Annotated in this window: 44 protein-coding genes and 1 tRNA gene (1 of these 45 running past the window's edge); 16 read left to right on the top strand and 29 right to left on the bottom strand. The window is 71.3% G+C overall.

Annotated features, from left to right (window positions below):
* The 6 genes from tkt to pgl all read left to right on the top strand — a co-directional run.
* A protein-coding gene (gene tkt, locus V2J63_RS14960) for a transketolase (protein ID WP_331231787.1) crosses the window boundary here: on the top strand, positions 1-870 show its end. Its footprint begins 1311 nt before the window's first position; 870 of the gene's 2181 nt are visible here — the last part of the coding sequence; the start codon falls outside the window, past its left edge; its stop codon occupies positions 868-870.
* 79 nt (positions 871-949) lie between these two features.
* Entirely contained in the window at positions 950-2095 is a 1146-nt protein-coding gene (tal, locus tag V2J63_RS14955; RefSeq protein ID WP_331231786.1) for a transaldolase, read from the top strand.
* A 104-nt stretch (positions 2096-2199) separates the two neighbouring features.
* Complete coding sequence (locus V2J63_RS14950; RefSeq protein ID WP_331231814.1) at positions 2200-3834, top strand: phosphoglucose isomerase-related protein; 1635 nt, start codon at positions 2200-2202, stop codon at positions 3832-3834.
* Complete coding sequence (gene zwf / locus V2J63_RS14945; protein WP_331231785.1) at positions 3831-5348, top strand: glucose-6-phosphate dehydrogenase; 1518 nt, start codon at positions 3831-3833, stop codon at positions 5346-5348. The genes V2J63_RS14950 and zwf overlap by 4 nt, the downstream gene beginning before the upstream one ends.
* A 28-nt stretch (positions 5349-5376) precedes the next feature.
* Entirely contained in the window at positions 5377-6288 is a 912-nt protein-coding gene (locus tag V2J63_RS14940) for a glucose-6-phosphate dehydrogenase assembly protein OpcA (protein ID WP_331231784.1), read from the top strand.
* On the top strand, positions 6285-7040 hold the full coding sequence (pgl, locus tag V2J63_RS14935) for a 6-phosphogluconolactonase (RefSeq protein ID WP_331231783.1): 756 nt from the start codon (positions 6285-6287) through the stop codon (positions 7038-7040). The genes V2J63_RS14940 and pgl overlap by 4 nt, the downstream gene beginning before the upstream one ends.
* Before the next feature lie 206 nt (positions 7041-7246).
* On the opposite strand, the gene V2J63_RS14930 is transcribed toward pgl, so the two are convergent.
* Positions 7247-8224 carry a hypothetical protein gene (locus V2J63_RS14930; RefSeq protein ID WP_331231782.1) on the bottom strand — a complete coding sequence of 326 codons (978 nt, stop codon included), beginning with the start codon at positions 8222-8224 and terminating at the stop codon, positions 7247-7249.
* A gap of 952 nt (positions 8225-9176) precedes the next feature.
* Here V2J63_RS14930 and V2J63_RS14925 point away from each other — a divergent pair.
* From V2J63_RS14925 to V2J63_RS14915, 3 genes are all read left to right on the top strand, one after another.
* Complete coding sequence (locus V2J63_RS14925) at positions 9177-10145, top strand: multicopper oxidase domain-containing protein (RefSeq protein WP_491062019.1); 969 nt, start codon at positions 9177-9179, stop codon at positions 10143-10145.
* Positions 10146-10301: 156 nt separating this feature from the next.
* Positions 10302-14204 (top strand): ThuA domain-containing protein, encoded by a 3903-nt coding sequence (locus V2J63_RS14920; RefSeq protein WP_331231780.1) that lies wholly within the window; start codon positions 10302-10304, stop codon positions 14202-14204.
* A gap of 101 nt (positions 14205-14305) precedes the next feature.
* A complete protein-coding gene (locus tag V2J63_RS14915) occupies positions 14306-15901 on the top strand; it encodes an OmpL47-type beta-barrel domain-containing protein (RefSeq protein ID WP_331231779.1) in 1596 nt (531 codons plus the stop codon).
* 297 nt (positions 15902-16198) lie between these two features.
* Here the strand turns inward: V2J63_RS14915 and V2J63_RS14910 are convergent, their stop codons facing one another.
* The 11 genes from V2J63_RS14910 to uvrA all read right to left on the bottom strand — a co-directional run bounded on the left by V2J63_RS14910 (position 16199) and on the right by uvrA (position 29137).
* Complete coding sequence (locus tag V2J63_RS14910; RefSeq protein WP_331231778.1) at positions 16199-16546, bottom strand: RNA polymerase-binding protein RbpA; 348 nt, start codon at positions 16544-16546, stop codon at positions 16199-16201.
* Between the two features lie 13 nt (positions 16547-16559).
* The gene (secG, locus tag V2J63_RS14905; protein ID WP_331231777.1) at positions 16560-16802 is read right to left on the bottom strand and encodes a preprotein translocase subunit SecG; all 243 of its coding nucleotides are present in this window, start codon (positions 16800-16802) and stop codon (positions 16560-16562) included.
* A gap of 157 nt (positions 16803-16959) precedes the next feature.
* The gene (tpiA, locus tag V2J63_RS14900) at positions 16960-17769 is read right to left on the bottom strand and encodes a triose-phosphate isomerase (RefSeq protein ID WP_331231776.1); all 810 of its coding nucleotides are present in this window, start codon (positions 17767-17769) and stop codon (positions 16960-16962) included.
* Between the two features lie 4 nt (positions 17770-17773).
* On the bottom strand, positions 17774-18964 hold the full coding sequence (locus V2J63_RS14895; RefSeq protein ID WP_331231775.1) for a phosphoglycerate kinase: 1191 nt from the start codon (positions 18962-18964) through the stop codon (positions 17774-17776).
* A gap of 99 nt (positions 18965-19063) precedes the next feature.
* Positions 19064-20071 carry a type I glyceraldehyde-3-phosphate dehydrogenase gene (gene gap / locus V2J63_RS14890; RefSeq protein ID WP_331231774.1) on the bottom strand — a complete coding sequence of 336 codons (1008 nt, stop codon included), beginning with the start codon at positions 20069-20071 and terminating at the stop codon, positions 19064-19066.
* Positions 20072-20273: 202 nt separating this feature from the next.
* Entirely contained in the window at positions 20274-21254 is a 981-nt protein-coding gene (whiA, locus tag V2J63_RS14885; RefSeq protein WP_331231773.1) for a DNA-binding protein WhiA, read from the bottom strand.
* A 13-nt stretch (positions 21255-21267) separates the two neighbouring features.
* Complete coding sequence (locus tag V2J63_RS14880; RefSeq protein WP_331231772.1) at positions 21268-22260, bottom strand: gluconeogenesis factor YvcK family protein; 993 nt, start codon at positions 22258-22260, stop codon at positions 21268-21270.
* On the bottom strand, positions 22257-23246 hold the full coding sequence (gene rapZ / locus V2J63_RS14875) for an RNase adapter RapZ (protein ID WP_434056344.1): 990 nt from the start codon (positions 23244-23246) through the stop codon (positions 22257-22259). Before rapZ ends, V2J63_RS14880 begins: the two co-directional genes overlap by 4 nt.
* Positions 23247-23250: 4 nt before the next feature.
* Positions 23251-25449: an excinuclease ABC subunit UvrC gene (gene uvrC, locus V2J63_RS14870; protein ID WP_331231771.1), complete on the bottom strand. Its 2199-nt coding sequence runs from the start codon at positions 25447-25449 to the stop codon at positions 23251-23253.
* Between the two features lie 188 nt (positions 25450-25637).
* The gene (locus V2J63_RS14865; RefSeq protein WP_331231770.1) at positions 25638-26135 is read right to left on the bottom strand and encodes an OsmC family protein; all 498 of its coding nucleotides are present in this window, start codon (positions 26133-26135) and stop codon (positions 25638-25640) included.
* 104 nt (positions 26136-26239) lie between these two features.
* Positions 26240-29137: an excinuclease ABC subunit UvrA gene (gene uvrA / locus V2J63_RS14860; RefSeq protein WP_331231769.1), complete on the bottom strand. Its 2898-nt coding sequence runs from the start codon at positions 29135-29137 to the stop codon at positions 26240-26242.
* A 92-nt stretch (positions 29138-29229) separates the two neighbouring features.
* On the opposite strand from uvrA, the gene V2J63_RS14855 reads away from it, so the two are divergent.
* Positions 29230-29913, top strand: coding sequence for an MBL fold metallo-hydrolase (locus V2J63_RS14855; RefSeq protein WP_331231768.1), 684 nt, complete (start codon positions 29230-29232; stop codon positions 29911-29913).
* A gap of 130 nt (positions 29914-30043) precedes the next feature.
* Here the strand turns inward: V2J63_RS14855 and V2J63_RS14850 are convergent, their stop codons facing one another.
* Complete coding sequence (locus V2J63_RS14850; protein ID WP_331231767.1) at positions 30044-31081, bottom strand: TerC family protein; 1038 nt, start codon at positions 31079-31081, stop codon at positions 30044-30046.
* Positions 31082-31518: 437 nt separating this feature from the next.
* Positions 31519-33609, bottom strand: a complete 2091-nt coding sequence (gene uvrB / locus V2J63_RS14845) for an excinuclease ABC subunit UvrB (RefSeq protein WP_331231766.1) — start codon at positions 33607-33609, stop codon at positions 31519-31521.
* Between the two features lie 182 nt (positions 33610-33791).
* On the opposite strand from uvrB, the gene V2J63_RS14840 reads away from it, so the two are divergent.
* A complete protein-coding gene (locus V2J63_RS14840) occupies positions 33792-35555 on the top strand; it encodes a BCCT family transporter (RefSeq protein ID WP_331231765.1) in 1764 nt (587 codons plus the stop codon).
* A 199-nt stretch (positions 35556-35754) separates the two neighbouring features.
* Here the strand turns inward: V2J63_RS14840 and coaE are convergent, their stop codons facing one another.
* The 6 genes from coaE to V2J63_RS14810 all read right to left on the bottom strand — a co-directional run bounded on the left by coaE (position 35755) and on the right by V2J63_RS14810 (position 42366).
* Positions 35755-36378: a dephospho-CoA kinase gene (coaE, locus tag V2J63_RS14835; RefSeq protein WP_331231764.1), complete on the bottom strand. Its 624-nt coding sequence runs from the start codon at positions 36376-36378 to the stop codon at positions 35755-35757.
* Positions 36379-36391: 13 nt separating this feature from the next.
* Complete coding sequence (locus V2J63_RS14830) at positions 36392-37255, bottom strand: siderophore-interacting protein (RefSeq protein WP_331231763.1); 864 nt, start codon at positions 37253-37255, stop codon at positions 36392-36394.
* 83 nt (positions 37256-37338) lie between these two features.
* Entirely contained in the window at positions 37339-37992 is a 654-nt protein-coding gene (gene pcp / locus V2J63_RS14825; protein WP_331231762.1) for a pyroglutamyl-peptidase I, read from the bottom strand.
* 108 nt (positions 37993-38100) lie between these two features.
* Positions 38101-39627 (bottom strand): 30S ribosomal protein S1, encoded by a 1527-nt coding sequence (gene rpsA, locus V2J63_RS14820; RefSeq protein ID WP_331231761.1) that lies wholly within the window; start codon positions 39625-39627, stop codon positions 38101-38103.
* A 231-nt stretch (positions 39628-39858) separates the two neighbouring features.
* Positions 39859-41313: an outer membrane protein assembly factor BamB family protein gene (locus tag V2J63_RS14815; RefSeq protein WP_331231760.1), complete on the bottom strand. Its 1455-nt coding sequence runs from the start codon at positions 41311-41313 to the stop codon at positions 39859-39861.
* A 27-nt stretch (positions 41314-41340) separates the two neighbouring features.
* The gene (locus tag V2J63_RS14810) at positions 41341-42366 is read right to left on the bottom strand and encodes a 6-phosphofructokinase (RefSeq protein ID WP_331231759.1); all 1026 of its coding nucleotides are present in this window, start codon (positions 42364-42366) and stop codon (positions 41341-41343) included.
* Between the two features lie 135 nt (positions 42367-42501).
* Between V2J63_RS14810 and V2J63_RS14805 the strand changes: the two genes are divergently transcribed.
* Complete coding sequence (locus V2J63_RS14805; protein WP_331231758.1) at positions 42502-43293, top strand: class I SAM-dependent methyltransferase; 792 nt, start codon at positions 42502-42504, stop codon at positions 43291-43293.
* Positions 43294-43323: 30 nt separating this feature from the next.
* Here the strand turns inward: V2J63_RS14805 and polA are convergent, their stop codons facing one another.
* A complete protein-coding gene (gene polA, locus V2J63_RS14800) occupies positions 43324-46002 on the bottom strand; it encodes a DNA polymerase I (protein WP_331231757.1) in 2679 nt (892 codons plus the stop codon).
* 167 nt (positions 46003-46169) lie between these two features.
* Here polA and V2J63_RS14795 point away from each other — a divergent pair, with 167 nt between their 5' ends.
* Positions 46170-46922 (top strand): DUF5995 family protein, encoded by a 753-nt coding sequence (locus V2J63_RS14795; RefSeq protein WP_331231756.1) that lies wholly within the window; start codon positions 46170-46172, stop codon positions 46920-46922.
* Between the two features lie 31 nt (positions 46923-46953).
* On the top strand, positions 46954-47448 hold the full coding sequence (locus tag V2J63_RS14790) for a hotdog fold thioesterase (protein WP_491062244.1): 495 nt from the start codon (positions 46954-46956) through the stop codon (positions 47446-47448).
* Between the two features lie 61 nt (positions 47449-47509).
* On the opposite strand, the gene V2J63_RS14785 is transcribed toward V2J63_RS14790, so the two are convergent.
* Positions 47510-48136, bottom strand: coding sequence for an ANTAR domain-containing response regulator (locus V2J63_RS14785; RefSeq protein ID WP_434056347.1), 627 nt, complete (start codon positions 48134-48136; stop codon positions 47510-47512).
* 95 nt (positions 48137-48231) lie between these two features.
* Here V2J63_RS14785 and V2J63_RS14780 point away from each other — a divergent pair.
* Positions 48232-48305, top strand: a tRNA-Leu gene (locus V2J63_RS14780).
* 375 nt (positions 48306-48680) lie between these two features.
* On the opposite strand, the gene V2J63_RS14775 is transcribed toward V2J63_RS14780, so the two are convergent.
* The 7 genes from V2J63_RS14775 to V2J63_RS14745 form a co-directional block, all read right to left on the bottom strand.
* Positions 48681-48896 carry a helix-turn-helix domain-containing protein gene (locus V2J63_RS14775; protein ID WP_331231755.1) on the bottom strand — a complete coding sequence of 72 codons (216 nt, stop codon included), beginning with the start codon at positions 48894-48896 and terminating at the stop codon, positions 48681-48683.
* Between the two features lie 2696 nt (positions 48897-51592).
* A complete protein-coding gene (locus tag V2J63_RS14770) occupies positions 51593-52426 on the bottom strand; it encodes a hypothetical protein (RefSeq protein ID WP_331231754.1) in 834 nt (277 codons plus the stop codon).
* A 10-nt stretch (positions 52427-52436) separates the two neighbouring features.
* On the bottom strand, positions 52437-52751 hold the full coding sequence (locus V2J63_RS14765) for a DUF4145 domain-containing protein (protein ID WP_331231753.1): 315 nt from the start codon (positions 52749-52751) through the stop codon (positions 52437-52439).
* Positions 52752-52785: 34 nt separating this feature from the next.
* On the bottom strand, positions 52786-53076 hold the full coding sequence (locus V2J63_RS14760) for a hypothetical protein (RefSeq protein ID WP_331231752.1): 291 nt from the start codon (positions 53074-53076) through the stop codon (positions 52786-52788).
* 180 nt (positions 53077-53256) lie between these two features.
* On the bottom strand, positions 53257-54408 hold the full coding sequence (locus V2J63_RS14755; RefSeq protein ID WP_331231751.1) for a DUF429 domain-containing protein: 1152 nt from the start codon (positions 54406-54408) through the stop codon (positions 53257-53259).
* Positions 54409-54677: 269 nt separating this feature from the next.
* Positions 54678-55382 (bottom strand): DUF6308 family protein, encoded by a 705-nt coding sequence (locus tag V2J63_RS14750; RefSeq protein ID WP_331231750.1) that lies wholly within the window; start codon positions 55380-55382, stop codon positions 54678-54680.
* 265 nt (positions 55383-55647) lie between these two features.
* Entirely contained in the window at positions 55648-56487 is an 840-nt protein-coding gene (locus V2J63_RS14745; RefSeq protein WP_331231749.1) for a hypothetical protein, read from the bottom strand.
* A 117-nt stretch (positions 56488-56604) separates the two neighbouring features.
* On the opposite strand from V2J63_RS14745, the gene V2J63_RS14740 reads away from it, so the two are divergent.
* Positions 56605-57387, top strand: a complete 783-nt coding sequence (locus V2J63_RS14740; RefSeq protein WP_331231748.1) for a hypothetical protein — start codon at positions 56605-56607, stop codon at positions 57385-57387.
* Positions 57388-57671: the final 284 nt, after the last annotated feature.

Below are 57671 nucleotides of genomic sequence, written 5' to 3'. Positions count from 1 at the left end.
ATCCGTGAGCACGCGATGGGCTCGATCCTCAACGGGATCACGCTGCACGGCCTCACCCGCCCCTACGGCGGCACGTTCCTCACGTTCAGCGACTACATGCGCCCGCCGGTGCGTCTCGCCGCGCTCATGGGCATCCCGACGACGTTCGTGTGGACGCACGACTCGATCGGCCTCGGCGAGGACGGCCCGACGCACCAGCCGGTCGAGCACCTCGCCGCGCTGCGCGCCATCCCCGGCCTCGACGTCGTCCGCCCGGCGGACGCGAACGAGACCGCCGCCTGCTGGCGCACGATCCTCGAGAACACGGACCGCCCGGCGGGCCTCATCCTCACCCGCCAGGACGTCCCGAACCCCGCCCGTGGCGAGGGTGCGGCCCAGGGCGAGACCCTCGCCTCCGCCGACGGCGCCGCGCGCGGCGCGTACGTCCTCGCCGAGGCCGACGGCGGCGCGCCCGACGTCATCCTCGTCGCGACGGGCTCCGAGGTGCAGATCGCCCTGGCCGCCCGCGAGCAGCTCCAGGGGGACGGCGTGCCGACCCGCGTGGTCTCCATGCCGTGCCGCGAGTGGTTCGACGACCAGGACGAGGCGTACCGCGAGGAGGTGTTCCCCGCCGCCGTCAAGGCGCGCGTCTCGATCGAGGCCGGCATCTCGCTGGGCTGGCACACGATCGTCGGCGACGCCGGCCGCACCGTCAGCCTCGAGCACTACGGCGCCTCGGCCGCGTACGAGCGGCTCTACTCCGAGTTCGGGATCACCGCCGAGGCGGCCGCCGCCAAGGCGCGCGAGTCCCTCGCGGCCGCCCGCGGCGACGCCGACCCCGGCTCGGCCGCCATCCCCTCGCAGGGTGGCACGGGCGACCTGCCCAAGTGAGCCCTGCCGCACCGGCACACCCCCGCCCGGCACACCTGCGCCGGGCGCACCTCCGCACGGCACGAAAGGCAGGCACGCGATGACCGACCGACTCGGTGACCTCAGCAACCACGGCGTGGCCGTCTGGCTCGACGACCTCTCCCGCGAACGCCTCGCGGGCGGGGCCGCCGGCAGCCTGGACACGCTCATCGAGCGCGACCACGTCGTCGGCGTGACGACGAACCCGTCGATCTTCGCCTCGGCGCTCGCGAAGGGCTCGGCCTACGACGCCGAGCTCGGCGAGCTCGCGAGCTCGGGCGCGGACGTCGACGCCGCCGTCATCGCGGTGACGACGGCGGACGTGCGCGCGGCGTGCGACGCGTTCGCGGACGTCTTCGCCGCGACCGGCGGCCAGGACGGGCGCGTGTCGATCGAGGTGGACCCGCGCCTCGCGCGGGACACGGACGCGACGATCGAGCAGGCGCGCCTGCTGTGGGAGACGGTCGACCGCCCCAACCTCCTCGTCAAGATCCCGGCGACGGCCGAGGGCCTGCCCGCGATCACGCGGGCGATCGGTGAGGGGATCAGCGTCAACGTCACGCTCATCTTCTCGCTCGACCGGTACCGGGCGGTCGCCGGGGCGTACCTCGACGGGCTCGAGCTCGCGCTGCGCGCGGGCCTGGACCTGTCGACGATCTCCTCGGTCGCCTCGTTCTTCGTCTCGCGCGTGGACGCGGCGATCGACCCCAGGCTCGACGAGCTCGGGACCGAGGAGGCCGCCGCGCTGCGCGGGACGGTCGCCGTCGCCAACGCGCGGCTCGCGTTCCAGGCTTACGAGGAGATCTTCTCCACCCCGCGGTGGGAGGACCTCGCGGCCGCCGGTGCGCGCCCGCAGCGGCCGCTGTGGGCCTCCGTCGGCGTCAAGGACCCGGCCTACGCCGACACGAAGTACGTCGACGAGCTCGTCACGGCGGGCACCGTCTCGACGATGCCCGAGCCGACGCTGCGTGCCGTGGCCGAGCACGGCGAGATCACCGGGGACACGGTCCGCGGCTCCTACGCCGACGCGCGCGGGGTGCTCGAGCGCCTCGAGCGCCTCGGCATCCGTTACAGCGACGTCATGGAGGCTCTCGAGGCCGAGGGCGTCGAGAAGTTCGAGAGCGCGTGGTCCGACCTCAACGCGCGCGTCGCCGAGATCATGGGCGCGCAGGCGCCCGGCACCAGCAGCGAGGAAGCAGACAAGTGAGCCACGAGAACGTCAACGCCGTCGTCACCTGGGCGGGCGAGGAGGACGACACCGTCGTCGAGGTCACGGCCACGGGCGCCGCCGCCGAGGCGGTCACCCGGCACGTGCCGGGCCTCGTCTCCGCCGGGGTCGCGTCCCGCCTCTCCGCCCAGGACTCCACCCTGTGGGGCCCGGACGCGGAGGAGGAGGCGGCGGTGCGGCTCGGCTGGACCGCGCTCCACGAGACCTCCCGCCCGCTCCTCGAGCCGCTGGCCGCGCTGCGCGCCGACCTCGTGGCCGAGGGCGTCGACCGGGTCGTCCTCGCCGGCATGGGCGGCTCCTCGCTCGCGCCCGAGGTCATCGCCGGCACGGCGGGCGTCCCGCTCGTCGTCCTCGACTCGACCGACCCGGACCAGGTCACCCGCGCGCTCGAGGGCGACCTCACGCGCACCGTCCTCGTCGTCTCCTCCAAGTCGGGCGGGACCGTCGAGACGGACTCCCAGCGCCGCATCTTCGAGGCGGCCTTCACGGCCGCCGGCGTCGACGCGCCGAGCCGGATCGTCGTCGTGACGGACCCGGGCTCCCCGCTGCAGAAGACCGCCACGGAGGCCGGCTACCGCGCCGTCTTCGAGGCCGACCCCACCGTCGGGGGCCGCTTCTCCGCGCTCACCGCGTTCGGCCTCGTGCCGTGCGCCCTCGCGGGCGTCGACGTCGCCGCGCTCCTCGACGAGGCGGCCGCCGTCGCGCCGTTCTTCGCCGAGGACACCGAGGCCAACCCGGCGCTCGTCCTCGGCGCCGCGCTCGCCGGCACCGAGCCGCTCCGGGACAAGATCGTCCTCACCGACGCCGGCTCGGGCCTCTACCACTTCGGGGACTGGGCCGAGCAGCTCGTCGCCGAGTCGACGGGCAAGAGCGGGACGGGCCTGCTGCCCGTCGTCGTCGGTGACGACGCGCCCGAGCTCGACGACGTCGCGGACGACGTCCTGCCCGTCGCGCTGTGCCCGCTCGCGGACGCCACGGACGAGACCGGCGCCGACGACGCGGCCGACGCCGGCACCGACGCGGACGACGACGAGGACTGGGACACCGCCGTCCTCGACGCCACCGAGGTGACGGTCGCCGGCAGCCTCGGCGGGCTGTTCCTCCTGTGGGAGCACGCCGTCGCCGTCGCCGGGCACATCCTCGGCATCGACCCCTTCAACCAGCCCGACGTCGAGTCCGCGAAGAACGCGACCCGCGGTCTCCTCGAGGAGACGCCCGCCCCGGAGCCGGCCGTCTTCACCGACTCCGGCGTCGAGGTGCGCGGCAGCGCGGACCTCCTCTCCGGGGTGGAGACGGTGGCCGACGCCGTCGCCGCCCTCCTCGGCACGCTCGACGCCGAGCGCGGGTACCTCGCCGTCATGGCCTACCTCGACCGCGAGGGACGCCCGGCGGATCTCCTCGCCGGCACCCGCGCCGCGCTCGCCGAGCGCACGGGACGCCCCGTGACGTTCGGATGGGGACCGCGGTTCCTCCACTCGACGGGCCAGCTCCACAAGGGCGGCGCGCCCGTCGGCGCGTTCCTCCAGATCACCGGCGCGACCGACGCGCAGGTGGGCATCCCGGGGCGCGACTTCGACCTCACGGCGCTCATCTCCGCGCAGGCCGCCGGTGACGCCGGCGTGCTCGCCGGCCTCGGGCGCCCGGTGCTGCGGCTGCACGTGACGAGCGCCGACTCGCTCGCCTGGCTCGCCGGCGTCCTGCGCGGGCCGGCCGCATGAGCGGCACGCTGCGGGACCCGCTCGACCGACGCCTCCCCCGGATCGCGGGCCCGTGCGGGCTCGTCATCTTCGGCGTCACCGGGGACCTCGCCAAGCGCAAGCTCATGCCCGCGGTCTACGACCTCGCCAACCGCGGCCTCCTGCCGCCGGCGTTCGCGCTCACCGGGTTCGCCCGGCGCGACTGGTCGACCGAGGACTTCGCCAAGGTCGTCCACGACGCCGTGCGGGAGCACGCGCGCACGCCGTTCGACGAGCGCACGTGGGAGCACCTCGCCTCCGGGTTCCGCTTCGTCCAGGGCGAGTTCGACGACGACGCCGCGTTCGACACCCTCGCGGAGACCGTCCGGGCCCTCGACGAGGAGCGCGGGACCGGCGGGAACCACGCGTTCTACCTCTCGGTCCCGCCGGGCTCCTTCCCGCTCGTGTGCTCCCAGCTCGCCCGCTCGGGGCTGTCGTCACCGGCGCCGGACACGTGGCGCCGCGTCGTCATCGAGAAGCCGTTCGGCCACGACCTCACGTCGGCCCGCGAGCTGAACGACGTGGTCTCCGACGTCTTCTCGGCCGACTCCGTGTTCCGGATCGACCACTACCTCGGCAAGGAGACGGTCCAGAACATCCTCGCCCTGCGGTTCGCCAACCAGCTCTTCGAGCCGATCTGGAACGCGCACTACGTCGACCACGTCCAGATCACGATGGCCGAGGACATCGGCATCGGCAGCCGCGCCGGCTACTACGACGGCATCGGCGCCGCCCGGGACGTCATCCAGAACCACCTCCTCCAGCTCCTCGCGCTCACGGCGATGGAGGAGCCCGTCTCCTTCGACCCCGCCGCGCTGCGGGCCGAGAAGGAGAAGGTGCTCTCCGCCGTCCGCCTCGGCGACGACCTCGACGCGACGACGGCCCGCGGGCAGTACGACGCGGGGTGGCAGGCCGGCAAGCACGTGCGCGGCTACCTCGAGGAGGACGGGATCTCCCCCGACTCCCTCACCGAGACCTACGCCGCGCTGCGCCTCGAGGTGGACACCCGCCGCTGGGCGGGCGTGCCGTTCTACCTCCGCGCCGGCAAGCGCCTCGGGCGCCGGGTGACGGAGATCGCCGTCGTCTTCAAGCGGGCGCCGCACCTGCCGTTCGACCTCGGCGCGACCGAGGAGCTCGGGCAGAACGCGCTCGTCATCCGCGTCCAGCCGGACGAGGGCGTGACGATCCGCTTCGGGTCCAAGGTCCCCGGCACCGCGATGGAGGTGCGGGACGTGACGATGGACTTCGGGTACGGCCACGCCTTCACGGAGAACTCCCCCGAGGCGTACGAGCGTCTCATCCTCGATGTGCTCCTCGGCGACCCGCCGCTCTTCCCGCGCCAGCGGGAGGTCGAGCTGTCCTGGGAGATCCTCGACCCGGTCACCGCGCACTGGGCCGCCTCGAGGGGGATCGAGACCTACCGCCCCGGCTCGTGGGGCCCACGCGGCGCGGAGCAGATGCTCGCGCGCGACGGCCGCACCTGGCGGATGCCATGACGCAGGAGAGCAACCGATGATCGTCACCATGCCCGCAACGACCTCGGCCGCCGTCAGTGCGCGGCTCGTCGACGTGCGCGAGTCGACCGGCGTCGCGGCGCTCGGGCGCGTCCTCACGCTCATCATCGTCGCCACCGACGACGAGGTCGCCGAGCGCGCCATCCAGTCCGCCAACGGGGCCTCGCGCGAGCACCCCTGCCGGATCATCGTCATCGTCCCCGACGGCGGGCCCGGCGAGGCCGAGCTCGACGCCGAGATCCGGGTCGGCGGGGACGCCGGTGCGAGCGAGGTCGTCGTCCTGCGGCCCCGCGGCGAGGCCCAGCAGGCGCCCGACGCGCTCGTCATCCCGCTCCTCCTCCCGGACGCGCCGCTCGTGGCGTGGTGGCCGGGCGCCCCGCCCGCGGACCCGGCGAACGACCCGATCGGGGCGATGGCGCAGCGGCGCATCACCGACGTCACGTCGTCGCCGGAGCCGCTCACCGCGCTCCACCGCCTCGCGGAGGCCTACTCCCCCGGCGACACCGACCTCGCGTGGTCCCGGGTGACGCTGTGGCGCGGCCTGCTCGCCGCGGCGGTCGACGAGCCGCCGCACGAGGCGATCACGGGCGCCACCGTCACCGGGGCCGCCGGGCGGCCGTCGGTGCACATGCTCGCGGCGTGGATCGCCGAGCGCCTCGAGGTGCCCGTCCGGGTCGCCGTCCAGTCGTGCGAGGCGATCACGACGGTCGAGCTCGAGCGCGCGAGCGGGTCGATCACCCTGCACCGCAACGCGGGCTCGTCCGTCGCGCGGCTCACGCGCCCCGGGCGCCCGGACCAGCGCATCAACCTGCCGCTGCGCTCCGTCGAGGACTGCCTCATCGAGGAGCTGCGCCGGCTCGACCCCGACCAGACCTACGGGCGGGCGCTCACCCGCGGCCTGCCCACCGTGGAGGAGACATGAGCGAGGCCGCGCCCGACGCCCAACGGGTCGTCGTCGTCCACCCGGACGCCGACCTGCTCGCCCGCGCGGCGGGCGCCCGGTTCCTCCTCACGCTGCTCGACGAGCAGTCGGTGCGCACGCCGGTGCACGTCGCGCTGACCGGCGGGACGATCGGGACGGCCATGCTCCGTGCCGCCGCCGAGGACCCGCTGCGCGACGTCGTCGACTGGAGCGGCGTCCACGTGTGGTGGGGCGACGAGCGGTACGGGCCGGCCGGTCACGCGGACCGGAACGAGACCCAGGCGCGCGAGGCCCTCCTCGACGCGCTGCCGATCCCGGCGGAGAACGTCCACCCCGTGCCCGGGCCCGACGTCGTCGGGAGCCTCGAGGAGGCGGCGCAGGCCTACACGGCCGAGCTGCGCGCCCACGCCCCTGAGGGCGCCGAGCTGCCGGACCTCGCCGTCGTGCTCCTCGGCGTCGGCCCGGACGCGCACGTCGCCTCGCTCTTCCCGGGGAAGCCTTCGCTCGGCGTGGCGGGGTTCGGCGCGCTCGCCGAGGCGGACTCCCCCAAGCCGCCGCCGGAGCGCATCAGCCTCACGCTGGCGAGCCTGTGCGCCGGGCGCCAGGTGTGGCTGCTCGCCGCGGGGTCCGGCAAGGCCCCCGCCGTCGCCGCCGCGCTCGGCGGGGCCGCCTCCGACGAGGCGCCGGCCGGGTCGGTCCACGGCCGGGTGGCGACGCTCTGGCTCCTCGACGCCGCCGCAGCCGCCGGCTGACGCCTGCCCCGGCTTGACGACCCCGCCTCGCCTCGGCCCAGGGAGGCGGTGGCCGTCTCGGCGGTGCTCAGCGGGGCGTCCCGGTAGGAGGCTCCGGCCGCGGCCGGTGCCGTCCTCGCCCCGTGCGGCCATGGTGCCGGCGCCATGGGCACGGCAGCGGGGCCCTGCACCTGGGTGGTGCAAGGCCCCGTGCGACCCGGTCGGGCTCAGAGACCCGCGGGTCCCGCGGCCTCGGCGAGCTCCTCGGCCTGTCCGAGCCGCTCGCTGCGCAGCTGCTCGAGCACGTCGCGCTCGGCGTCCGCCTCGGCCTGCGCCGGTGCCTCGAGCTGCATCCGCATCGCGCGCTGCTGAACCTGCTCGGCGAACTGGCCCTCGAGCTCGCCACGGACCCGGTTGCCGCTGGCGGCCACCGACTCGTTGCCCGTGCCGGCGAGGTTGCCCCGGACGATGTTGTCCGACACCTCGGCGAGGCCGGTCGTCCCGGAGACCAGGACGTTCCCGGCCCAGACGCTCGGGCCGTGCTCGCACTCCGCGAGCGCGCCGCCGGCGCCGAGCTGGACGCCCACACCGTTGCTGGCGAGGGTCGCGTGACCGTCGACCTCGCTGCCGCAGACCATCGCCCCGTACTCGGCACCGGTGACCGTGAGGGTGCCGCCGACGACGGAGTCGACGACATCGGTGTACTGGGTGTCGGTGGTCTGCACGAAGCGCTCGGCGACCGAGCTCTCCAGCAGGAAGGACCCGCCGGTGGCGGCGATACGCCCGGAGAAGCTGGCCCCGTAGGTCCACAGGAAGGACTCGGGGTTGACGTTGGCGGTGGCGGTGTAGGCGTTGACGTCCGTGTCGTCGAGGTAGACGCCGAAGGCGCCGCTGTTGACGACGTTGCCGTCCACCGTGGACTGCCCCAGATCGAGGTAGCCGTCGCCCTGGACGACGACGTTGCCGTTGACGGTCAGGCCGTGGCCGACGAGGTCGGCACCGGCGGCGACGCGGACGTTGCCGGTGATGGTCGTGTCCTCCAGCGAGCAGGCCTTCCCGGCCGGGACGAGGAGGTCACCGGGCACGGTCACCCCGCCGGCATGCCCCACGCAGTGGGTCGTCAGTGCGGCCTGTGCGGGACCGACGGCCCCGAGCCCGGCGAGCACCAGCCCCCCGATCAGGACGCTGGTCAGTCTCTTCCTCATGGTTACTCCTTGTACCGAGGTGTGTGATGCCCGGCCACGCCGCGTCGACGACCGGCGTGCTCGGACTGGACGGTGAGGGTGGAACCATGAACTCGTCAGGAACGGGCTCGCGTACGTCATCAGCGGGCTGACGAGACTGCCGCAGGCACGCCGCAGCGCGTGCGAAGGCGGCACCTCGGAGCTCGCTCCCACCCTTGGGCATGTGCCGCCGGTGCCTCCACCACAACGCGCCTTGAGCGCGCCTTGCGCGCGCCTTTCCTGACCTAATCTGTCACGCCTGCCCAATGGACGAATCGCTGTCCGTGGCAACCCCCGGACGAGAGTTAATCCGATTTTCCGAAAAACGGCAACCCCCTCGGGACGACCGGCGCGCAGAGGTCTTGTCGGACGTGCTCGGCATGTGCCGGCGCGGCTCAGCGTCGTCGGACCCGATCCATGTTCCCCGCTGTGCGCCGCCGTCGGCTGGCAGGGTCCCGAGAGCGTCCGAGCGCCTCAGATCGGCGCCGATAGTGCGATCTGGCCGGTGCGCCGGCTGCGTGAGCACGTCGGAAGCACGCTGGTCCTGGTTGCGCAGAGACGTAGGTGGAGGACCGGTAGCGGATCCGACCCGCATTCCTAGACGTCTGTCTAGGAATGCGGGCACGAGAACTCGGGAGTGGTCCCGGAACTGCGCGATCGCACCGTTCTAATTTGTCCAGCGTCCGCAGTTGTGGAAACAACTTACGTCAGTTGGTTGACGCATACCAAGGGCAATTCTACTGTCGTGGAGTTTGGCGGATCGCCTCACACTTCAGTAGTCGCAACGGCGCGCTCGCTCACCGCACGCTCATCGTCGTCCGGGAAGACCCGACGGCGGGGCGCCGGAGATCGAGGTGTCTGTCCGAGATGCACGGGAGCCTCCTTGACCGACACGACAAGCCCACAGACCGAGGGCAACTTCTCGCGGCGCACCATGCTCATGGGTGCCGCCACCGCCATATTCGTCCCGGCTACGGCCGCCGCCCTCGGGACGTCGGCCATCGCTGCGCCGGCCTCCACCAGCGCGCGCGGGAGCGCGAGCAGCGGGGGAACGGTTCACCGCCTCACCATGTACGTGGAGGACATGGGCGGCGGCCAGGTCGGCTACGGCTTGGAGCGCGGCAGGCCCTCCATCCCGGGGCCCCTCCTGGAGATGTACGAGGGCGACACGATGGAGATCACGCTCGTCAACACGACCGACCGCGACGTCTCCATCCACCCCCACGGCGTCCTGTACGACGTCGTGTCCGACGGCTCACCGTTCAACAGCTCCTTCAACGGGCCCGGCGAGACCCGCACCTACATCTGGCGCACAACCGGTGAGAAGTCCCTGGGCCGGTGGAGCCGCCCGGGCACCGCGGGGTACTGGCACTACCACGACCACGCCATGGGTACGCCGCACGGCACCGGCGGCCTGCAGGCGGGCCTCTACGGGGGGCTCATCGTGCGCCGCCGGGGCGACATCCTCCCCGACCGCCAGTTCACCGTGGTCTTCAACGGGATGCTCACGAACAACAGGATCGCGCCGGACACCCCGATGTTCGAGGCCAACCACGGCGAGACCGTCGAGTTCGTCTGCATCGGTCACGGCGACATGTTCCACACGTTCCACCTCCATGCGCACCGCTGGGCGGACAACCGCACGGGCTACCTCGAGGGTCCGCGCGACTCGAGCCAGATCATCGACAACAAGGACCTCAACCCGGGCTCCTCCTTCGGCTTCCAGGTGATCGCCGGCGAGGACGTCGGCCCGGGAGCGTGGATGTACCACTGCCACGTCCAGTTCCACTCCGACGGCGGGATGGCCGGCATCTTCCTCGTCCGCAACGCGGACGGAAGCATGCCCCCCGGCGCCCAGCAGTCCATCGACTGGTTCCACCAGCACGAAGGAGGCCACCACTAACCGCTCTCGCGGCCACCGGCACACCGCCGAGCCGACGTCGTACGTCACACAGGGGGAAAATTGACCACGAAACGAAGAGGCCCGTCCACCGTCGGGCGGCCTCGCCGACTCAAGCAGGCCGGAGTCCTGGGCGCGAGTGCCGCGCTCATGCTGAGCATGTCCGCGATACCCGCGCTCGCCGCACCCGGGAGCACCGACGCCCCGGCCGCCGTCGCGAAGAACCGGAGCGCTGCCGTAGCCGCCGACCCGAGCAGTGCCGACGTCAACGTCCTCGTCTTCCACGGTGAGCCAGACGCACAGGAGGACCCCGTCCTCGATGCGGCCGGGACCATCACCGAGCTCGGTGCCGCGAACGGCTTCGACGTCACCGTGACCAGCGACCCCGCCGACTTCACCGAGGACCACCTCGACGGCTACCGCGGGGTCGTCTTCCTCTCCGCCGAGGGCAGCGCCCTCGACGCCGGCCAGGAGGGCGCCCTGCAGGACTTCGTCAGCGACGGCGGAGGCTTCCTCGGGGTTCGTGACGCCGTCACCGCCCAGGCCGAGTCCCAGTGGTTCACCGGGCTCCTCGGCGCCCGGCCCGCCGGGAGCCGTCCCACGCCGGAGGAGGTCGCCCAGATCTCCGCGACGGGCCAGAGCCCGGACAACGAGGGCGTCGAGAACCTCATCGACGGCAGTGAGAACACCAAGTGGCTCGCGTTCGCGAGGACCGCCACGATCACCCTCGAGCTCGCCGAGCCCGCCGTCATCACGAACTACGCGCTGACCTCGGCGAACGACTTCGCCGCCCGTGACCCCCAGACGTGGACGCTGCGCGGCTCCACCGACGGGGAGACCTGGGTGGACCTCGACACCCGCAGCGACGACTTCGCCCAGCGCTTCCAGCGCAAGACCTACGAGTTCGACAACGACGAGGCTTACCAGCACTTCCAGCTGGACATCACCGCCAACAAGGGTGAGTCGGCGACCCAGCTCGCCGACTGGCTCCTGTTCACCGACGAGTCGATCGACCCGCCGGACGTCGAGATCCCCGTCCAGGAGGCGACCGTCAACGTCGTCGACCGTCAGCACGTGGCCAACGAGGGCCTGCCGCTGAACTGGACGCGGTCGGACAAGTGGATCAACTGGGAGACCAACCCGGTCGGCGAGGTGCACACCGTCGCCCAGGTCCAGGAGTCGGACTACGACGCCGGCGACACCGCCAACGGCGCCTTCCACCCGATCTCCTGGTGCCGTGACTACGACGGCGGCCGGTCGTTCTACACCGGCATGGGCGGCACCGCGGAGAGCTACGCCGAAGACGCCTTCCGCAGCCACCTGCTCGGCGCCATCCAGTGGTCCACCGGCATCGTCCGTGGCGACTGCCAGGCCACCATCGGCTCGAACTACGAGATCGAGCGGCTCACGGACGAGAACGCCGACGGCGAGCTCGACCAGATGGGTGAGCCCCACGGGCTCGTCGCCGCCGACGACGGCACGATCTTCTACGTCGGCCGCGGCGCCTGCGCCACGGGCCCGATCCCGTCCTGGGACGACCCGAACGTGGGGCTGGGCTGCGGCACCATCCACCAGTGGGACCCGGAGACCGGTGAGGCCACGCTGCTCACCGTCCTCGACGTGTTCGGCAACCGCGGCAGCGGTGGCGAGCTCGTCAAGACCGAGGAGGGTCTGTTCGGCATCGAGCCCGACCCGAACTTCGCGGAGAACAGCTGGCTGTACGTCTACTGGATGCCCTACGACTCCATCGACACCGAGGACCGCGTAGGCATGCGGACCGTCTCGCGCTTCACCTACGACCCGGAGGGCCCGAGCATCGACCAGGACACCCGGGTCGACCTCCTCGAGTGGGAGACGCAGATCCACAGCTGCTGCCACGCCGGTGGTGGCATGGGCTTCGACGACGCCGGCAACCTGTACGTCGCCACCGGTGACAACAACTCCTCCCAGGGCTCGGACGGCTACTCCGGGAACAACTGGACCCAGGAGTACGCCGGGATCTCCTTCCAGGACGCCCGCCGCACGTCGGGCAACACCAACGACCTCAACGGCAAGATCCTGCGGATCCACCCCGAGGAGGACGGCACATACTCGGTCCCGGAGGGCAACCTGTTCACCGGCGACGAGGGCAACGGGGACCAGGCCCGGTCGGAGATCTACGTCATGGGCGTGCGCAACCCGTCGCGCATCCAGATCGACCCGGACACCGACTGGCTCACCGCAGCCTGGGTTGGTCCCGACGCGTTCGGACCGGACCCCGAGCTGGGCCCGGCGAAGTACGAGACCGCGACGATCATCACCTCGGCGGGAAACCAGGGCTGGCCGTACTGCATGGGCAACCGCCAGCCGTACCGCGACCGCAGCAACGAGGACGCCAGCGTCCTCACCGACTGGTACGACTGCAACGACCTGGAGAACACCTCGCCGCGCAACACCGGCCTGGTGGACATCCCCGACGCCCGGGACAACATGATCTGGTACGCCCCCGAGGGTGGCGGCCCGGTCTTCCCGCGCGACGAGAACGGCATCCCGAGCTACGAGGCCGACGAGGCCGTCTACACCCAGCCCTACCTGCGTGGTGGCGGCCAGGCCGTCATGTCCGGCCCGACCTACCGCACGTCGCAGGTGTCCGAGGACAGCGACATCGCCTGGCCGGAGTACTGGGAGGGCAAGTGGCTCATCGGTGACCAGTCGAACTCGAACAACCGGATCGCCATCACCGCCGACCCCGACGGGATCGAGGAGCAGTCGCCCCCGGCCTTCGCCGAGGACCTGCGCCACATCATCCGCGCCGGTGGCGGCGACAACCAGCTGCAGAGCTGGATGGACGCGGAGTTCGGCCCCGACGGCGCGCTCTACCTGCTCGACTACGGCAGCGCGTTCTTCTCCCTGCACTCCAACCAGAAGCTCATCCGCATCGGCTACACCGGTGGTCCGGCGACCCCGGCGCCGACCGCGACGGCGGCGAGCATCCAGAGCAGCCCGCTGACGGTGCAGTTCACCGGGTCACGGTCCGGTGGCGTGGCCTGGGAGTGGGACTTCGGTGACGGCAGCACCTCCGCCGAGGCCGACCCGCGGCACACGTACGACCGCGTGGACGACTACACCGCGACGCTGACCGTGACCTACGCGGACGGCAGCGTGGAGACCATCGAGGCCGACGCGTCCATCGAGTGCACCGTGCCGGACTCCCGGGACACGGTCTGGATCGGTGAGGTCGACACCGGGGTGGCGAACCAGGACCTCGGTGGGTGCACCATCGCCGACCTCATCAACGACGAGGGCGAGTGGGACAACCACGGCGCGTTCGTCCGCCACGTCAACGCCGTGGTCCGGCAGCTGCGGAACGACGACGTGCTCGCCGCCCGTGACGGTGGCCGGCTGACCAACGGCGCCGCACGCTCCGACGTCGGCAAGCCCGGTGACACCGGGTACCGGTGGCTGTTCGACGGGACCGCCGAGTCCCTCGAGGGCTGGCGGCAGGCGCCCGGTGGGCACTTCGAGCTGCTCCCGGGTGGGTCGCTGCTGTCGCAGGGTGGCCTGGGGATGCTGTGGTACGAGGCGGAGGAGTTCGCGAACTTCTCGCTCAAGCTGCAGTTCCGGGACGTGTCCGAGGGCGACACCTATGCCAACGGTGGTGTGTTCGTGCGGTTCCCGGACCCGACTGCCGACGAGCAGCCCGAGTGCGGGCAGGGCCAGTCCGAGGCCTGGGTGGCCATCAGCTGTGGTCACGAGATCCAGATCTACGACGGCCCGTCCGGCGAACCGCAGAAGACCGGGTCGGTGTACAACTTCGACCCGGTCGGGCTCGAGGACGCCGGTGTGACCGACAAGGGCGTGTGGAACGACTACGAGATCCGCGTCGTCGACCAGCACTACACGATCCTGCGCAACGGCGAGGTCATCAACGAGTTCGAGAACTCGCCCGGCCAGGAGTCGTCCCGCGCCGGTGACCCGCCGACGGATCTGCGGCAGTTCGCCAGCGGCTACATCGGGCTGCAGAACCACGGCAACAACGACCTCATGGAGATCCGCAACGTCCGCGTGCAGGAACTGCCCTAGGTCATGACCACGGACCGGTGCGGCGGGCGCGACCCGCGCCCGCCGCACCGGTCCTCGACTCACGCCTGAGCCTTTAGCAACCCGGAAGGTGCACAGCTCACATGTCACAGCACGTCCTCTCACCGCGTACCGACCATCCCCGGCCCGAGCGTCGGGGCCCCCTCCGCCGGATCGTCGTCGCCCTCCTGGCCGCGCTGACCGGCCTCACCCTCGTCCCCCAGGCAGCGAGCGCTGCGGACCAGGTGCTCACGTGGACGGCTGGCAACAGCGTCACCCAGTACCTCATCGAGCCGGGCACGGCGGTCGCCGGGACGGCCACGGTCATCTTCGACAACAGCATGGCTGCGGGTAACACCACGGGGATGCCCCACACCCTGACCTTCGACACCTCGACCCCCGGTTACAACCATGACGTGGACCTCAACATCGTCGCCAACCCCTTCGACGCGAACGGGGGGTACTACGAGGCGGAGATCACGCTCACGCCCGGCACGTACCGCTACTTCTGCGCGATCCCGGGTCACGGGATGATGTGGGGCGAGCTCGTCGTCACGGGTGACGGTGAGGAGCCGGACCCGGAGGACACGACCGCGCCGGAGATCGCGGCGACCGTGAGCGGTGAGCAGGACGAGGACGGCGCGTACGTCGGCTCCGCCACCGTCACCATCGACGCCACCGACGAGGGCTCGGGCGTCGACACCGTCGAGTACAGCCTCGACGGCGGCGAGTACGCCGCCTACACCACCCAGCTCACCGTCTCCGAGCCCGGCGAGCACATCGACGTCCGGGCCACGGACGTCGCCGGCAACACCGCCGAGGACACGGTGAGCTTCACCGTCGTCGAGGCCGACGTCGAGCCCGACCCCGACACCACGGCCCCGGAGGTATCCGCGGAGGTCACGGGTGAGCAGGACGAGGACGGCGCCTACATCGGCTCCGCCACCGTCACCATCGACGCCACCGACGCCGACTCCGGCGTTGGGATGGTCGAGTACTCCCTCGACGGCGGCGAGTACACGCACTACCACGCGGCGGTCACGGTCTCCGAGCCGGGTGAGCACACGATCGATGTCCGGGCCACGGACGTCGCCGGCAACACCGCCGAGGACTCGGTGAGCTTCACCGTCGTCGAGGCCGACGTCGAGCCGGACCCCGACACCACGGCCCCGGGGGTATCCGCGGAGGTCACGGGTGAGCAGGACGAGGACGGCGCCTACATCGGCTCCGCTACCGTGACCATCGACGCCACCGACGCCGACTCCGGCATCGACACCGTCGAGTACAGCCTCGACGGTGGCGAGTACGCCGCCTACACCACGCCGCTCACCGTCTCCGAGCCCGGCGAGCACACGATCGACTACCGCGCCACCGACGTCGCCGGCAACACCGCCGAGGACACGGTGAGCTTCGCCATCGTCGAGGAGGACACCGAGCCCGACCCCGAGCCCGGCGAGTGCTCCGACACGCGGGGAACGGTGATCATCGGCGGGATCGACAGCGGCGTGACCAACGTCGACATCGGGGACGGCTGCACGATCAACGACTTGATCGGCGAGGACGGAGACTACGCGAACCACGGCCAGTTCGTCAGGCACGTCGGCGATGTCGTCCGACCTCTTGCCCTGGACGGGCTCATCACCCTCCGGGACACCGGCTCGATCGTCCGGGCGGCCGCCCGCTCCGACATCGGCATGTGATCACCTGACCATCACGGCCCCGTGAAGGGGTGGCAGCCGGAGCTGTTCCCGGCTGCCACCCCTTCGTCGTCCCGGCTCCCGGTTCTGCGCAGCCAGGCAAGCGTGCGTCAGCGGCGGGCGATCACGCGGTCGCCGCCGCTGGGGGACCTCTTCGGGAGGGGCGCCGGATCACGCGGTCGCCGCCGCTGACGGACCTCATCGCGGGGGGTGCCGCCGCCCGCGGACACATCACGCGGCTAGCAGGTCACACGGCCACCGGCCGGCCTCACAGTGGCCGCGGACGGCCGCCGGTCGGCCTCAGTGGCCGCGGCGGGCGCGGAGCGCTGCGAGGGCCTCGTCGAGGAGGGCAGCGCCGTCGGCGTCGGTGCGCCGTTCCTTCACGTACGCGAGGTGCGTCTTGTACGGCTCGTTCTTGGGGGCGGCCGGCGGGGCGTCCTTGTCCTGCCCGGCGGGCTGGCCGCAGCGCGGGCAGTCCCACGTCTCGGGGATGACGATGTCCGGCTCCTGCGCGAAGCTCGGGCGCGTCTCGTGCGCGTTGGCGCACCAGTAGGAGATCCGCACGCGCGGGGCGGCCTCGCCCCGCTCGGCCTCACCCATCGGCCCTGCGCCTACGCGCGAGCCCCGGATAGCACTGCCACCTGCCACTGTGTCCCCCGACTCAGACGTTCGACTGCAGAAGACCGAGCAGGACGACCGAGGTCGCCCAGAAGACCGCGACACCAACCGTGATGCGGTTGAGGTTGCGCTCCGCGACACCGGACGAGCCGATGCTGCTGGAGATACCGCCGCCGAACATGTCGGAGAGTCCGCCGCCCTTCCCCTTGTGCATGAGGATCGAGAGGATGAGGAAGACGCTCGTCAGGACCAGTAGGACCTGGAGGCCGATCCGCAGTGCATCCACGAGCGGGGGCTCCTTCGTAAGTCGGTGTCGGCGCGGGCACGCCGGGCGCCGTCGCGCCCAGACAAGGATAGGTGATGAGTGGGGCGTCACAGACCAGATCGCGCTGCCCGGCACGTCGAGACGTGCCGAGCAGCGCGACCGGGTGCTGCGGGAGTGCCTACTGGCCGGTCTCGTGGTCGGAGAAGCGCGCGATCGCCGCGAACTCCTCGGCCTTGAGGCTGGCACCGCCGACGAGCGCGCCGTCGACGTCGGGCTTGACCATGAGCGCCGCGACGTTCGAGGACTTGACCGAGCCGCCGTAGAGGACGCGCACGGCCTGCGCGACGCTGTCGTCGTAGAGCTCGGCGAGGCGGGCGCGGATCGCACCGCACACCTCCTGCGCGTCCTCGGGCGTGGCGACCTCGCCGGTGCCGATCGCCCACACGGGCTCGTACGCGACGACGGTCTTGACGGCCTGCTCGGCGTCGATCCCGGCGTACGCGCCGTCGACCTGCGCGAGCGTGTAGGCGACCTGGTCGCCCGCCTTGCGCACGTCGAGGCCCTCGCCCACGCAGATGATGGGGGCGATGCCCGCACCGAGCGCAGCCTTGGCCTTGGCGCCGACGAGCGCGTCGTCCTCGGCGTGGAGCTGGCGGCGCTCGGAGTGCCCAACGACGGCGTAGCTGACTCCGAGCTTGGCGAGCATCCCTGCGGAGATCTCACCGGTGTACGCGCCGGAGGAGTGCGCGGAGACGTCCTGCGCGCCGTAACGGATCCCGAGCTTGTCCGCGTCGACGAGCGTCTGCACCGACCGGAGGTCGGTGAACGGCGGGACGACGACGACCTCGACCTGTGCGTAGTCGTGCTTGGCGTCCTTGAGCGTCCAGGCGAGCTTTTGGACGAGGTGGGTCGCCTCGTGGTGGTCGAGGTTCATCTTCCAGTTGCCCGCCATGAGCGGCGTGCGTGCGTTCTGTGCCTTGTTCGTCATGGGCTCAGTCTCCCAGAACCGCGACGCCGGGCAGGACCTTGCCCTCGAGGAACTCGAGGCTGGCGCCGCCACCGGTGGAGATGTGGCCGAACTTCGACTCGTCGAAGCCGAGCTTGCGCACGGCCGCCGCGGAGTCGCCGCCGCCGACGATGCTGAAGCCCGTGCCGTCCTGCATGGCCTGGGCGACAGCCTTCGTGCCCTCGGCGAACGCCGGGAACTCGAAGACGCCCATGGGGCCGTTCCACACGATCGTCTTCGCGTCGGCGATCTTGCTCGCGAAGAGCTTCGCGGACTCGGGCCCGATGTCGAGGCCCATCTTGCCCGCGGGCATCGCGTCGGCCGCGACGACCTCGGCCGGCGAGTCCGCCTTGAACTCGGCGGCGACGACGATGTCGGTCGGCAGGACGATCTCGACGCCGTTCTCCTCGGCCTGGGCGAGGTAGCCCTTGACCGCGTCGACCTGGTCCTCCTCGAGGAGGGAGGTGCCCACGCCGTAGCCCTTGGCGGCGAGGAACGTGAAGACCATGCCGCCGCCGATGAGGAGGCGGTCGGCCTTGGTGAGGAGGTTGCCGATGACGCCGAGCTTGTCGGAGACCTTCGAGCCGCCGAGGACGACGGCGTAGGGCCGCTCCGGGTCGCCCGTCGCCTTCCCGAGCGCGTCGAGCTCGGCGAAGACGAGCTGGCCGGCGGCGCTGGGCAGGCGCTCGGCGACGTCGTAGACGCTGGCCTGCTTGCGGTGGACGACGCCGAAGCCGTCGGAGACGAAGACGTCGGCGAGCGCGGCGAGCTCGTCGGCGAGCGCCCCGCGCTCCGCGTCGTCCTTGGACGTCTCACGGGCGTCGAAGCGGATGTTCTCGAGCAGCGCGACCTCGCCGTCGGCGAGCGCGGCGACCGTGGCCTTCGCGTCCTCGCCGACGGTGTCCTTGGCGAGGGTGACCGGGGCACCGAGGAGCTCACCGAGGCGCTGCGCGACGGGTGCGAGGGAGTACTTCGCGTCGGGCTCGCCCTTGGGGCGACCGAGGTGCGCGGTGACGACGACCTTCGCGCCGGCCTCGACGAGGGCCGAGAGCGTGGGCAGGGCCGCGCGGATGCGGCCGTCGTCGGTGATGGTCGTGCCGTCGAGCGGCACGTTGAAGTCGGAGCGGACGAGCACGCGCTTTCCGCGCAGGTCGCCCAGGGTGTCGATGGTCTTCACAGCTGGTTCCTCCTCGGTTCAGGGATCAGACGCGACGACGTCCGCGTGCGCGAGCGGGAAGCTGCGCACGCGGACGTCGGCGTTGAAGGGCGGGTCAGGTCAGAGACGCTCGCCCACGTACGAGGTGAGGCTGACGAGGCTGCTGGAGTAGCCCCACTCGTTGTCGTACCAGGAGACGACCTTGACCTGGTCGCCGATGACCTTGGTGAGGCCGGCGTCGAAGATCGAGGTGTGGGGGTCGGTGACGATGTCGCTCGAGACGATGGGGTCCTCGGTGTACTTGAGGATGCCCTGCCACTCGGGGCTCTCGGCGGCCTTCTTCATCGCGGCGTTGACGGACTCGACCGTGACGTCCTTCTCGGCCGTGAACGTGAGGTCCGTGGCGGAGCCGGTCGGCACCGGCACGCGCATGGCGTAGCCGTCGAGCTTGCCCTTGAGCTCGGGGAGCACGAGTGAGACGGCCTTGGCCGCACCGGTCGTCGTCGGCACCATGTTGAGGGCCGCGGCGCGCGAGCGGCGCAGGTCGGAGTGGGGGCCGTCCTGGAGGTTCTGGTCCGCCGTGTAGGCGTGGATCGTCGTCATGAGGCCACGGACGATGCCGAACTCCTCGTGGAGGACCTTGGCGAGCGGCGCGAGGCAGTTCGTCGTGCACGAGGCGTTGGAGATGACGTGGTGGTTCGCCGCGTCGTAGTCCGTGTGGTTGACGCCCATGACGAACGTGGCGTCCTCGTTCTTCGCGGGCGCGGAGATGATGACCTTCTTGGCGCCGGCCTCGATGTGGGCCTTCGCCTTCGTCGCGTCCGTGAAGCGTCCGGTCGACTCGATGACGATGTCGACCTCGAGCTCGCCCCAGGGGAGCTTGCTCGGGTCGGTCTCGGCGACGGCCTTGAAGGTGTTGTCGCCGACCGTGATGGTGTCCTCGCCGAAGCTGACGTCCTGCTTGAGGACCCCGAGGATGGAGTCGTACTTGAGGAGGTGCGCGAGGGTCTTGTTGTCGGTGAGGTCGTTGACCCCGACAACCTGGATGTCCGCTCCGGAGTCCAGAACGGCGCGGTAGAAGTTTCGGCCGATTCGACCGAAGCCGTTGATGCCGACGCGGATGGTCACAGTTTTCCTCCTGGTGTGCGCCGCTCGGCGCACGCAAGTCGTCGAAATTGGGTCTGCGCGCGGGGCGCGCCCTGGTCGGACCCGAGAAGGCGTCCTCCAGCAGCTCCCAACGCTACACCGGTGCCGGAACGGTCGCAGGGACGAAGGTCCGAGCGCCGAGACGCCCGGAATGCCCGGGTCCCCGCCACGGTAGAAAGGTCGGCTACAGGTCGAGCATGTCCGGGGTGAGCACGGCCTCGGTGTCGGGGATCCCGAGCTCGTGGGCGCGCTTGTCCGCCATGGCGAGCAGGCGCCGGATCCGCCCGGCGACGGCGTCCTTCGTCAGCGGCGGGTCGGACATCGCGCCGAGCTCCTCGAGGCTCGCCTGCTTGTTCTCCAGGCGCAGACGCCCCGCCTGGAGGAGGTGCTCGGGCACGCCGTCGCCGAGGACCTCGAACGCACGCTCCACCCGCGCGCCGGCGGCGACGGCGGCGCGCGCCGAGCGGCGCAGGTTCGCGTCGTCGAAGTTGGCCAGGCGGTTGGCGGTGCCGCGGATCTCGCGGCGCATCCGGCGCTCCTCCCACACGAGGAGCGCGTCGTGCGCCCCCATGCGGGTGAGCATGGCGCCGATGTCGTCACCGTCGCGGATGACGACGCGGTCGATGCCGCGCACCTCCCGCGCCTTGGCGCCGATGTCCATCCGGCGGGCCGCGCCGACGAGCGCGAGCGCGGCCTCGGGCCCGGGGCACGTGATCTCGAGCGCGCTCGAGCGGCCCGGCTCGGTGAGCGAGCCGTGGGCGATGAACGCGCCGCGCCACGCCGCGACGGCCTCCGTCAGCCCGGCCGAGACGACCTGGGGCGGCAGGCCGCGCACGGGCCGCCCGCGGGCGTCGAGGAGCCCGGTCTGGCGGGCGAGGGACTCCCCGTCCTTGACGACGCGGACGACGTACCGGTTGCCCCGGCGCAGCCCCCCGCCGGAGACGACGACGACGTCGCTCGTGTGCCCGTAGACCTCGGACATCGCCTGACGCAGGCGCCGTGCGGCGATGCCCGTGTCGAGCTCCGCCTCGATGACGATGCGGCCCGAGATGATGTGCAGGCCCCCGGCGAAACGGAGGGTCGCGGCGATCTCGGCCTTGCGGGCGGACACCTTGTCGACCCGCAACCGGGCGAGCTCGTCCTTGACGGCGACGGTCAGTGACATGGGGGTCATCCTCTCACCCGGCCCGCTCGCCGACGTCGCCGAGGAAGCCCTCGAAGGCGTCGCGGTAGGCCGCGGCGAGGCGCAGGGGGTCGTGGCGGGGGGTGCCGTCACCGGCCCCCACCTGGCGCAGGAGCAGGGACGCGCCGCTCTCGCGGGCGGCCTCGGCGAGGGCGTCGATGTCGTCGACGGCGCCCGGGTCCGCGATGACGATGTCGAGGCGGAAGTCGGGTGCGTGGGCGCGCAGGGTCCGCAGGTGGTCGGCGGCGCTCATGCCGTCCGTCTCCCCCACCTGGGCGGAGAGGTTGAGGGTGAGGGCGCGCCGTGCGCCGGTCTCGTGGAGGGCGAGCGCGAGGTCCGGCACGAGGAGGTGCGGGATGACGGACGTGAACCAGGACCCCGGGCCGAGGACCACCCAGTCGGCGGCGCGGACCGCCTCGACGGCCTCCGCGCACGCCGGCGGGTCCTCCGGCAGCACGCGGACGTGCTCGATGCGGCCGCTCGTCACGGCCACGCGCGACTGCCCGCGCACGACCCGCGGCGCCTCGCTGTCGTCGCGCCGCACGGTCGCCTCGATGTCGAGCGGCACCGAGGCCATGGGGAGCACCCGGCCGCGCGCACCGAGGAGCCGGCCCACCCAGTCGAGGCCGGCGACCTCGCTGCCGAGGATGTCCCACAGCGCGACGATGAGGAGGTTGCCCACCGCGTGCGAATCGAGCGGCCCGCTCGAGCTGTACCGGTGCTGGAGCACGTCGCGCCACGTCAGGCCCCACTCGGAGTCGTCGCACAGCGCCGCGAGGGCCATGCGCAGGTCCCCCGGGGGGAGCATGCCGAGCTCCTTGCGCAGGCGCCCCGACGAGCCGCCGTCGTCGGCGACCGTGACGACGGCGGTGAGGTCGCCCGAGACGTGCCGGAGCGCGCCGAGGGTCGCGGAGAGGCCGTGGCCGCCCCCGAGCGCGACGACCTTGGTCCGCTCGGGCCGGGCGGGCCACGCGTCGGGGGTGCTCACTCTCGGCCCACGTCCCGGTGGAGGGTGCGCACCCGCTGGCCGCGCTCGCGCAGCCGCTCGGCGATGGCCTCGGTCATCGCGACGGACCGGTGCCGTCCACCCGTGCAGCCGACGGCGATCGTCACGTAGGGCTTGAGCTCGGAGACGTAGCCGTCGAGGACCGGCGCGATCGCCTCGACGTAGCGGTCGGCGAACTCCCGCGCGCCCGGCTGGTCGAGGACGTACTCGCTCACAGGCGCGTCCTGGCCGGTGAGGTGGCGCAGCTCGCTCACCCAGTACGGGTTCTGGAGGAACCGGACGTCGACGACGTGGTCCGCGTCGAGCGGCAGCCCGTACTTGAACCCGAACGAGACGATGGAGAGCTGGATCGGCCGCTCGCCCTCGTCCGCCACCCGTTCGCGCACCATGCGGGCGAGGTCGTGGACATTGAGCTCCGTGGTGTCGATGAGGACGTCGGCGCGCGTGCGCAGGTCCGCGAGGAGGGCGCGCTCGGCGGCGATGCCGTCCATGATGCGCCCGCCGCCCTGGAGCGGGTGCGCGCGGCGGACCTGCTCGAACCGGCGCACGAGCTCGGCGTCGGACGCGTCGAGGAAGACGATCCGGTAGTCGGTGCCCTGCGCGCGCAGCTCGTCGAGGACGGAGACGAGGTCGCTGAAGAAGTCCCCGCTGCGGACGTCGACGACGGCGGCGAGCCGGTGCACGGCGCCGGCCGCCGCGGTCATCATGCGGGCGAGGGCGCCGAGCATGCGCGGCGGGAGGTTGTCGACGACGAACCAGTCGAGGTCCTCCAGCGCCGTGGCCGTGCGGGTGCGCCCGGCGCCGGACATGCCCGTGATGATGAGCAGCTCGCGGCGCTCGTTGTGCGGCAGGCGCGCGTCCGCGTCTAGGGCGGGGATCCCGTCGGGGACGGTCGCGGGGGACGCCGGGTCGCGCGGGTCACGGTCCGCGGCTGGGGTGGTGGGGGGCTCGGCCGCGTCGGTGTTCACTCCCTCAGGATGCCAGGTGGGCGACATCCGTGGCAGCGGAAGGGTCGGCGGCCTCGTCCGCCGAGGGGGCCGTCTCCCCCGTCGCCGGCGTGGCCGCGCTGGGCGTGGCCGCGCCGGGCGTGGCCGCGCTGCCGGCGGCGGCCTCGCCGCCCGCCGCCGTGCCGAGCGCGTCGACGACGGCCTGCGCCGTGCGGGGCCCGACGCCCTTGACGGCGGCGATCTCCTCGACGCTCGCCCGGCGCATCGCCTTGACCGAGCCGAACGCCTTGAGCAGCGCGGCGGCGCGGGTGGGGCCGAGGCCCGGGACGTCGTCGAGCACGGAGCGCGTCATCGCCTTGGAGCGGCGGCCCCGGTGGTGGCTGATGGCGAACCGGTGGGCCTCGTCGCGCAGGCGCTGGAGGAGGTAGAGGCCAGGGCTCGTCCGGGGCAGGACGACCGGGAAGTCGTCGCCGGGGAGCCACACCTCCTCGAGGCGCTTGGCGAGCCCGACGACGGCGACGTCCTCGACCCCGAGCTCGTCGAGCGCGCGCTGGGCGGCCGCCACCTGCGGCTCGCCGCCGTCGACGACGACGAGGTGGGGCGGGTAGGCGAAGCGCGTGGGCCGGCCCGTCGCCGGGTCGACCGCGCCGGAGCGCACGGGTACGCCGTCCTCGTCGACCTCGACCTCGCTCGCGGGGACGCCGTCGGGCCCGAGCGAGAGGACGTCGGTGGCGCCGCCCGTGGGCGGGGCCTCACCGGGGCCGCCGAGGGCCTCGCGGTCGGCGCGGTAGTACCGGAAGCGCCGGGTGAGCACCTCGCGCATCGCCTCGGTGTCGTCCCGTGCGCCGGTGCCGTCGGCGCCCCGGACGACGAACCGGCGGTACTCGCTCTTGCGCGGCAGCCCGTCCTCGAAGACGACCATCGAGCCGACCTGGTGGCTGCCCTGGATGTGGGAGATGTCGTAGCACTCGATCCGCAGGGGCGACTCGGGCAGGTCGAGCGCCTCCTGGAGGTCCGTCAGGGCCTGGCTGCGCGTCGTGAGGTCCCCGGCGCGGCGGGTCTTGTGCAGGACGAGCGCCTGCTCGGCGTTGCGGTGGACGGTCTCGGCGAGTGCGCGCTTGTCGCCCCGCTGGGGGACGCGGACGGCGACCTGGCCCCCGCGCAGGCCGCGGAGCCACTCGGTCATCTGCTCGGCGTCGGCGGGCAGGACGGGGACGAGCACCTCGCGCGGTACGGCCCCGGGGCTCGTCGAGTCCTCCGCGCGCACCGGGCCGCCGGCGGCGTCACCGGCGTCGCCGTAGACCTGGAGGAGGAGCCGCTCGACGAGCTCGGCGTCGGTCAGCTCCTCGACCTTCTCGACGATCCACCCGCGCTGGCCGCGGACGCGCCCCCCGCGGACGTGGAAGACCTGGACGGACGCCTCGAGCTCGTCGGCGGCCATGGCGAAGATGTCCGCGTCCGTCCCGTCGGCGAGGACGACGGCGTTCTTCTCGACGACGCGGCGCAGCGCACCGAGGTCGTCGCGCAGGCGGGCGGCCCGCTCGAAGTCGAGCTCGCTCGCCGCCTCCTTCATCTCGCGCTCGAGGCGGCGCACGAAGATCCCGGTGTCCCCGGCCATGAACGCGCAGAAGTCCTCGGCGAGCTCGCGGTGGTCCTCGATGCTCACCCGGCCCACGCACGGCGCGGCGCACTTGTCGATGTAGCCGAGGAGGCAGGGGCGCCCGGACCGCTCGGCGCGGCGGTAGACGCCGGCGGAGCACGTGCGCACGGGGAAGACCCGCAGGAGGAGGTCGACCGTCTCCCGGATCGCCCACGCGTGGGAGTAGGGGCCGAAGTACCGCGTGCCCTTGCGCTTGGCGCCGCGCATGACCTGGACGCGCGGGACGTCCTCCCCCATCGTCACGGCGAGGAAGGGGTAGGACTTGTCGTCGCGGTACTTGACGTTGAACCGCGGGTCGAACTCCTTGATCCACGAGTACTCGAGGGCGAGGGACTCGACCTCCGTGCCGACGACCGTCCACTCGACCGACGCCGCCGTCGTCACCATCTGCTGGGTGCGCGGGTGGAGGTTGGCGATGTCCTGGAAGTAGCTCGACAGGCGCGACCGCAGGCTCTTGGCCTTGCCGACGTAGATGACCCTGCCGTGGGAGTCGCGGAACCGGTAGACACCCGGGGAGTCCGGGATCTCGCCGGGCCGCGGGCGGTACGTGGACGGGTCGGCCATGGCCTCGAGCCTATGTCAACGCACGCGCACCTCAGCGCGCTGGGGGCGCGGTCGCCGGCTGGGCCGGGCACCGCCCGGGGACGGCGTCGCGCGGACGTCAGGACGGCATGGCCGCCGGGCGAGCGACGCGTGAGGCCCGCCGTCAGGCAGGTGTGGCCGCCGGGCGAGCGACGCGGTGAGGCCCGCCGTCAGGAAGGTGTGGCCGCCGGGACCGGCTGCGGGGCGGTCGGCACCGGCTCGACCCGCACGGGGAAGTTGACCGAGCGGGCGATGTGGTTGTGCTCACGCGCGGCGCGGTGGAGCCGGGCGGCCGCCTCGACGCTCAGCGGCTCGGCGTACGTCACGCGCGGGCGCAGGACGATCTCGACGAAGGGGCCGGACCCCCCGGACTCGACGCGGACGGTGCCGACGACGTGGTCGACGTAGGACGTGACGACGACGCCCTCCTTCGCGGCCGTACGCAGGAACCACAGCATCTGGGACTGGGAGATGGAGCCGACGAACAGCTCCTCGACGCGGTACCGGCTGACGTCGGAGCGCACGCGCAGGTCCGACGTCGCGAGGATGGTCGGCTTTCCCTCCGCCCGGACCTCGTGGTCGCGCGAGTACGCGGTGTAGCTGGCCGTGCCGCGCTCGTCGGCGCCCGTCCAGTCGACCGTGACGTTGTACGTGTGGAGTCCGCCCATGACGACAACCTAGCCACGACCGACCCGGTGAGCGAGGGCTTTGACCGATCCGCGACGAGCGGGTCCGGAGGCGACGAGGGCGAGCGACGTCCGCGCGCGGGGTCTCAGGCCCGCGCGCTCACCAGGTCGGCCGGCGCCGCGCCGAGCGCGCGGTCGGCGCGCTCGACGCCGAGGACCTCGGCGAGGAACTGGCCGGTGTGGCTGCCCGGGACCGCGGCGACCTCCTCCGGCCGCCCCTCGGCGACGACCCGGCCGCCGCCGGACCCGCCCTCGGGACCCATGTCGACCACCCAGTCGGCGTTCTTGATGACGTCGAGGTTGTGCTCGATGACGATGACCGTGTTGCCCTTGTCGACGAGGTTCTGCAGCACCGCGAGGAGCTTGCTGATGTCCTCGAAGTGGAGGCCCGTCGTCGGCTCGTCGAGGACGTAGACCGTCCGCCCGGTGGAGCGCCGCTGGAGCTCGGTGGCGAGCTTGACGCGCTGCGCCTCGCCGCCGGAGAGCGTCGGGGCCGGCTGACCGAGCCGGACGTACCCGAGCCCCACCTCGACGAGCGTCTGCATGTAGCGCGAGATGCGCGGGACGGCGGCGAAGAAGTCGACGGCCTCGGAGATCGGCATGTCGAGGACGTCCGCGACCGTCTTGCCCTTGAAGTGCACCTCGAGCGTCTCGCGGTTGTAGCGCGCGCCCTGGCACACCTCGCACGGGACGTAGACGTCGGGGAGGAAGTTCATCTCGATCTTGAGCGTGCCGTCGCCCGAGCACGCCTCGCAGCGCCCGCCCTTGACGTTGAACGAGAACCGGCCCGGCGTGTAGCCGCGGACCTTGGCCTCCGTGGTCTCGGCGAAGAGCTTGCGGATCTGGTCCCACACCCCGGTGTACGTCGCGGGGTTCGAGCGCGGGGTGCGCCCGATGGGGCTCTGGTCGACGTGGACGACCTTGTCGAGCTCCTCGAGACCCGTGACCCTGCGGTGCCGGCCCGGCACCCGGCGGGCGTGGTTGAGCTCGTTGGCGAGGACGTTGTAGAGAATCCCGTTGACGAGGGTCGACTTGCCCGAGCCGGACACGCCGGTGACGGCGACGAAGCAGCCGAGCGGGAAGCTGACGTTGACGCCGGCGAGGTTGTTCTCGCGGGCGCCGACGACGGTGATCTGCCGCTTGCGGTCGACGGGCCGGCGCTGCGCCGGCATGGGGATGACGCGGCGGCCGGAGAGGTACGCGCCGGTGACGGAGTCCGTCGACTCGAGGAGGCCGGCGAGGTCGCCCGAGTGGACGATGTGCCCGCCCTCCTCGCCGGCGCCCGGGCCGATGTCGACGATCCAGTCGGCCACGCGGATCGTGTCCTCGTCGTGCTCGACGACGATGAGGGTGTTGCCGAGGTCCCGCAGCCGGGTCAACGTGTCGATGAGACGGCGGTTGTCCCGCTGGTGCAGGCCGATGCTCGGCTCGTCGAGGACGTAGAGGACGCCGACGAGGCCGGAGCCGATCTGCGTGGCGAGGCGGATGCGCTGGGCCTCGCCGCCGGAGAGCGTCCCCGCGGGGCGCGCGAGGCTGAGGTACGTGAGCCCGACGTCGAGGAGGAATCCGAGGCGGGCGTGGATCTCCTTGAGGACCTGCCCGGCGATGGCCTCCTCGCGGGTGCCGAGCTCGAGCGCGTCGAGGAACGCCTTGGCCTCGTTGATGGGCAGCTCGCACAGCTCGGCGATGGACAGGCCACCGACCTTGACGGCGAGGACCTCGGGCTTGAGCCGGGCGCCGTTGCACACGCGGCACGGAACCTCACGCATGTACCCCTCGTAGCGCTCGCGCGAGAGCTCGGACTCGGTCTCGAGGTGCTTGCGCTCGATGTAGGTGATGGCGCCCTCGAAGCCGGTCGAGTACGCACGCTCGCGCCCCCACCGGTTGCGGTAGCGGACGTGGACCTCGTGGTCCTTGCCGTGGAGGATCGCCTGCCTGGCGCGCTCGGGCAGGCCGCGCCACGGGACGTCGACGGAGAAGCCGAGCTCCTCGCCGAGCGCGCGCAGCAGCCGGAGGAAGTACTCCGAGGAGGCCTTGGCCCACGGGGCGACGGCGCCCTCGGCGAGCGTGAGCTCGTCGTCGGGGATGACGAGGTCCGGGTCGACCTCGAGGCGCACGCCGATGCCGGTGCACTCGGGGCAGGCGCCGTAGGGGGCGTTGAAGGAGAACGTCCGGGGCTCGATGTCGTCGAGCTGGAGCGGGTGGTCGTTCGGGCACGCGCGCTTCTCGGAGAACCGGCGCTCCCGCTCGGGGTCGTCGGCGGGCAGGTCGACCATCTCGGCGATGAGGAGCCCGTCCGCGAGCCGCAGCGCGGTCTCGACGGAGTCGGTGAGGCGCTGGCGCACCGACTCGCGCACGACGAGGCGGTCGACGACGACCTCGATCGTGTGCTTGAGCTTCTTCTCGAGCTCGGGCGGGGTGGCGAGGGAGACGACCTCCCCGTCGACCCGCGCCCGGGAGAAGCCCGTGGCCTGGAGCTCGCGGAAGAGGTCCGCGTACTCGCCCTTGCGCCCGCGGATGACGGGCGCGAGGACCTGGAACCGGGTGCCGTCGGGCATCTCGCGGAGCCGGTCGACGATCTGCTGCGTCGTCTGCGCCGTCACGCGCTCGCCGCACACCGGGCAGAACTGGGTGCCCGCGCGGGAGAAGAGGAGGCGGAGGTAGTCGTAGACCTCGGTGATCGTGCCCACGGTCGAGCGCGGGTTCCGGTTCGTCGACTTCTGGTCGATCGAGACCGCCGGGCTCAGGCCCTCGATGAAGTCGACGTCGGGCTTGTCCATCTGTCCGAGGAACTGCCGGGCGTAGGACGACAGCGACTCGACGTAGCGCCGCTGGCCCTCGGCGAAGATCGTGTCGAAGGCGAGGGAGGACTTGCCCGATCCCGACAGGCCCGTGAAGACGATGAGGCTGTCCCGGGGCAGGTCGATGTCGACGTTTCTCAGGTTGTGCTCGCGCGCACCGCGGACGAGAAGGCGATCACTCACCCAGCGATGATAGGCGTCCGCGCCCGTGGTCGCACGGGTGTTCGACGCCACACGGGGGGCGTGGCGGGCGCATGCGGCGGAGATACTGGGGCATGACCACTCCCCCTGTCGCGCATGTCACACCCGGCGGCCCGGCGTTGCGCCTCGACGTGGGCGGGCTCGTCCTGCACAAGCAGAGCGTCTCGGCCATGGACAACAGCTGCTACGTCCTCACGGCGCCCGACGGCGCGCAGCTGCTCGTCGACGCCGCCGACGACGCGCCGCGCCTCCTCGCGCTCCTCGCGCAGGCGCGTGGCGAGGCGGACGGAGCTCGCCTCACCGTCGTCACGACGCACAGCCACTGGGACCACCACCGGGCGCTGCCCGACGTCGTCGCCGCGACCGGCGCCCTCGTCCTCGCCGGCGCCGACGACGCCGACGCCCTGCCGGTCCCCGTCGACGTGCGGCTCGCGCACGGGGACCGGGTGCCGCTCGGCGAGCACGTGCTTGACGTCGTCGCCCTGCGCGGGCACACGCCCGGCTCGGTCGCCCTCGCGTGGGCCGAGTCCGGGACGCACGCCGGGCGGGTCCACCTCTTCACCGGCGACTCGCTGTTCCCGGGTGGCCCGGGCAAGACGCCCGACGCGGCAGCGTTCGCCTCGCTCATGGACGACCTCGAGGAGCGGGTCTTCGCCCGCTACCCCGACGGCACGGTGGTCCACCCCGGCCACGGCGACGCGACGACGCTGGGCGCCGAGCGGCCGCACCTGGCCGAGTGGCGCGCCCGCGGCTGGTAGGCGGCGCACCGCGCCGGACGACGCAGGCGGCCGGTCTCGCCGGACATCGCAGGCGGCCGCCCACTCCGGACGACGCAGGGGCCGGCCGAGATCGGCCGGCCCCTGCGGGTGCGGGTCTCAGGAGCGGCGATCAGACGCCGTCGACGTCGCGCGGCTTCGTCACGGCGTGGGGCTCCGCGGCAGCCAGGCGGGCGGTCTTGCGGTTGCGGGCCACGCTGGCGACGACGGTGACGGCGAGCACGCCGACGATCCACAGCAGCGAGACGACGATCCCCGGCTCGGGCAGGCCGTGCCACTCCTCGCCGCCGTTGATGAAGGGCAGCTCGTTCGTGTGGAGGGCGTGGATGAGGAGCTTGACGCCGATGAAGCCGAGGATGGCGGCGAGGCCGTAGTGGAGGTAGACGAGCTTGTCGAGCAGGCCGTCGACGAGGAAGTAGAGCTGGCGCAGACCGAGCAGCGAGAACGCGTTCGCCGCGAAGACGAGGTAGGGCTCGCGGGTGAGGCCGAAGATGGCGGGGATCGAGTCGACGGCGAAGAGGATGTCGGCGCTGCCGATGGCGACGATGGCGAGCAGCATCGGGGTGATCATGCGCTTGCCGTTGACCTTCGTCAGCAGCTTGCCGCCCACGAACCCGTCGGTCACGGGCACGATGCGGCGCACGAACCGGACGAAGCCGTTCTCCTTGTACTCCTCGTGCTCCTCCGGCTTCTCGACGCCCTGCCGCGCCTGGCTGATCGCCGTGTAGAGGAGGAACGCGCCGAAGAGGTAGAACACCCACGAGAAGTTGTCGATCGCCGCGGAGCCGAGGGCGATGAAGACGCCGCGGAGCACGATCGCGATGATGATGCCGGCGAGCAGGACCTCCTGCTGGTACTTCCGCGGGATGCGGAACGCCGCGATGATGATGACGAAGACGAAGAGGTTGTCGACCGAGAGCGACTTCTCGGTGACGTACCCGGCGAAGTACTCACCGCCGTAGACCGGGCCCCAGATCGCCCACACGATGACGCCGAACACGAGTGCCATGGCGACGTACGCGACGGACCACCACGTCGCTTCCTTGAGCGTGGGGGCGTGCGGGGTCTTGACGTGGCCGATGATGTCGACCGCGATCATCGTGACGATGACGGCCGCCAGGATGGCCCAGGCGATGAGATGGACGTCCACGGATTCCTCCGGTATCTAGGGGCAGGTACCGGAGGTCTCTTCCGCCCTGGCGCACCGGCGCGCCGCCCGGCAGGGCGGGGCGAGCTGGTGGCCCGGACCGGTGGCACCGAGCTGGCTCGCGCCGGCCGTGATGACGACACCACCGTGTGGGGAATACTCCCCTCCGGCGCGACACATTACGGCACCCCAGCCGTGCGCGCGCTGACGCGTGGCGGTGGTGCGGCTCACACGGTGCACGCCGGGGCCGGCCGGCACGACGGCGGGCGACGTGGACGGCCGCTGCTGGCGGCGGGGCCGGTCGCCGCGACCCGCCCGCGGCGGCTGCCGGTCGCCGCCACCCGCCCGCAGCCCGCCCGCGGCGGTTGCGGGTCACCGCGGCCCGCCCGCGACCCGCCCGCGGCGGCTGCGAGTTACCGCGGCGCACGGCGCGGGGGGCGTCAGGCGGTGGCGGCGCTCATCTGCCGGAGCTCCTTCTTGAGGTCCGAGATCTCGTCGCGCAGCCGGGCGGCCAGCTCGAACTGGAGCTCCTCGGCAGCCGTGTGCATCTGGTCGCTGAGGTCCTGGATGAGCTGGGCGAGGTCCGAGGCCGCGGCCCCGCCGAGGCGCTCGCGCGCCGTCGTCCCGGTCGAGGCGTTCTTGCCCCGCCCCTTCTTGCTCTGGCGGTAGCCCCCCTCGAGGAGCTCCTTCGTGTCGACGTCCTCGCGGGCGAGCATGTCGGTGATGTCACCGATCCGCTTGCGCAGCGGCGTCGGGTCGATGCCGTGCTCGGTGTTGTAGGCGACCTGCTTCTCGCGGCGCCGCGTCGTCTCCTCGATCGCGTGGGCCATCGACGGGGTGATGCGGTCCGCGTACATGTGGACCTGGCCGGAGACGTTGCGCGCGGCGCGCCCGATCGTCTGGATGAGCGACGTCCCGGACCGCAGGAAGCCCTCCTTGTCCGCGTCGAGGATCGCGACGAGGGAGACCTCGGGCAGGTCGAGACCCTCGCGCAGGAGGTTGATGCCGACGAGGACGTCGAACTGGCCCATCCGCAGCTCGCGGAGGAGCTCGACCCGCCGCAGCGTGTCCACCTCGGAGTGGAGGTACTGGACCCGGACCCCGCGCTCGAGGAGGTAGTCCGTGAGGTCCTCGGACATCTTCTTCGTCAGCGTCGTGACGAGCACGCGCTCGTCACGGTCGGCCCGCTCGCGGATCTCCCCGAGGAGGTCGTCGATCTGGCCCTGCGTCGGCTTGACGACGACCTCGGGGTCGATGAGCCCGGTGGGCCGGATGATCTGCTCGACGACGCCGTCGGACTGCGCGAGCTCGTACGGGCCGGGGGTCGCGGAGAGGTAGACGGTCTGGCCGATGCGCTCCTGGAACTCCTCCCAGCGCAGCGGGCGGTTGTCCATCGCGCTCGGCAGGCGGAAGCCGTGGTCGACGAGGGTGCGCTTGCGCGACATGTCCCCCTCGAACATCGCGCCGATCTGCGGCACGGTCACGTGCGACTCGTCGATGACGAGGAGGAAGTCCTCGGGGAAGTAGTCGAGGAGCGTGTGCGGGGCGGTGCCGGGGGCGCGGCCGTCGATGTGCCGCGAGTAGTTCTCGATGCCCGAGCACGAGCCGATCTGGCGCATCATCTCGATGTCGTACGTCGTGCGCATGCGTAGCCGCTGCGCCTCGAGGAGCTTGCCGGCCTGCTCGAGCTCGGCCAGGCGGGCGGCGAGCTCGGACTCGATCGTCCCGATCGCCCGCTCCATCCGCTCCGGCCCCGCGACGTAGTGGGTGGCCGGGAAGAGGTGGATCGCGTCCTCCGTCCGCACGATGTCGCCCGTGAGCGGGTGGAGCGTGTGGAGCGCCTCGATCTCGTCGCCGAACATCTCGATCCGGATGGCGAGCTCCTCGTACACCGGGATGATCTCGATCGTGTCCCCCCGCACCCGGAACGTGCCGCGGGTGAAGGCGAGGTCGTTGCGGGTGTACTGCATCATGACGAACTGGCGCAGGAGCGAGTCGCGGTCCACCTGGTCCCCGACCCGGAGCTGGACCATCCGGTCGACGTACTCCTGCGGCGTGCCGAGGCCGTAGATGCACGAGACGGACGCGACGACGACGACGTCGCGCCGCGTGAGCAGGCTGTTCGTCGCGGAGTGGCGCAGGCGCTCGACCTCGTCGTTGATGGAGGAGTCCTTCTCGATGTACGTGTCCGACTGCGGGACGTACGCCTCCGGCTGGTAGTAGTCGTAGTAGGAGACGAAGTACTCGACGGCGTTGTTCGGCAGCAGCTCGCGGAACTCCGTGGCAAGCTGCGCCGCGAGCGTCTTGTTCGGAGCCATGACGAGGGTGGGCCGCTGGAGCTTCTCGATGAGCCACGCCGTCGTCGCGGACTTTCCCGTGCCGGTGGCACCCAGGAGGACGACGTCCTTCTCGCCGGCCTGGATCCGCTCGGAGAGCTGGGCGATGGCTGCAGGCTGGTCGCCCGAGGGTGTGAACTCGGAGATCACCTCGACGGGGGCGACCGTGCGCTGCAGGTCGGTGACGGGACGCATGGGGCAACGGTACGTCGGGGGTCCGACACCGCGCCCCGCGCTCCGCCCAGGGCGAATCCTCGCCCCCCGCTCGACCCTGTGCCCCGCTCAGCGGCACCGTCCGTTGGCGCCCAGGGCCCGGGGGCGGGACGCTGGGGCGCGAGCATGATGATCACGTTTGTTCGCGGCGTAGGAGGAGACGGATGAGTCAGGACGCGAAGGCCGACCGCTTGGAGACGATGAGCGCGACGCACATCGATCCACCGGCGAGCGGCGTCGCCAAGAAGGTCTTCTACCCCTCCGTCGTCGTCGTCGGTGCGTTCGTCCTCGTCGCCCTCGTCTTCCCCGACTGGCTCGACGACGTCATCACCTCTGCGAACACCGCCGTCGTCAACTCGCTCGGCTGGTACTACGTCCTCATCGTCACCGGGTTCGTCATCGTCGCGGTATGGCTCGCCTTCTCCCGCCTCGGTGACATCCGCCTCGGCCGCGACGACGAGGAGCCGCAGTACGGCACGTTCAGCTGGTTCGCCATGCTCTTCGCGGCGGGCATGGGCATCGGCCTCGTCTTCTGGGGCGTCGCGGAGCCGCTCAACCACTTCGCGGCTCCCCCGCCCGGCGTCCAGGGCACGCCCGCGTCGCTCGCCCAGGCCGCCATGACGCAGACGTACCTGCACTGGGGGCTCCACGCGTGGGCCATCTACATCGTCGTCGGCCTCGCCGTGGCCTACACCGTCCACCGGCGGCGCCGCCCCGTCGCCATCCGGTGGGCGCTCGAGCCCATCCTCGGCACGAAGCGCGTCCAGGGCGGCTGGGGCAACGTCGTCGACGTCGTCGCCGTCGTCGGCACCGTCTTCGGCGTAGCCACCTCGCTCGGCTTCGGCGTCGCGCAGGTGTCCGCGGGCCTCGAGTACCTCGGCCTCATCGAGGCCACCCGCACCGCCCTCGTCATCCTCATCATCATCATCGCCGGGCTCGCCATGATCTCGGTGGCGACGGGGCTCGACGCCGGCATCAAGTGGCTGTCGAACATCAACCTCGTCCTCGCGGCGGTGTTCCTCCTTGCCGTCCTCGTCCTCGGGCCGAGCCTCTTCGTCCTGCGCGAGTTCGTCCAGTCCATCGGCGCCTACCTGCAGAACTTCGTCCGCCTGTCCTTCGCGACCCTGCCGTACCAGGGCCCTGAGGGAGAGAGCTGGCTGGCCGGCTGGACGACGTACTACTGGGGCTGGTGGATGAGCTGGTCCCCCTTCGTCGGTGTGTTCATCGCCCGGATCTCGCGCGGGCGCACGGTCCGTGAGTTCATCATCGGCGTCCTCCTCGTCCCGACGATGCTGACGTTCCTCTGGTTCGCCGTCCTCGGCGGGACCGCCCTGCACCGCGAGCTCTTCGGCGACGGCGGGATCGTCGCCGCCAACGGCACGGTCGACGACAACGCGGCGCTCTTCCAGATGGTCGAGGGGCTGCCCGGCGGACCCCTGCTCGCCGGGATCGCGATCCTCCTCGTGACGATCTTCTTCGTCACGAGCTCGGACTCCGGTTCCTACGTCGTCTCGATGATCTCCGCGGGCGGCAACCCCAACCCGCCGCTGTGGACCCGGCTCACGTGGGCGGCGCTCACCGGCGCGATCGCCGCCGTCCTCCTCGGGTTCGGGGGCACGGAGGGAGGCCTGCGGTCCCTCCAGGTCATGGCCATCCTCGTCGCCGCGCCCTTCAGCGTCGTCATGATCGCGATGATCGTCGCGCTCGTGAAGTCGATGCGCGCCGACGACCTCAGCCTCGAGCGCGGCCGCCGCACGGCCCGGCGGGAGAGGCTCGTCGCGGCCGTCGTCGACGAGCTCGGCGGCCGCGACACCCCCGAGAACTGGCCGATCGAGAGCAGCCCCGGATCGCTGCGCCGCAAGCTGAGCAAGCGCCGCCGGCCCGCCGGGGAGACGGGGCCGGGCGCCGCGCCGCCGGGCGACGGCTGAGCCGAGCGGCTGGCCGGCCCTCGGCCTGGCCCGCCCTCGGGCCGGCCGGCCGGGCGGTCGGCCGGCCCGCCGGCGCCGCGGCGCAGCCAGCCTGCCCGGGGCGCTCCGGCTCAGCCGGCCGAGGCGCTGCGGCTCAGCGACCGAGGCGCTCGGCTGAGCCGGCCGGGCGCTGCACGTCAGCCGGCCGCGGTGCTGCGGCTCAGCCTGCCGCTGCGGCGAGGAGGCGCTCGTTCTCCGGGACGAGGCGTTCGACCCAGAGCCGCTCGACCGCCTCGACGATCTCCGCCCGGGACCCGGAGTTGTCGAGCCAGACGTCGGCGACGGCCCGCCGGGCGGCGTCGTCGGCCTGCGCGCGGATCCTGGCTGCGGCCTCCTCGCGCGTCATGCCCCGCTCACGCATGAGCCGGTCGATGCGGACGCCCTCGTCCGCGCCGACGACGACGACGAGGTCGTACTCGGCGGCGAGGGAGTTCTCGACGATGAGGGGGACGTCGTGGACGACGACGGCCTCGGGGGGCGCGGCGGCCGCGGCCGCCGCGCTGGCGGCGCGCACGCGCGGGTGGATGATGGCGTTGATGCGGTCCAGCGCGGCCTTGTCGGCGAAGACGAGCCCCGCGAGCATCGCGCGGTCGAGCGATCCGTCGCGCTGGAGCACGTCGGGGCCGAAGGCGGCGACGACCTCCGCGAGCCCGTCCGTGCCCGGCTCGACCACCTGCCGCGCGAGCACGTCGGCGTCGATGACGACGGCGCCGCGGCGCGCGAGCTCGGCCGAGACCGTCGACTTGCCCGCCGCGATCCCGCCGGTCAGTCCGACCGTGAGCATCGTGCCTCCTCGCTCAGGCCGGGTCGTCGGGGTCGACCGGGGCGTGGTGGTCGTGGTTCGCCGTCCCGCACTTCCAGTACCCGCTCACGTCGACCTGCTCCGTAGCGAGCCCGAGGCCGTGGCGCAGGTGCCGGCGGACGGCGCGCAGGGAGCCCGACTCACCGCCGAACCACGTGAAGCCGACGCCCGCGGGGACCTCGAGGGCGCGGACGGCGTCGGCGAGGAGCGTCGTCGTCCCGGGCGCCGCGCCCCGGCGGTGGAGCCAGGTGATGTGCCGCCCGTCGAGGCCGGCGCCCGCGACGTCGGCGAGGTAGGCCTCGTCGTCGGGCCCGGAGACCTCGACGAGCACGTGGACGGGCACGCCCGCCGGGAGATCCTCGAGCCAGCGCGCGATGGCGGGCAGGGCCGTCTCGTCCCCGCCGAGGAGCCACCAGTCGACGCCCGCGGGCGCGAGGCGGGACCCGCGGGGCCCGGCGACGACGAGCGGGTCGCCCGGCCGGGCGGAGGCCGCCCACGCTACGGCGGGGCCGCCGTCGTCGTGGAGGACGAAGTCGAGGTCGAGCTCGTCGTCGCGCCAGGCGCGCGGGGTGTAGTCGCGGCTGATCATCGTCACGCCCTCGGGGCGCTCGAGGCCCTGGGCGGTCATGCGCGGGGCGTGGAGCTCGCCGGTGGCGGGGTCGGGGAAGAAGGCCTTGACGTGGTCCCCGGCACCTCCGCTGAGGAAGCCGCTGAGGTCGCCGGTGAGGGTGACCCGGCGCAGGCTCGGGGTGATGTCCGCGGCGCGGACGACCGTGAGGTGACGCGCGGCGAGCTCGTGGCGGACCCGCTCGCGGACGAGCGTGGGCGTCGTAGGGCTGAGGGCATCAGGCTGGACCATCGAGCCAGCGTAGCCCGCGCCCACGGCGGCGAGCCCCGGCGTCCGCCGGGCACCGGGGAGCGGCCGAGGGCGAGCGGTCGGCCTCAGTCCTCCGCGCCGCCCGGGAGCGGCAGGTCCTCCCCCGTCCGCAGCGCCGCGCGGACGATGACGTCGAGCCCGCGCGCGAGGTCCTCGGCCGTGAGGGCGGCACCGGACGCGGGACCGTCCGCGGCGTCACCGGCAAGGCGCGGCACGTGGACGAACCCGGCCCGGACGCCGGTGCCCTCCACGAGGTGCATGAGCGCGTAGAACGTCGCGTTGCACACGTAGGTCCCCGCCGTGTTCGAGACCTCGGCGGGCAGGCCGGCACGGGCCAGCGCCTGGACGCACGCCTTGACCGGCAGGGCGGAGAGGTAGGCCGTGGGCGCGCCCGCGACGACGGGGACGTCGACCGGCTGCGCGCCGTCGTTGTCGGGGATCCGGGCATCGACGACGTTGACCGCCACCCGCTCGAGGCCGATCCGGTCCCGGCCGCCGGCTTCCCCCACGCAGACGACGAGGTCCGGGCGGGTCGCCTCCACGGCTCCACGCAGGGCCGGCCCGGCACCGGCGAACGTCACGGGGAGGCGGAGCGTCTCGAGCCGCGGGCCGTCCGCCGGCCAGCGCTCGGCCAGGGCCTCGACGGCGGCCCACGAGGCGTTGACCGCCTGGCCGTCGAAGGGGTCGAAGCCGGTGACGAGGACGGTGGAGGAGCTCACCGCGGCAGCCTACGTCGCCGGCGGACCTCCGACGGGCGGGCGCATCGCCGGGACTGACGGCCCCGACGACGGGCCTCGCCGTCACCGCGCGGACGCGGCGAGCACCACTCAGTTTCCGGTGAGCTTCTCGCGCAGAGCGGCGAGGGCCTCGTCGGAGGCGAGGGTTCCAGCAGCCTCGACCGGGGCCGAGGAGTAGGAGGTCGGAGCCGCCTGGCTCCCACCACCGCCGCCGCCACCGGCGCCACCGCCGCTGGTCTGGCCGCCCGAGCTGCTGCCGGCCGGGGCGTTGGCCGCCTCGATGTCGGCGTCCATCGCCGCGGCGACCTGCTTCTTGTGCGCCTCCCAGCGGGCCTGCGCCTGGGCGTACTGGCCCTCCCAGGCCTCGCGCTGGGTCTCGTAGCCCTCGAGCCACTCGTTGGTCTCCGGGTCGAAGCCCTCGGGGTACTTGTAGTTCCCCGCCTCGTCGTACTCGGCGGCCATGCCGTACAGCGACGGGTCGAAGTCGTCGCTGGCCGGGTCCACGCCCTCGTTGGCCTGCTTGAGGGAGAGGGAGATCCGGCGACGCTCGAGGTCGATGTCGATGACCTTGACGAAGACGTCGTCCCCGACCTTCGCGACCTGCTCCGGCACCTCGACGTGGCGCACGGCCAGCTCGGAGATGTGGACGAGGCCCTCGATGCCGTCCTCGACGCGCACGAACGCGCCGAACGGGACGAGCTTGGTGACCTTGCCCGGCACAACCTGCCCGATGGCGTGCGTGCGGGCGAAGGCCTGCCACGGGTCTTCCTGCGTCGCCTTGAGCGAGAGGGAGACGCGCTCGCGGTCCATGTCGACGTCGAGGACCTCGACGGTGACCTCCTGGCCGACCTCGACGATCTCGTTCGGGTGGTCGATGTGCTTCCAGGAGAGCTCGGAGACGTGGACGAGGCCGTCGACGCCGCCGAGGTCGACGAACGCACCGAAGTTGACGATCGAGGAGACGACGCCGGGACGGACCTGGCCCTTCTGCAGCGTCTGCAGGAAGGTCGAGCGCACCTCGGACTGCGTCTGCTCGAGCCAGGCGCGGCGCGAGAGGACGACGTTGTTGCGGTTCTTGTCGAGCTCGATGATCTTGGCCTCGAGCTCCTTGCCCACGTAGGGCTGGAGGTCGCGGACGCGACGCATCTCGACGAGCGAAGCCGGGAGGAACCCGCGGAGTCCGATGTCGATGATGAGGCCGCCCTTGACGACCTCGATGACGGTGCCGGTGACGACGCCGTCCTCTTCCTTGATCTTCTCGATCGTGCCCCAGGCACGCTCGTACTGGGCGCGCTTCTTGGACAGGAGCAGGCGCCCCTCCTTGTCCTCCTTCTGGAGGACGAGGGCCTCGACGCGCTCACCGACCTTGACGACCTCGTCGGGGTTGACATCGTGCTTGATCGACAGCTCGCGAGAGAGGATGACGCCCTCGGTCTTGTAGCCGATGTCGAGGAGCACCTCGTCCCGGTCGACCTTGACGATGGTGCCCTCGACGATGTCCCCGTCGTTGAAGTACTTGATCGTGGCATCGATGGCGGCGAGGAAGTCCTCGGCCGAGCCGATGTCGTTGACCGCGACCTGCGGGGTGCTCGACTGCCTGGGCGTAGTAGTTGTCATGAAGTAACGGACTCCGATGTGGACAGGAATAGTGCGGACATGGGTGGGCGCTCGTGTGACACAGGGGTGCCCGTGCAAGGCACACGTCGCCGCCGGCGATCATACTCGCCCCGTACTACTCGCCACAACCGCCGTCCGTCCACCGTGGAAACCTTGCCCGCCGGGGCACCGGGCGCCGCCCCGACCACCGCCAGGTCACGCCCCACCGACCGCCGCGAGCCGTGCGCCTCCTCACTCAGCAGGAATGAGGACCGACAGCGAGCGCTGGCCCACGGCGACGACCGTGCCGTCGAGGCGGACGAGCTCCCACACCTGCCCCTCGGGCTCGGGCACACGCGCCCGCCACGCCTCCTCCCCGGTGGCGAGCTCGACGGCGATGACTCCCTCGGGTGTGCGGGCGATCATCCGCTCACCGTCGGTGAGCGCTCCCCACCCGCGGACGTGCCAGCCGCGGTTGCCGCCCGTGTTGCGCCACAGCTCGGTCCCCCGCTCGGCGTCGAGCGCGACGAGGGTGCCCGCGGTGTCCTGGACGACGGCGACACCGTCCGCGAGGACCATGGGCACGCGCAGGTGCTGGGGGTCACCAGCGTGCTCCCACGCGCGGGCGCCGTCGGTGCCGAGACCGACGGTGCCGGCCCCGCCGTCGGCGACGAGCGTCCCCCTCACGCCGGTGCTCGCGGCGGGCGGGCGCCACGTGAGGCCCGGCGCCTGGAGGACGACGGCGCCACCGGCGTCGAGGAGCTGGACCTCGGACGGTGTGCCCGGCGCCTGCTGGGGGCGGACGCTCGCGACGACGGTGCCCTCCGGCCCCGGGCCCACGGCGTCGCCGATGCCGTGCCAGAGGAGCGTCCCGTCGGTGGCGTCGACCATGAGGTGGAGCTCGCCGACCGTGAAGAGCGCCGCGCCGAGGACGTGCTGGACGCTCGGGACGTAGCTGCCCGTCATGGCCATCTGCTGCTCGAAGTCGAGGTCGGTGCGCAGCGTCCAGCGCGCGGTGCCGTCCGGCGCGGTCCGGGCAAGCGTGAGGGCGGTCGCGTCCGGCGCGATGGAGACGACGGCGATGTCGCCGTCGAGCTCGTGGACGCTGAACGCGGGCTCGGGCAGGTCGACGCGGGCGGTGGCCTCACCCGCGGCCACGTCGAGGAGCTCGAGCGCGGTGCCGTACAGGCACGCGATGCGGCCGTCGGCGAGGCCGGAGGTGCATGACGTCGGCGGGCCGTCGCCCCGCGTGAGGCCGACGACGCTGCGCTGCTCCCCCGTCACCGGGTCGAGCGCGACGAGCCACTGGTTCGTCCCGCCCACCTCGGCGACGCCGACCACCCACGCTCCCCCGGCGGTGGTCGCGCCCACGAGGGGCCAGCCCTCCATGACGGGCACGCTCGTCGGGTCGTAGAGCTCGATGGTGCCGGCGCCCGGCACGTCGAGGTCCTCGGGGGTGATCTGCCACGCGTTCTGCGGCGCGCTCCCGTAGGTGGGGACGACGCCGGCGGCGTCGGGCAGCGGCGGGGCGGTCGTCACCTCCTCGACGTCGGGGGTGACGACCGGGTTCGGCGCTGCGTCCGGTCCGTCGGTGGTGCCCGGGGCGGCTGGCGGCGTCGGCGAGCACGCGGCGAGGAGCGCCGCGAGGACGGCGGCGGGCCCGAGGGCACGCGTGCGCCCCCCGTGCCGCCTCGACGTCGTCGTCACGCGTGCCCCCCGGACCTCATGCCGCACTCATGCGAGGGCGTTCGCGACCTTGATGAGGTCCTGCGGCACGTGCTTGACCTTGCCGGCCACCTCCGACAGCGGCACGAGCTCGATCCGGTCGCCGCGCAGGGCGGTCATGACCTCGGAGCGCCCGGCGTGGAGCGCCTCGATCGCCGCGACCCCGAAGCGGGAGCCGAGGATCCGGTCGGTCGGCAGCGGCACGCCGCCGCGCTGGACGTGCCCGAGCACGGTGACCCGGGTGTCGAAGCCGGTGCGCTGGGCGATCTCGTGGGCGACGCGGTCACCGATCGCGCCGGCCTGGATCTCCCCGAACCGGCCGAGCGGCTGCTCGTAGGACATGGACGAGCCCTCCTTGGGCAGGGCCCCCTCGGCGACGACGACGATCGAGAAGCTCGCGTGCGCGCGGTGGCGGTGCTGGAGGTAGCGGGTGATCTTGTCGATGTCGAACGGGTCCTCGGGCGCGAGGACGATCTCCGCGCCGCCTGCGATGCCCGCGTTGACGGCGATCCAGCCGGCGGAGCGGCCCATGACCTCGACGACCATGACGCGGTTGTGGCTCTCCGCCGTCGTGTGGATGCGGTCGATCGCCTCGGTCGCGATGTGGACGGCGGTGTCGTACCCGATGGACCGGTCGGTTCCCTCGACGTCGTTGTCGATCGTCTTCGGGATCGCGATGATCTTGACCCCGCGCTCGGCGACCTTGCTCGCGGCGTGGAGCGTGCCGTCGCCACCGATGCAGATGAGCGCCTCGATGCGCTCCGCCTCGAGGGTGGCCATGACGGCGTCGAGGCCGCCGTCGTGGGAGTGCGGGTGGAAGCGCGCGGTGCCGAGGAGCGTGCCGCCCGTGTCGAGGACCCCGCGGATGTGCTGGCGGGTCATCGGCATGACATCGCCCTCGACGACGCCCTTCCACCCGTTGCGGAACCCGATGATCGAGTGGCCGTACTCGCCCACCCCGTGCTTGACGACGGCTCGGATGGCGGCGTTGAGGCCGGGGCAGTCCCCGCCTCCGGTCAGCAGGCCGATTCGCACAGACGTCTCCCCGGGGTTCCTCGCGGTGGGACCGCGCGGTGGGCGCGGACCTCGCTCAGCGTAGCGGCAGAGATCCCGGGTCTCTCGTGGGGTCGAGGTCCCGCGCGCCGGGGGTGATGGGCAAGACTTGGGACCATGGAGAGCGCGGGCTACCGGGACGTCGACGACCGCGCTGCGACGCGCGCCAACCGCGCGTGGTGGGACGCGAATGCGACCGACTACCTCGCCGAGCACGGTGACTTCCTCGGCCCGGCCGACTTCTGCTGGTGCCCGGAGGGCCTGCGCGAGTCGACGGCGGGGCTGCTCGGCGACGTCCGCGGGCGCCGCGTCCTCGAGATCGGCGCGGGGGCGGCGCAGTGCTCGAGGTGGCTGCGCGGCCACGGCGTCGACGTCCTTGCCACCGACGTCTCGGCCGGGATGCTGGCCCGCGCCGCCGAGCTCGACGCCGCTACGGGGATCGCCGTGCCCGCCCTCGTCGCGGACGCCCGCGCCCTGCCGCTGGCGGACGCCTCCGTCGACGTCGCGTTCACGGCGTTCGGGGCGATCCCCTTCCTCCCCGACGCCCACCGGGTCCACGCCGAGGTGGCCCGGGTGCTGCGGCCGGGCGGGCGGTGGGTCTTCGCCGTCGTCCACCCGGTGCGGTGGGTGTTCCCGGACGACCCGACCGAGCACGGGATGGAGGTGACCCGCTCCTACTTCGACCGCACGCCGTACGCCGAGGTGGACGCGAGCGGCGTGCCGCTCTACGCGGAGTACCACCGCACGATCGGTGACCACGTGCGCGACGTCGTCGGTGCAGGCCTCGTCATCGACGACGTCGTCGAGCCGGAGTGGCCCGAGGGGCACGACCAGGTCTGGGGCGGCTGGGGGCCGGTGCGCGGCGCCTATATCCCGGGGACGGCGATCTTCCGGACGCACCTGGCCTGACGGCGGCGGCCCCCCGCGGCGGCGGCACGGTCAGTGCGCGGCCTCGTGCCACGAGCGCCCGGTGCCGACGGAGACGTCGAGCGGGACGGCGAGCTCCGCCGCCGCCGCCATCCGGTCCCGCACGAGCGCCTCGACGGCATCCCGCTCCCCCGCCTTGACCTCGAGGACGAGCTCGTCGTGCACCTGGAGGAGGAGGCGCGAGCCGAGGTTCTCCGCGGTGAGCCCCTCCTGCACCTTGATCATCGCGACCTTGATGATGTCCGCGGCGCTGCCCTGGATGGGCGCGTTGAGGGCCATGCGCTCGGCCATGTCGCGGCGCTGCCGGTTGTCGCTCGTGAGGTCCGGCAGGTACCGGCGCCGGCCCATGATCGTCTCGGTGTACCCCGTGCGGCGAGCCTCGTCGACGACGCCGGCGAGGTAGTCGCGCACGCCGCCGAACCGGGAGAAGTAGTCCTCCATGAGCGTGCGGGCCTCGGAGTTCTCGATGCGCAGCTGGCGGGAGAGGCCGAAGGCGGACAGGCCGTAGGCGAGGCCGTAGCTCATCGCCTTGATCTTCGAGCGCATGGCGGGTGTGACGGCGTCGGTCGGGACGTCGAACACACGCGAGCCCACGTAGGAGTGGAGGTCCTCCCCGGAGCGGAAGGCGTCGATGAGACCGGCGTCCCCGGACAGGTGCGCCATGATGCGCATCTCGATCTGGGAGTAGTCGGCCGTCAGGAGCGTCTCGTACCCCTCGCCGACGACGAAGCCGCGGCGGATCCGCTGCCCCTCCTCGGTGCGCACGGGGATGTTCTGCAGGTTGGGGTCGGTCGAGCTGAGGCGGCCCGTCGCCGCGATCGTCTGGTGGAACGTCGTGTGGATGCGCCCGTCACCGCCGATGGAGCGCAGGAGGCCCTCGACCGTCTGGCGCAGCCGGATCGCGTCCCGGTGGGCGAGGAGGTGGGCGAGGAAGGGGTGCTCCGTCTTGACGAAGAGGTCCGCGAGGGCCTCCGCGTCGGTGGTGTAGCCCGTCTTCGTCCGCTTCGTCTTCGGCATGTCGAGCTCGGTGAAGAGGACCTCCTGGAGCTGCTTCGGGGAGGAGAGGTTGACCTCGTGCCCGATGACGGCGTAGGCGGCCGCGGCCGCGGCGTCGACGGCGGTGCCGAAACGCTTCTCGAGGTCGCTGAAGTACTCCTCGTCCGCGGCGATGCCGGACGCCTCCATGACCTCGAGGACGCGCTGGACCGGGAGCTCGATGTTCGCGAGGAGCTCGCCCGCGCCGCGGTCGGACAGCTCGCCGGCGAGGACGCCCGCGAGCTCGACGACGGCGGCCGCGCGGACTCCGGCGAGCCGGTTCTCGCCGTCGTCGTCGAGGGTGAGCATGCCCTGGCCGCTCGGGTCCTCGTCCTCGGTGCGCAGCTCCCGGTGGAGGTGGCGCACGGACAGGTCGCCGAGCGCGTAGCGGCGCTGGTCGGGGTGGCACAGGTACGCGGCCAGGGCCGTGTCGAGAGTGACGCCGGCGAGGGTGAGCCCCCGCCCGCGCAGGCCGTGCCACGCGATCTTCGCCTCGTGGACGGCCTTGGGGGCGTCCTGGTCGGCCAGCCACGCGGCCAGCACCGCCTCGTCCGCCGGCGCGATGTCCGCGAGGTCGATCGTCAGGGCGCTGCCGGCGTCGTCGGCGACGGCGAGGGCCCACGCGTCGCCCGCGCCCTGGACGGCGCTGCCGGAGACGTCGAGCCCGAGGAGGCGCCCCCGCCGCTCGGCGAGCCACGGCTCGAGCTCCCTGGGCTTGGCGGCCCGCACGTCGAGGTCGAAGCCGTCGGCCTCCGCCGTCTCCTCCGTCCGGGGCAGGGACTCGAAGAGCCGGTCGCGCAGGACGTTGAACTGGAGCGCGTCGAAGACCTCGTGGACCTGCTCGCGGTTGACGGGGCGGCGCGCGAGGTCGTCCACGCCGAGCGGCAGCTCGACGTCGACGAGGAGCCGGTTGAGGCGCCGGTTGAGGATGACCTGGTCGAGGTGGTCGCGCAGGCTCTGCCCGGCCTTGCCGCCGATCTGCCCGACGCCCGCGATGATCCCCTCGAGGCCGCCGTGGGCGTTGATCCACTTCGCGGCCGTCTTCGGGCCGACGCCCGGCACGCCCGGGAGGTTGTCGCTCGTCTCGCCGACGAGGGCGGCGACGTCGGGGTACTGCTCGGGCGGCACCCCGTACTTCTCGTGGACGGCCGCGGGCGTCATCCGGGTGAGCGTCGAGACGCCCTTGACCGGGTAGAGGACCGTGACGTCCTCGGTGACGAGCTGGAACGTGTCCCGGTCCCCCGAGCAGACGAGGACGTCCATCCCGGCGGCGGCGCCGCGCGTCGCGAGGGTCGCGAGGATGTCGTCCGCCTCGAAGTTCTCCTTCGTCAGCGACGGGATCCCCATCGCGGTGAGGACCTCGACGATGAGCGGCACCTGCCCGGAGAAGGGCTCGGGCGTCGCGTCGCGGGTGGCCTTGTACTCGCTGTACTCCTCCGTGCGGAACGTCGTGCGCCCCGCGTCGAACGCGACGGCGAGGTGCGTCGGCTCCTCCGCGGCAAGGAGGTTGATGAGCATCGACGTGAAGCCGTATACCGCGTTAGTCGGCTGCCCGGTGGAGGTCGAGAAGTTCTCGACCGGCAGCGCGAAGAACGCACGGAAGGCCATCGAGTGGCCGTCGATGAGCAGGAGCCGGGGGCGCGCGGTGCTGGTCACCACGACACCCTAAGCGGGGGGTGAGACATCGCGCCGCATCGCCTCGGACAGGGCCTGCGCTTCGGGAGCCGACGTCCTCCCCTCCGCGGGCCGGGGTCGAGGGCTCCGCGGGCGCCGGCTCCCCGGCCGCCCTTCCCCGCCTGGTGACGCGCCACTACCGTCTGCCCATGGAGCTCCTCACCCGCGCGTTCGATGCCGTGCGCTCCCGGCTCACGCGCACCCGGCGCCGTCCACCGCCGCCGTCGCAGCCGGCCACGGTCGACGCCGTCATCGAGCGGATGCGCGCCTACGGGGCCGGGCTCGACCCGGACGACGGCGTCGCCGCCTTCAACCGGATGTACCTGCGCGTCACCGAGCTCGTCAAGGAGCGGATCGACGAGGGCTACTTCACGCTCCCGGGGTTCCTCACCCGCCTGGACATCGTCTTCGCCTGCCGCTACCTCGACGTCCTCGACGCCCCGGCACCGGACAAGGCGTGGGAGCCGCTGCTGGAGCTGCGCGCCCACCCGGGCCGCGAGCCGATCCAGTTCGCGCTCGCCGGGATGAACGCCCACATCAACCACGACCTGCCCGTCGCCCTCGTCGAGACGTGCCGCCAGCTCGCGCTCAACCCCCGCTCCCCCGGCGTGCGGGCCGACTACCTCCGGGTCACCCAGGTCCTCGCCGACGTCCACGAGGAGGTGCGCCGCTCGTTCCTCTCCGGGGTGGCGCTCGACGTCGACCGGCACCTCGCGCCCGTCGCCAACCTCGTGGGGACGTGGAGCATCGCCCGGGCGCGCGAGGCCGCCTGGACCAACGCGCAGGTGCTGTGGGAGATCGAGGGCGTCGAGCCGCTCCACTCGGAGTTCGAGGAGACGCTCGCCCGGACGGTCGGGATGGCGGGGCGCTACCTGCTCACGCCGGTCGGCGAGCTCGTCTGACGCGGTGCCTGGGCCGTGGCACGCTTGCGGCATGACCATCCCTGACGACGGCCAGCGCCCCGGCGCCGACGCAGACGGCGCGTGGGTGGCGGACCGCGCTGCCCGGGCCGACGGCTCGCCCGCGGCCTCCCGCCCGGCGACCTTCCCCGCCGGCGCCCTCGCCGAGCGCATGGGCATCGAAATCCTCGAGGCGTCACCCGAGCTGGTCCGCGCACGGATGCCGGTGGCCGGGAACACCCAGCCGTACGGCCTCCTCCACGGCGGGGCGTCCGTCGTCCTCGCCGAGACGGTCGGCTCCATCGCCTCGGCGCTCCACGCCGGCGAAGGACGTGCCGCCGTCGGCACCGAGATCAGCGCGACCCACCACCGCAGCGCGCGCGAGGGATGGGTGACGGGCGTCGCGACGCCGCTCCATAGCGGCCGGCGCACGGCGACCTACGAGATCGTCATCACCGACGACGCCGGGCGGCGGGTCTGCACGGCCCGCCTCAGCTGCATGCTGCTCGCGACGAACCCGGGCGCGTGACCGCCCGCTGCGCCCGGCGCGGCAGCGGGCGCCGGGCGGGCTAGGCGGGCAGCGGTCGTGGCTAGTTCGAGCCGACCTGGTCGATGACCGCGTCGGCGACCTCGCGCATGGTGAGGCGGCGGTCCATCGACGTCTTCTGGATCCACCGGAAGGACTCGGGCTCGCTCAGGCCCATCTTCGTCATGAGGAGGCCCTTGGCGCGGTCGACGCGCTTGCGGGTCTCGAAGCGGTCGGTGAGGTCCGCGACCTCCGCCTCGAGCGAGTTGATCTCCTGGTGGCGCGAGATGGCGATCTCGACGGCCGGCAGGAGGTCGGCGGGGGTGAACGGCTTGACGACGTACGCCATCGCACCGATGTCGCGGGCCCGCTCGACGAGCTCGGTCTGCGAGAAGGCCGTGAGCATGACGACCGCGCACAGACGGTCGCTGATGATTCGCTCCGCGGCGGTCAGGCCGTCCATGACCGGCATCTTCACGTCCATGACGATGACGTCGGGCTCGAGCTCGGTCGCCAGGCGCACCGCGGTCTCGCCGTCGGGCGCCTCGCCCACGACGTCGAAGCCCGCCTCGACCAGCGTCTCGACGATGTCGAGCCGGATGAGGGTCTCGTCCTCAGCGACGACGACGCGACGACCGCGCGGGTGCACCGTCTCGGGAGTAGCCTCCGTCCGCGCCGGAGGCAGGACCACCTTGTCGGTGTCCGCGCTCGCGCCGTCGGGGCTGTCTGGGCTTTCGTTCTCGCTCACGGCGCTAGCCTAGACCGGTCAAGCGCCCCCGGCGCACCGCCCCGATAGCCCAACCGGCAGAGGCAATCGGCTCAAACCCGATCCAGTGTGGGTTCGAATCCCACTCGGGGCACCCACCTGACCTGCGCAAACGCTCCGGCGTGTCGCACACGTGTCGCAACGGGCGGCGCACGTGGGTCATCTCGGGTCCCGTGGGTTCACAACCGCGCGGTTCGGAGCGGTGCTCGCCACTGCCGGGCACCTTCCGCCCAGCCGGCATCTCGAAGCCGTGCCGGGCGGCAGCGCTGACCCAGCCGCGGGCGCCGGGCGTTGCAGGCCCGATGAAATGCGACCTGACGAGCTCCACGCGATGGCATGGCCAAGGCCGTGACCGTGTGCCGAAGGTCTCGAAACGAGGAGACGGCCCGCGAGCGCCGCGCGGAGCGGGTACGCGCCCGCGCCCCGCCTGCGGGACCGTAACGCAGCACGCCGCTAGCCGACCTTCGCCTCACCGCGCGTGGTCCGCGCGAGGCTGTGTCATGGGGCGGAGTACAGCGTCGAGGTCGGTTCGCCGGATCCGCACGAGGCGGCTGCCGATCCTTACGGCGTCCAGATCGCCCTGGGCGATGAGCTTGCGGACGAAGCGTTCGGTGACGTTCAGCTCGTCAGCGACTTCGCTGACCGAGAGGAAGCGGGGCTGGGACGTTCCGGCGACGGTGCTCATGGTGCTCCTCCTTGTGGTGGCTGTGTCGCAGGGAGTGAGAACCCCGCGCACTTGTAGAGCAGTGTCACGAACCGGGTCGACCTACGGGAGTGCGACCCCCGTCCGGTCAGCGCTTGCAAGGGCGCATAGGAGCGAGCGATCACCCACCGTGACGAACTGGGCGCTAACGCTGCCGGCAGCCCGGGCCCTCGGAGCCCTTGACCCCAGATTAAGTCGGGCCGTTCACCGGGGCCTACTCCAGATCACGGCGGGCCGTTCACCGGGGCCTACTCCAGATCACGGCGGGCCGTTCACCGGGGCCTACTCCAGATCAAGGCGGGCCGTTCACCGGGGCCTACTGGTGTCGCTTCCCGCAGGTTGGCGTGGTTCGCCTACGTCGATCGACAGCGACAGACGGTGCCGAAACCCGTGCCATGGCTACACGTATGGCTGCATGGGCACTGCCGGTGCGGAGCATGCATGTCACCCTGACCCATTCCTCGCTGTGCCCCGCCGGACGATGACCAGGAGCACGGCCTGCAGCTGCCCGAACGTTCTGGGTGCCCCGGTGCCCCGGCATCCGCCTCTGTGGATGTGCGGGCTCCCGCCCTGGCCGGTCCTCGGCATCCGGATCTGCCGAGATCCGGACGCAGGCGGTGCATCCCGAACTACAGATTTCACCAGGCACGCTGAGACGGTCATGCGAACTCTGACCGCAACCGGGGTTGTCGTGATCGTGCTCTGGTAGCACTGACGACGCGCGCGGTCTTGATCTGGCCCCTAGCGCATCAGCCAAATGCCGGCGCGGCCATCGGCGCGGAGGCGACCGCACTAGGCACCCCCGCGGGCTTTCGCGCAGCCGCAGCCTCCGCAGTCGCAGGAGTGGCAGCCATGCGCGCCGCTAAGCAAAGCGGCGAACTGGCCACACGTCCCGATGAAACGTTGGGTCACGCGACGGCGCCGAGGTTACTGCGCTCGGCTGAGACTCGCCGTGCCACACCGTGGATACCCGAGCGCATGGCGACTCGGGCCGGTGGCCTGCTTCGAACCTTCGCATCCAGCTGAACAGCCACGACGGCCGCGCCGAGGTCGTCCAACTCGCGAGGCTTAACCCATCAGGCGAGTGAAGGGACTGCTGGCCAACGGACACCAACGACCGCCTTGCCGATGCGGAGGCTGGAGGGCCACGGCGACCCGCAATGGTCGGCGCCGCGGGGCAACGCTGAGGCGGAAGCCGCTGCTGTGAGACCAGCTTCCGTCGAGGGCGGCGAGTCGTCGGAGGCTCCGAAGTTGCGCGCCGCATACTAGACAAGTGCTCTCGAAATGGAGGAGGCGGCGCTCCTCAGTTGACCTTCATGAGACCCGCGCGCCCGCGGTCCTAGCTGATCCGTACGCTCGAGAGTTGCCACAGTTCACTGCATACCTTGACCAGGCCCGTTGGTTGCTCGAGCAACAACAGCGTCGAAGTGCAACTTTTCAACAAACAGCTGTGGCGCTGGTCGGCTTCGACGGTGTACTCCTGGCTGTTGTAGTAAGCGGGGACACCCTCGGTTCAGTCGACCGTTACGCCAGCGCGTGGTGGGCGACGATCGTCGGTGCAGCGCTTTTAGTTCTGAGCTCCATTGCTGGTGTCATGACGATAAGACCACGCGCGATACCAGCAGTGAGCGCGCTTCCAACAATCACTGCTTGGTCGAAGTTTCACAGGGAGGGAAGCTGGAACCTTGCTAACCAGCATTTCGCTGAGATGCTCCTTAATCCCAACCCGTCGGTTGAGGGCCCAGTGACCCGATGGGAACGCTTGGTCGATTGGTGTCGGAGAAGGTTGGGCAGGCAGCCCCCATCGAATCAACCGCTGTTAGCGTCTGCGAGATTGGCGCGCACACGTGGACGGTGGGCGACGGGATCGGCATGGCTGCTCGTGCTCGGTCTGTTCTTTCTAGCTCTCGCACTGCTCACCACAACAGCCGCGCAGGAACCTGCGTCTACTCCGATGCCATCATCAACGGCAGACTGACACCTCAACACGTCTATGCGCGGACCACGGGGTGGTGGGGATGGCCTTCAGGAGCACTACCTCTCCAAGCCTCCCACCGCGCCGCAGGAGCCCTCCTCCACAGCCAATACGAGGCCGCACCTACGTCAACGACGTCCGCAACCGACCGACGCCACAACAGGAAGGACTCCGATGACCAGTGACGATAAGAAGGCGCCTTCTCCGCCTCCGCCTCCGCCTCCGCCTCCGCCTCCGCCTCCAGTGCGCGTCAAACAGGAGACCTACACACGTCGACCACGTCCGCAGCCCACCCCACGTCCCAAAGAGCGCCCTGATGACCGATGACGATGAGAAGGCGGCGCTAGCCCCGTCCTGCCTCCACCGCCGCCGCCTGTAATCGTCCAGCGGATGGAAGAAGCGGCCGCCGCGACCCCCGCCCCTCTGAGATGAAGGAAAGTTGAGACCGATGCCGAACAATAAGCCTGCATCCCCCCCACCTCCTCCCCCACCGCCTCCTCCTCCCCCGACCCGAGTAGTAGTCGAACAGCGCCAGGGGCCGCGGCCATCTCGACGGTGAGCCTGCCCGTACCTGATACCCCTAGTCCGCGAGATCGGCGTATCGGTTTGGGCTAGGCCGTGTAGCGAGGTGCTCGGGCGCTGATCGTGTCCGGGTTCACCCCTCAACACGCGCGACACGAGCCAGCCGGTCGCGTGGCGTCGGCTACTGCCAGACGGTGATCCTGACCGTGATCACGCCATCCTCGACGCCCAGGGTGCGGATGGCCGCGAAGGAGCCGTCGTGCAGGCGCAGGCAGTAGCGGCCCTGCTCAAGCGTGCCTGGCTCGACGTCGCGGACGTCGGTGTATGTCGTCAGCTCGCTGCACCGCTCGAGAGTCGGGGCACCGTCGGGCAGGACGACGGCGTCCGCTCTTGCCAGTCTGAGGATCCCGTTGCGGTAGGCGAGGTCCCCCGGGGCCAGGAAGATCACGTCGGGACGCGCACCCCACTTCTCGTCGCCCGCAGGCGCGAGGACGTTGATGACGTCGCCGCCGTCGGCGAGCTCGACCTGCCCGTCATGCCGCACGTGCTCAGGCTCCGCATCGACGACGCCGAGATCGGCGAGCTGCGATCGCAGGAGCACGATCTCATCGTCGCGCGCATCGACCTGCTGCTGAATCTCGCTTTGCTCCCGCCGTAGACGCTCGATGGTCTCGTCACGCCGTCCAACCGTGGCCCGCTCGTAGACCAGGTCCTGCTCGAGATTCTCCACCTGCTGTTGGAGGGTCGATGCCTCGTCTTCGGCGGCGGCGGTGTCCCCTTTCTGCCCTATCCATGCGGCGAGGAGGGTCGCCGACGCTGCGATGAAGATGCCGAGGACGGTGGTGGCCGCGGTGACGATGCCGGGGTTCTCCTTGAAGAACCTTGACCACGGCGCATGCGTTCGCTGGGGCCATCGGTCATGCCGCAAAACCGGGCGTACGCCGCGCCGCGAACTTTCCTTACGGTCACCACAGTTCCTGACACGGCCATGTTCGCGTCGGCTTGCAAGTCCCAAGTACTGAATGTCACGGAGTACTTACTTGGGTCCCGGCCACCGGGTTTGCCATCAGCGCATCCATCTCGAACGCCAATATCAGCAACTGCTGGGTGAAGGTGGCAACGTCCAGCGCATCATCGGCTGACACTGGCTCGAGTTCGTGGTTGGCCTCGTTGCCAACGTCCTTGATGCGGTCAACCCAGGGACGCATCTTCTTGGTTATGAGGCCCTCGGACTCGAGGTGGCCAACGACGTCAGCGAAGGTTGGCGCCCAGCCCTTAGGGTTTTTTGGGGCAAGACCGTGCGTCACGGCGATGTGCATCAACAGCTTCCGACACAGCATCACCGAAGCTGTCGCGGCGCCAATCGCCAGACACTCACGGACCTCGTTCCCAGACCGCCGCTTCCTCTGTGGGTAGCCCCCTGGGTACACGTAGGGGCCTGACAGACGGTGCGATAACGCCGCTATTCATGACAGCACCCTTGAGACAGTTCGCGCATCGAGTCCATTTCACGGCGCCTTCGTCCTGCGTGGCGGCTATTACTCCCATCTGGGTGCCGCCGCAGTGCGGGCATGTTGCGACGAGCCAGGTCTGCGCTGCGGCCGGATCGAGATTCCCGTAGCGGGCGCTGACGACGAAGAGGTCGTGGAAGATGCTGAGCGCCATGCCGTGAGGCTACGCGCTGCCGACGACACGTGCGACGGCCAACTGCCCGGCTGCCGGTCAGTATGAAGAGCGGTGTCCATCACACTTTCGCTGGCCGCACACCCTGGGCGCACGAGCGCATAGCGCACGGTCATGCCGCGGTGTGCGCGGCAGTTTATCCGGCGTATAGCGACCGCTCAATCAGTGCTCAACGACGGTAATGCGGGCGCCAGCGCCTTCACCTTGCGCGGCAGCGCGCTTCGATGCGGTGATGCGGTCGACCCGGACGTCATCGGCCTCCGCCCGTGAGCCTGTCCCTGTCCGCAGTCCAAGCACGCCATCCAGGGCATCGATCGCCGCTTTGATCAGATTGTCTAGGTCCGGCTCGTTACGCCCCCGCTGATCGTGGTCGAGGAAGAACTCGAGATCGACCTGTACGTGAGATTCGGCGGGAAGCGTGCAGTCAGCAAACGCCATACGGACAGCCGCCTTCCAACGCTGCTCGTTTGCTCCGGCCGAGTAGCCCGTCGGCCTGCCGCGAACGATGCGCTCGAAGCGGCCGGGTGCTGGCACGTCGACGCGCTCACCGCGGGACCCGGGCCGCTGAGGTCGGTGTAACGGTGGAGGCGGCGCGACGATGTAGCCGTCTTCCACGTTCCCGTAGACCTGAAGCGAGTGCGGCCGGTTCTGCCACAGCCACGCCAGGTGAGCGCAGACGATCGCGTCCAGTTCGTCCTCTACGCGGTTGAGGTCGCCAGGTCGCGGCGCCACGAGCGCATCTTTCAACTCTGCCCCGCGGGGACTTTCCGATAGTGCCAACTGCGGGATGGACTCAAGGTGCTGCATCAATAACCGGAAGCCCGGTGCCCGCCCTTGATAGTTCCCCTTCTTATAGTCGAGTCGGTACGGGAGCTGAAAGAGACCCACGAGCGCCGGGTGGGGGTAGACCTCGATGCACACGGTGACGTCGCCGCCAGTCGGCGCTTCAGGGTCCACCGCCCATCCGAAGCGCCGGGCCAACGTTATGGCCCGCGTATCTTCGCCGCCGAACCGCTTCTGGTTGGTCGTGTGAGCCGACGCGCCAAACGCGCCGAATGCCTGTCCGATCAGCCGTTCCGGAACCCGTTGACCGGATTCGTTGGGCACGATCAGAGGGGCGTCCACAGCAGCAACGACGACGCGACCGGGTAGCGCCGCGATCCAATCGGCGATCTCGTCGTCACTCTTGACACGGCCAGATGCGGTCAGGCGGCCGGTGTGGTCAACCGCAGCCATCCCTGTGGCACCCGTTGACCAGCCGAGGTCGATTCCCAGGAAGAGCGACGTTCCGCGTATCGCTTCGCCACCGTTCATCTGCCCAGTCTGCCCGCCCAGTCTGGGCGGGGAACCTGAACCGCAGGATGTCTGAAGGCCGATCGTCACCTGAGGGTCATCGACAGGCGCCAGGATTACCTGCGAGGTGGTCGGTGGAGTAGCCAACCCCGGAGGGGCATGCACGAGCGCGCGGCGTATACGTCGTACCGGGAGCCGCCGACCGGCGCGCGGTCATGCCGCGGGCCGGGTGCGGAGTCGAAGTCCGCTCATCTGTACAGGGCGGCCACGCGGGATGCCTGCGGTGGACGCTATTCGGGGACCTCGACCGTTTCTGAGGCCGGGACGAACTCGCTGCCCGTCTTCCCCGCCCGCCACGCGACGACATCGAGCGCCCTCAGGAGCGTGACTGGAGGCTTGCTCGCAGTTTTAGCCACTGCGCCAATCCACGAGCGTTCGCGGTGCATGTCCTTCCTCAACGCATCGGAGAGCAGCAGTATCAACTCAGCCCAAGACCGGCGCCGATCACGAGCGATTGGCGCCCCCTCTACGCCGACGTAGGCCCACCAGACGTACCGGTCGTACAGCGGCACGAAGCTCGGCCGCTTGCGATGCATCACCTTCGCGAAGGTCGCTCCTCCTACGCCAGGCAGTCCTTCATCGAGTAGCGCGAACAACTCTCCCAGGCGCTGCAGGCTCGCGTCGTCAGCATTGGCCAGGCATGCGTCCAGGGGTGTTACCTGAAGCCATGCCTCGAGTTTCGGTCGGATGCGCGTGAAGCTGTAGTAGGCGGCGATGCTCGTACGGACGTTGAGGAGGACCGGCGCGAGCAGATCGCCGTCGCTCAGCCGCCAAGGTCCCGCACCGCCGTCGTAGGCGTCGTAGGCGGGGTAGGCGTACTCACCGGTTCCCTTGAAGTACAACTCCGCTGCTTCGAACGCCTTCTGTCGGTCGAGGACGACCCCGCCAATCTGTAGCAAATCGCTCGTCTGCCGGGCGGAGGACTGGGCGCTCATACGTACAACGTATCCAGCCCTGTGCTCTGCGCGTTCGTTTTCAACCAACGCCTCTATAGCGAGTGGCTGGCCCGACGGACGTTCTATCGAGCACGAGCCCTCCCCCGATGCGCGGGTCATACCGCCGCCCCGGTCTCCCGCCGACATCCGGACATGCCGCCGCCCGAGCGTGGTGCCGGCTGTTGTCGGCACGGAGTTTCGTGCCTCGGGCGCCAGGCCCGCGCACCTGTACGTCGGCTTGCGACGGACGACCGAGACGCGGGCGTTAAAACACGCTGCACACGTGCTCGGCTACAACAACCCACTGCCATCCTGAGCGACCACGGCGCGCAGACGGCACTTCCCGTGCGGACGGCTGCGCGAGGCGAGTTTCGAACTCGGCGCGAGCGAGCAAGTCCTCACCTGCGCCAGTGACGGTCGCGAGCTGCTCCTGCGCCTGTGCCGACGACGGCGCCTGCCGTCCGCGCTTCCGGGCGGCGGTAAAGCGCGAAACGACAACCATCAGGCACTTCATCGCATCGTACTCCCGGGCACCCTCTGGCCGAGTGTGGAGGTGTCCCTCGCGCCACCACTCGAGCGGTAGGTCTTGCGTGATCGCGTACCTCAGTTGCTTGAATGCGAACCGCAGCGCCCAAAGGGCGGCCAGCTCGTCACCATTAAGCCGTCGCTCCGACGTCACCCGAACCAGGAATGCCTCGTAGAGGGATTCAACCTCGCCAGCCTGTGCAACGAGTTCGGACCGACGCTCAGGGGTGACTGGCCCTCGGGGAGACCCGGACGTCGCATCCGTGTGGAAGGCCCACGCTTTCCACACCGCGAAAAACTGCCCGTATGCGCGGTACAGCTCCTCGGCTGCCGCGAGGCCGCGCGCCTGCGCGGCAGCCAGCATCGCACGCCGTGCGGAGTACCGGTGCCCGAGCAGCCACGCCAGGACAGCGGCGACTATCGCCACGACCAACCCGGGCAAGGCTTGGACCACAACGTCCGGCAAATAGCTCATGCCATAGGCTCGGCCCGAACTCGCTGGATGTCCAGAACCGACGACACGCAAAACGTCCGGACATGCCGCCGTCCGGTACGCGCGGTCCTCCGGCTTGCTGCCCATGCCGATGAGCGGTCGTGCCGGCCACCCCCGCGAACGCGATAGCCCTGGGAGGCGTCGCGCTATGACGGCGATGCTAAGGAGGCTCGGGTCTGTCCTTTGCGCCATACGATGTTCGTCATGAAGGAGCGACCCAATGAGCGGGCTGCCAGGCAGATCGTCTCATCCATCCTCGGCCTGCCGGTGCTCCGCTATGAGGACGGCACTACGAATGGCCAGGTGGACGCCCTGATAGTGAAACCTGAGGGCAACGCGGCCTTAGAAATCATAGCCGATCACGAAGACGCCTTCAATGCTCAGTGGAAGGCCCTCAACAGGATCGGCCATAAGATCCTCGTGCCAGAGCTCGACCATGCCTGGAGCGCTTGGTTGGCTCGGAGAGCTCAAGTCAAAGCAGTCGTCCGGCATCTGCCAGCCATTGCCATGGCAGCACAAGAGTCGGCAAAAGTGGGGGCTTCGCTCGACGCCCAGACCGAGGAAACGATGGACCGGCTCGGTATTTCGGCACTCAATCCACTCGAACATGATCGGACCGGCGTCGTGAAGTTGCATGCCGAGGGCTGGGGCGGGGTAGTAACCGACCGAAGCATGGCTGATTTCGTGGAGCAGGTTTTGCGAGACGCCCCCGATGTCGCACGCAAGCTCAATACTCACTCGACCTCCGAAAGACATGCCTTCATCTGGAGCACAATTGGCACGGACTATGCCATTCAGTTTCAATTGGAGCGACGAGATCAGCCTCTGCCGACCGAGGTGCCTCGCCTCCCTTCTGGCATCACGCATGTGTGGGTAGCGGGCAGCTTCAACTCTCAGGGTGTGTTGGCCTGGTCCTCCGACTGTGGATGGTGGAGGCCAGACTGGGGCTGGCCGACGTCCGGCCCGCTGCCCTTGAACGATGACTAGCAGTTGCCGACGCATCCCCAATCTCCGCAGCAGGAACGCTCCACTCATGACTCAATTCCACAGTCATGCCGCAACCCAGGCGCATTGCCGACGTCCGCTCACTGCGCAGACTCTTCCTGGCTGGCGGTCCTGTCAGGCATCTTGTTGGTGCCGGCGGCACAGGGTCGTCGGTGCATCTGGTTCCACCGGACTACCGCCTAGCGTCCGCTGACCTTCGAGGTCCGGCATGAGTTCTGCGGGGTCCGATGGTCCCAGGACACGAGCGACTGGCGACAGGGCTATGC

The organism is Georgenia wangjunii (assembly GCF_036421975.1).
Classification (GTDB): domain Bacteria; phylum Actinomycetota; class Actinomycetes; order Actinomycetales; family Actinomycetaceae; genus Georgenia_A; species Georgenia_A wangjunii.
The sequence above is the reverse complement of the archived record's forward strand: the minus strand, read 5'-3'. Positions and strand labels throughout refer to the sequence as shown.

Coding starts and splice junctions, on each gene's coding strand:
- tal (WP_331231786.1), top strand. CDS start 950: ATGACCGACCGACTCGGTGACCTCAGCAACCACGGCGTGGCCGTCTGG.
- zwf (WP_331231785.1), top strand. CDS start 3,831: ATGAGCGGCACGCTGCGGGACCCGCTCGACCGACGCCTCCCCCGGATC.
- V2J63_RS14940 (WP_331231784.1), top strand. CDS start 5,377: ATGCCCGCAACGACCTCGGCCGCCGTCAGTGCGCGGCTCGTCGACGTG.
- pgl (WP_331231783.1), top strand. CDS start 6,285: ATGAGCGAGGCCGCGCCCGACGCCCAACGGGTCGTCGTCGTCCACCCG.
- V2J63_RS14930 (WP_331231782.1), bottom strand. CDS start 8,224: ATGAGGAAGAGACTGACCAGCGTCCTGATCGGGGGGCTGGTGCTCGCC.
- V2J63_RS14925 (WP_491062019.1), top strand. CDS start 9,177: ATGCTCATGGGTGCCGCCACCGCCATATTCGTCCCGGCTACGGCCGCC.
- V2J63_RS14920 (WP_331231780.1), top strand. CDS start 10,302: ATGTCCGCGATACCCGCGCTCGCCGCACCCGGGAGCACCGACGCCCCG.
- V2J63_RS14915 (WP_331231779.1), top strand. CDS start 14,306: ATGTCACAGCACGTCCTCTCACCGCGTACCGACCATCCCCGGCCCGAG.
- tpiA (WP_331231776.1), bottom strand. CDS start 17,769: ATGACGAACAAGGCACAGAACGCACGCACGCCGCTCATGGCGGGCAAC.
- whiA (WP_331231773.1), bottom strand. CDS start 21,254: ATGTCACTGACCGTCGCCGTCAAGGACGAGCTCGCCCGGTTGCGGGTC.
- uvrC (WP_331231771.1), bottom strand. CDS start 25,449: ATGGCCGACCCGTCCACGTACCGCCCGCGGCCCGGCGAGATCCCGGAC.
- V2J63_RS14865 (WP_331231770.1), bottom strand. CDS start 26,135: ATGGGCGGACTCCACACGTACAACGTCACGGTCGACTGGACGGGCGCC.
- V2J63_RS14855 (WP_331231768.1), top strand. CDS start 29,230: ATGACCACTCCCCCTGTCGCGCATGTCACACCCGGCGGCCCGGCGTTG.
- uvrB (WP_331231766.1), bottom strand. CDS start 33,609: ATGCGTCCCGTCACCGACCTGCAGCGCACGGTCGCCCCCGTCGAGGTG.
- V2J63_RS14840 (WP_331231765.1), top strand. CDS start 33,792: ATGAGTCAGGACGCGAAGGCCGACCGCTTGGAGACGATGAGCGCGACG.
- coaE (WP_331231764.1), bottom strand. CDS start 36,378: ATGCTCACGGTCGGACTGACCGGCGGGATCGCGGCGGGCAAGTCGACG.
- V2J63_RS14830 (WP_331231763.1), bottom strand. CDS start 37,255: ATGGTCCAGCCTGATGCCCTCAGCCCTACGACGCCCACGCTCGTCCGC.
- rpsA (WP_331231761.1), bottom strand. CDS start 39,627: ATGACAACTACTACGCCCAGGCAGTCGAGCACCCCGCAGGTCGCGGTC.
- V2J63_RS14805 (WP_331231758.1), top strand. CDS start 42,502: ATGGAGAGCGCGGGCTACCGGGACGTCGACGACCGCGCTGCGACGCGC.
- V2J63_RS14795 (WP_331231756.1), top strand. CDS start 46,170: ATGGAGCTCCTCACCCGCGCGTTCGATGCCGTGCGCTCCCGGCTCACG.
- V2J63_RS14790 (WP_491062244.1), top strand. CDS start 46,954: ATGACCATCCCTGACGACGGCCAGCGCCCCGGCGCCGACGCAGACGGC.
- V2J63_RS14775 (WP_331231755.1), bottom strand. CDS start 48,896: ATGAGCACCGTCGCCGGAACGTCCCAGCCCCGCTTCCTCTCGGTCAGC.
- V2J63_RS14765 (WP_331231753.1), bottom strand. CDS start 52,751: ATGCTGTGTCGGAAGCTGTTGATGCACATCGCCGTGACGCACGGTCTT.
- V2J63_RS14760 (WP_331231752.1), bottom strand. CDS start 53,076: ATGGCGCTCAGCATCTTCCACGACCTCTTCGTCGTCAGCGCCCGCTAC.
- V2J63_RS14755 (WP_331231751.1), bottom strand. CDS start 54,408: ATGAACGGTGGCGAAGCGATACGCGGAACGTCGCTCTTCCTGGGAATC.
- V2J63_RS14750 (WP_331231750.1), bottom strand. CDS start 55,382: ATGAGCGCCCAGTCCTCCGCCCGGCAGACGAGCGATTTGCTACAGATT.
- V2J63_RS14745 (WP_331231749.1), bottom strand. CDS start 56,487: ATGGGCAGCAAGCCGGAGGACCGCGCGTACCGGACGGCGGCATGTCCG.
- V2J63_RS14740 (WP_331231748.1), top strand. CDS start 56,605: ATGAAGGAGCGACCCAATGAGCGGGCTGCCAGGCAGATCGTCTCATCC.